Annotated in this window: 64 protein-coding genes, 1 tRNA gene, 1 other RNA gene and 1 riboswitch (1 of these 67 running past the window's edge); of the genes, 42 read left to right on the forward strand and 24 right to left on the reverse strand. The window is 59.9% G+C overall.

Going from position 1 to position 54697, the window contains the following annotated elements; translation table 11 throughout:
- Window positions 1-191 precede the first annotated feature (191 nt).
- From rpmG to radC, 3 genes are all read right to left on the reverse strand, one after another.
- Window positions 192-359 carry a 50S ribosomal protein L33 gene (gene rpmG / locus GWL_RS02770; protein ID WP_006463731.1) on the reverse strand — a complete coding sequence of 56 codons (168 nt, stop codon included), beginning with the start codon at window positions 357-359 and terminating at the stop codon, window positions 192-194.
- A gap of 24 nt (window positions 360-383) precedes the next feature.
- On the reverse strand, window positions 384-620 hold the full coding sequence (rpmB, locus tag GWL_RS02775) for a 50S ribosomal protein L28 (protein WP_006463730.1): 237 nt from the start codon (window positions 618-620) through the stop codon (window positions 384-386).
- Between the two features lie 206 nt (window positions 621-826).
- Entirely contained in the window at window positions 827-1507 is a 681-nt protein-coding gene (gene radC, locus GWL_RS02780; RefSeq protein ID WP_008326427.1) for a DNA repair protein RadC, read from the reverse strand.
- Between the two features lie 240 nt (window positions 1508-1747).
- Here radC and GWL_RS02785 point away from each other — a divergent pair, with 240 nt between their 5' ends.
- From GWL_RS02785 to GWL_RS23235, 7 genes are all read left to right on the forward strand, one after another.
- Window positions 1748-2203, forward strand: coding sequence for a peptidylprolyl isomerase (locus GWL_RS02785; protein ID WP_034349953.1), 456 nt, complete (start codon window positions 1748-1750; stop codon window positions 2201-2203).
- 59 nt (window positions 2204-2262) lie between these two features.
- Window positions 2263-3231: a 4-hydroxy-3-methylbut-2-enyl diphosphate reductase gene (gene ispH, locus GWL_RS02790; protein ID WP_008326429.1), complete on the forward strand. Its 969-nt coding sequence runs from the start codon at window positions 2263-2265 to the stop codon at window positions 3229-3231.
- A 614-nt stretch (window positions 3232-3845) separates the two neighbouring features.
- Window positions 3846-4775, forward strand: coding sequence for a branched-chain amino acid ABC transporter permease (locus GWL_RS02795; RefSeq protein ID WP_008326430.1), 930 nt, complete (start codon window positions 3846-3848; stop codon window positions 4773-4775).
- Window positions 4776-4857: 82 nt separating this feature from the next.
- Entirely contained in the window at window positions 4858-6072 is a 1215-nt protein-coding gene (locus GWL_RS02800; protein ID WP_034349864.1) for an ABC transporter ATP-binding protein, read from the forward strand.
- A 21-nt stretch (window positions 6073-6093) separates the two neighbouring features.
- Window positions 6094-6861, forward strand: a complete 768-nt coding sequence (locus GWL_RS02805) for an ABC transporter ATP-binding protein (protein ID WP_008326432.1) — start codon at window positions 6094-6096, stop codon at window positions 6859-6861.
- Between the two features lie 15 nt (window positions 6862-6876).
- Window positions 6877-7602, forward strand: coding sequence for an ABC transporter ATP-binding protein (locus tag GWL_RS02810; RefSeq protein ID WP_008326433.1), 726 nt, complete (start codon window positions 6877-6879; stop codon window positions 7600-7602).
- A 125-nt stretch (window positions 7603-7727) separates the two neighbouring features.
- On the forward strand, window positions 7728-7898 hold the full coding sequence (locus tag GWL_RS23235; protein ID WP_157174186.1) for a hypothetical protein: 171 nt from the start codon (window positions 7728-7730) through the stop codon (window positions 7896-7898).
- A 31-nt stretch (window positions 7899-7929) separates the two neighbouring features.
- Here the strand turns inward: GWL_RS23235 and GWL_RS02815 are convergent, their stop codons facing one another.
- Entirely contained in the window at window positions 7930-8394 is a 465-nt protein-coding gene (locus GWL_RS02815; RefSeq protein WP_008326440.1) for a PA2169 family four-helix-bundle protein, read from the reverse strand.
- 569 nt (window positions 8395-8963) lie between these two features.
- Here GWL_RS02815 and GWL_RS02820 point away from each other — a divergent pair.
- The 13 genes from GWL_RS02820 (at window position 8964) to GWL_RS02880 (ending at window position 17024) form a co-directional block, all read left to right on the forward strand.
- Window positions 8964-9161, forward strand: a complete 198-nt coding sequence (locus GWL_RS02820) for a CsbD family protein (protein ID WP_008326470.1) — start codon at window positions 8964-8966, stop codon at window positions 9159-9161.
- A 38-nt stretch (window positions 9162-9199) separates the two neighbouring features.
- A complete protein-coding gene (locus GWL_RS02825; RefSeq protein WP_008326472.1) occupies window positions 9200-9382 on the forward strand; it encodes a hypothetical protein in 183 nt (60 codons plus the stop codon).
- 342 nt (window positions 9383-9724) lie between these two features.
- Complete coding sequence (locus GWL_RS02830) at window positions 9725-10039, forward strand: YqjD family protein (protein ID WP_008326473.1); 315 nt, start codon at window positions 9725-9727, stop codon at window positions 10037-10039.
- Between the two features lie 119 nt (window positions 10040-10158).
- A complete protein-coding gene (locus GWL_RS02835) occupies window positions 10159-10722 on the forward strand; it encodes a ferritin-like domain-containing protein (protein WP_008326484.1) in 564 nt (187 codons plus the stop codon).
- Window positions 10723-10795: 73 nt separating this feature from the next.
- Window positions 10796-11008 carry a CsbD family protein gene (locus GWL_RS02840; protein ID WP_008326485.1) on the forward strand — a complete coding sequence of 71 codons (213 nt, stop codon included), beginning with the start codon at window positions 10796-10798 and terminating at the stop codon, window positions 11006-11008.
- A gap of 176 nt (window positions 11009-11184) precedes the next feature.
- Window positions 11185-11562, forward strand: a complete 378-nt coding sequence (locus tag GWL_RS02845) for a hypothetical protein (RefSeq protein ID WP_008326487.1) — start codon at window positions 11185-11187, stop codon at window positions 11560-11562.
- Between the two features lie 72 nt (window positions 11563-11634).
- Window positions 11635-11964 carry a BON domain-containing protein gene (locus tag GWL_RS02850; protein WP_008326489.1) on the forward strand — a complete coding sequence of 110 codons (330 nt, stop codon included), beginning with the start codon at window positions 11635-11637 and terminating at the stop codon, window positions 11962-11964.
- Window positions 11965-12305: 341 nt separating this feature from the next.
- The gene (locus GWL_RS02855; RefSeq protein ID WP_006464715.1) at window positions 12306-12935 is read left to right on the forward strand and encodes a response regulator transcription factor; all 630 of its coding nucleotides are present in this window, start codon (window positions 12306-12308) and stop codon (window positions 12933-12935) included.
- An 81-nt stretch (window positions 12936-13016) separates the two neighbouring features.
- Window positions 13017-13514, forward strand: coding sequence for a response regulator (locus GWL_RS02860; RefSeq protein WP_034349866.1), 498 nt, complete (start codon window positions 13017-13019; stop codon window positions 13512-13514).
- Between the two features lie 160 nt (window positions 13515-13674).
- Window positions 13675-15708: a PAS domain-containing protein gene (locus GWL_RS02865; RefSeq protein ID WP_034349868.1), complete on the forward strand. Its 2034-nt coding sequence runs from the start codon at window positions 13675-13677 to the stop codon at window positions 15706-15708.
- A gap of 290 nt (window positions 15709-15998) precedes the next feature.
- On the forward strand, window positions 15999-16169 hold the full coding sequence (locus GWL_RS02870; RefSeq protein ID WP_008326507.1) for a CsbD family protein: 171 nt from the start codon (window positions 15999-16001) through the stop codon (window positions 16167-16169).
- A gap of 175 nt (window positions 16170-16344) precedes the next feature.
- Complete coding sequence (locus tag GWL_RS02875; protein ID WP_008326508.1) at window positions 16345-16764, forward strand: hypothetical protein; 420 nt, start codon at window positions 16345-16347, stop codon at window positions 16762-16764.
- 44 nt (window positions 16765-16808) lie between these two features.
- Window positions 16809-17024: a glycine zipper 2TM domain-containing protein gene (locus tag GWL_RS02880; RefSeq protein ID WP_008326509.1), complete on the forward strand. Its 216-nt coding sequence runs from the start codon at window positions 16809-16811 to the stop codon at window positions 17022-17024.
- A gap of 112 nt (window positions 17025-17136) precedes the next feature.
- Here GWL_RS02880 and GWL_RS02885 read toward each other — a convergent pair whose 3' ends face one another.
- Together GWL_RS02885 and GWL_RS22855 are read right to left on the reverse strand one after the other, a co-directional pair.
- Window positions 17137-17517, reverse strand: coding sequence for a hypothetical protein (locus GWL_RS02885; protein WP_008326510.1), 381 nt, complete (start codon window positions 17515-17517; stop codon window positions 17137-17139).
- Between the two features lie 210 nt (window positions 17518-17727).
- The gene (locus GWL_RS22855) at window positions 17728-17886 is read right to left on the reverse strand and encodes a DUF3309 family protein (RefSeq protein ID WP_006464722.1); all 159 of its coding nucleotides are present in this window, start codon (window positions 17884-17886) and stop codon (window positions 17728-17730) included.
- A 499-nt stretch (window positions 17887-18385) separates the two neighbouring features.
- Here GWL_RS22855 and GWL_RS02895 point away from each other — a divergent pair, with 499 nt between their 5' ends.
- From GWL_RS02895 to GWL_RS02910, 4 genes are read left to right on the forward strand one after another with little or no spacing between them, the layout of a single operon-like run.
- Window positions 18386-19705: an ABC transporter substrate-binding protein gene (locus GWL_RS02895; RefSeq protein WP_081486019.1), complete on the forward strand. Its 1320-nt coding sequence runs from the start codon at window positions 18386-18388 to the stop codon at window positions 19703-19705.
- Window positions 19706-19764: 59 nt separating this feature from the next.
- Window positions 19765-20712, forward strand: coding sequence for a nitrate ABC transporter permease (gene ntrB, locus GWL_RS02900; RefSeq protein WP_008326512.1), 948 nt, complete (start codon window positions 19765-19767; stop codon window positions 20710-20712).
- A 12-nt stretch (window positions 20713-20724) separates the two neighbouring features.
- The gene (locus tag GWL_RS02905; RefSeq protein ID WP_008326513.1) at window positions 20725-21537 is read left to right on the forward strand and encodes an ABC transporter ATP-binding protein; all 813 of its coding nucleotides are present in this window, start codon (window positions 20725-20727) and stop codon (window positions 21535-21537) included.
- Between the two features lie 33 nt (window positions 21538-21570).
- Window positions 21571-22260: a methyl-accepting chemotaxis protein gene (locus tag GWL_RS02910; protein ID WP_008326514.1), complete on the forward strand. Its 690-nt coding sequence runs from the start codon at window positions 21571-21573 to the stop codon at window positions 22258-22260.
- Between the two features lie 95 nt (window positions 22261-22355).
- Here the strand turns inward: GWL_RS02910 and GWL_RS02915 are convergent, their stop codons facing one another.
- Complete coding sequence (locus GWL_RS02915) at window positions 22356-22730, reverse strand: DUF423 domain-containing protein (RefSeq protein WP_008326516.1); 375 nt, start codon at window positions 22728-22730, stop codon at window positions 22356-22358.
- A 33-nt stretch (window positions 22731-22763) separates the two neighbouring features.
- On the reverse strand, window positions 22764-23225 hold the full coding sequence (locus GWL_RS02920; RefSeq protein WP_008326518.1) for a hypothetical protein: 462 nt from the start codon (window positions 23223-23225) through the stop codon (window positions 22764-22766).
- Window positions 23226-23712: 487 nt separating this feature from the next.
- Here GWL_RS02920 and GWL_RS02925 point away from each other — a divergent pair, with 487 nt between their 5' ends.
- Together GWL_RS02925 and lldD are read left to right on the forward strand one after the other, a co-directional pair.
- Complete coding sequence (locus GWL_RS02925; RefSeq protein WP_008326523.1) at window positions 23713-24471, forward strand: FCD domain-containing protein; 759 nt, start codon at window positions 23713-23715, stop codon at window positions 24469-24471.
- A gap of 11 nt (window positions 24472-24482) precedes the next feature.
- Window positions 24483-25634, forward strand: coding sequence for an FMN-dependent L-lactate dehydrogenase LldD (gene lldD, locus GWL_RS02930; protein ID WP_008326525.1), 1152 nt, complete (start codon window positions 24483-24485; stop codon window positions 25632-25634).
- A gap of 306 nt (window positions 25635-25940) precedes the next feature.
- Here the strand turns inward: lldD and GWL_RS02935 are convergent, their stop codons facing one another.
- Window positions 25941-27053, reverse strand: coding sequence for a hypothetical protein (locus tag GWL_RS02935; protein ID WP_008326526.1), 1113 nt, complete (start codon window positions 27051-27053; stop codon window positions 25941-25943).
- A gap of 316 nt (window positions 27054-27369) precedes the next feature.
- Here GWL_RS02935 and GWL_RS02940 point away from each other — a divergent pair, with 316 nt between their 5' ends.
- The 14 genes from GWL_RS02940 to GWL_RS03005 all read left to right on the forward strand — a co-directional run bounded on the left by GWL_RS02940 (window position 27370) and on the right by GWL_RS03005 (window position 40539).
- Window positions 27370-28320, forward strand: a complete 951-nt coding sequence (locus GWL_RS02940; protein ID WP_034349872.1) for an NAD(P)-dependent oxidoreductase — start codon at window positions 27370-27372, stop codon at window positions 28318-28320.
- Complete coding sequence (locus GWL_RS02945; RefSeq protein ID WP_237713510.1) at window positions 28263-28910, forward strand: SIS domain-containing protein; 648 nt, start codon at window positions 28263-28265, stop codon at window positions 28908-28910. The genes GWL_RS02940 and GWL_RS02945 overlap by 58 nt, the downstream gene beginning before the upstream one ends.
- Window positions 28907-29902 (forward strand): GDP-mannose 4,6-dehydratase, encoded by a 996-nt coding sequence (locus GWL_RS02950; protein WP_008326531.1) that lies wholly within the window; start codon window positions 28907-28909, stop codon window positions 29900-29902. The genes GWL_RS02945 and GWL_RS02950 overlap by 4 nt, the downstream gene beginning before the upstream one ends.
- A 34-nt stretch (window positions 29903-29936) precedes the next feature.
- Window positions 29937-31085 (forward strand): DegT/DnrJ/EryC1/StrS aminotransferase family protein, encoded by a 1149-nt coding sequence (locus GWL_RS02955; protein ID WP_008326532.1) that lies wholly within the window; start codon window positions 29937-29939, stop codon window positions 31083-31085.
- Window positions 31078-32181 (forward strand): DegT/DnrJ/EryC1/StrS aminotransferase family protein, encoded by a 1104-nt coding sequence (locus GWL_RS02960; RefSeq protein WP_008326533.1) that lies wholly within the window; start codon window positions 31078-31080, stop codon window positions 32179-32181. Before GWL_RS02955 ends, GWL_RS02960 begins: the two co-directional genes overlap by 8 nt.
- Window positions 32182-32261: 80 nt before the next feature.
- A complete protein-coding gene (locus GWL_RS02965) occupies window positions 32262-33086 on the forward strand; it encodes a transketolase (RefSeq protein WP_008326534.1) in 825 nt (274 codons plus the stop codon).
- Complete coding sequence (locus tag GWL_RS02970) at window positions 33083-34015, forward strand: transketolase family protein (protein ID WP_008326535.1); 933 nt, start codon at window positions 33083-33085, stop codon at window positions 34013-34015. Before GWL_RS02965 ends, GWL_RS02970 begins: the two co-directional genes overlap by 4 nt.
- A 1-nt stretch (window position 34016) precedes the next feature.
- Window positions 34017-34637 (forward strand): hypothetical protein, encoded by a 621-nt coding sequence (locus GWL_RS02975; protein WP_008326536.1) that lies wholly within the window; start codon window positions 34017-34019, stop codon window positions 34635-34637.
- Window positions 34619-35617 (forward strand): aminoglycoside phosphotransferase family protein, encoded by a 999-nt coding sequence (locus GWL_RS02980; protein ID WP_008326537.1) that lies wholly within the window; start codon window positions 34619-34621, stop codon window positions 35615-35617. The genes GWL_RS02975 and GWL_RS02980 overlap by 19 nt, the downstream gene beginning before the upstream one ends.
- Before the next feature lie 4 nt (window positions 35618-35621).
- A complete protein-coding gene (locus GWL_RS02985) occupies window positions 35622-36290 on the forward strand; it encodes a class I SAM-dependent methyltransferase (protein WP_008326538.1) in 669 nt (222 codons plus the stop codon).
- Between the two features lie 4 nt (window positions 36291-36294).
- The gene (locus GWL_RS02990) at window positions 36295-37350 is read left to right on the forward strand and encodes a zinc-binding dehydrogenase (protein WP_008326539.1); all 1056 of its coding nucleotides are present in this window, start codon (window positions 36295-36297) and stop codon (window positions 37348-37350) included.
- Window positions 37351-37362: 12 nt separating this feature from the next.
- Window positions 37363-38127 (forward strand): phytanoyl-CoA dioxygenase family protein, encoded by a 765-nt coding sequence (locus GWL_RS02995; protein ID WP_008326540.1) that lies wholly within the window; start codon window positions 37363-37365, stop codon window positions 38125-38127.
- Between the two features lie 76 nt (window positions 38128-38203).
- Window positions 38204-39031 (forward strand): nucleotidyltransferase family protein, encoded by an 828-nt coding sequence (locus tag GWL_RS03000; RefSeq protein ID WP_050978059.1) that lies wholly within the window; start codon window positions 38204-38206, stop codon window positions 39029-39031.
- An 11-nt stretch (window positions 39032-39042) separates the two neighbouring features.
- Window positions 39043-40539 (forward strand): PfkB family carbohydrate kinase, encoded by a 1497-nt coding sequence (locus tag GWL_RS03005; RefSeq protein WP_008326542.1) that lies wholly within the window; start codon window positions 39043-39045, stop codon window positions 40537-40539.
- Between the two features lie 55 nt (window positions 40540-40594).
- Here GWL_RS03005 and GWL_RS03010 read toward each other — a convergent pair whose 3' ends face one another.
- The 10 genes from GWL_RS03010 to GWL_RS03055 form a co-directional block, all read right to left on the reverse strand.
- On the reverse strand, window positions 40595-42118 hold the full coding sequence (locus GWL_RS03010) for a sugar nucleotide-binding protein (protein WP_081486020.1): 1524 nt from the start codon (window positions 42116-42118) through the stop codon (window positions 40595-40597).
- Window positions 42119-42510: 392 nt separating this feature from the next.
- Window positions 42511-42586: transfer RNA gene (locus tag GWL_RS03015), tRNA-Lys, on the reverse strand.
- 102 nt (window positions 42587-42688) lie between these two features.
- Entirely contained in the window at window positions 42689-43444 is a 756-nt protein-coding gene (gene ybgF, locus GWL_RS03020) for a tol-pal system protein YbgF (RefSeq protein WP_008326544.1), read from the reverse strand.
- Between the two features lie 5 nt (window positions 43445-43449).
- Window positions 43450-43968, reverse strand: a complete 519-nt coding sequence (pal, locus tag GWL_RS03025) for a peptidoglycan-associated lipoprotein Pal (protein WP_008326545.1) — start codon at window positions 43966-43968, stop codon at window positions 43450-43452.
- A gap of 43 nt (window positions 43969-44011) precedes the next feature.
- Window positions 44012-45310 carry a Tol-Pal system beta propeller repeat protein TolB gene (gene tolB / locus GWL_RS03030; protein WP_008326546.1) on the reverse strand — a complete coding sequence of 433 codons (1299 nt, stop codon included), beginning with the start codon at window positions 45308-45310 and terminating at the stop codon, window positions 44012-44014.
- A gap of 3 nt (window positions 45311-45313) precedes the next feature.
- Complete coding sequence (gene tolA, locus GWL_RS03035) at window positions 45314-46237, reverse strand: cell envelope integrity protein TolA (protein ID WP_008326547.1); 924 nt, start codon at window positions 46235-46237, stop codon at window positions 45314-45316.
- Between the two features lie 17 nt (window positions 46238-46254).
- Window positions 46255-46689 carry an ExbD/TolR family protein gene (locus GWL_RS03040; RefSeq protein WP_008326548.1) on the reverse strand — a complete coding sequence of 145 codons (435 nt, stop codon included), beginning with the start codon at window positions 46687-46689 and terminating at the stop codon, window positions 46255-46257.
- Complete coding sequence (gene tolQ, locus GWL_RS03045) at window positions 46689-47393, reverse strand: protein TolQ (protein WP_008326550.1); 705 nt, start codon at window positions 47391-47393, stop codon at window positions 46689-46691. Before tolQ ends, GWL_RS03040 begins: the two co-directional genes overlap by 1 nt.
- 222 nt (window positions 47394-47615) lie before the next feature.
- A complete protein-coding gene (ybgC, locus tag GWL_RS03050) occupies window positions 47616-48050 on the reverse strand; it encodes a tol-pal system-associated acyl-CoA thioesterase (RefSeq protein ID WP_008326552.1) in 435 nt (144 codons plus the stop codon).
- A gap of 187 nt (window positions 48051-48237) precedes the next feature.
- Window positions 48238-48990 carry an SDR family oxidoreductase gene (locus GWL_RS03055; RefSeq protein ID WP_008326553.1) on the reverse strand — a complete coding sequence of 251 codons (753 nt, stop codon included), beginning with the start codon at window positions 48988-48990 and terminating at the stop codon, window positions 48238-48240.
- A gap of 257 nt (window positions 48991-49247) precedes the next feature.
- Window positions 49248-49347: riboswitch (ZMP/ZTP riboswitch) on the forward strand.
- Window positions 49348-49488: 141 nt separating this feature from the next.
- Here GWL_RS03055 and glyA point away from each other — a divergent pair.
- Together glyA and nrdR are read left to right on the forward strand one after the other, a co-directional pair.
- On the forward strand, window positions 49489-50733 hold the full coding sequence (gene glyA / locus GWL_RS03060) for a serine hydroxymethyltransferase (RefSeq protein WP_008326559.1): 1245 nt from the start codon (window positions 49489-49491) through the stop codon (window positions 50731-50733).
- A gap of 247 nt (window positions 50734-50980) precedes the next feature.
- The gene (gene nrdR, locus GWL_RS03065; protein WP_008326560.1) at window positions 50981-51460 is read left to right on the forward strand and encodes a transcriptional regulator NrdR; all 480 of its coding nucleotides are present in this window, start codon (window positions 50981-50983) and stop codon (window positions 51458-51460) included.
- A gap of 54 nt (window positions 51461-51514) precedes the next feature.
- On the opposite strand, the gene ssrS is transcribed toward nrdR, so the two are convergent.
- The 5 genes from ssrS to recG all read right to left on the reverse strand — a co-directional run.
- Window positions 51515-51691, reverse strand: a non-coding RNA gene (gene ssrS, locus GWL_RS22860) — 6S RNA.
- Between the two features lie 184 nt (window positions 51692-51875).
- Window positions 51876-52193 carry a cell division protein ZapA gene (locus GWL_RS03070; protein WP_008326561.1) on the reverse strand — a complete coding sequence of 106 codons (318 nt, stop codon included), beginning with the start codon at window positions 52191-52193 and terminating at the stop codon, window positions 51876-51878.
- Window positions 52190-52423 carry a hypothetical protein gene (locus GWL_RS03075; protein ID WP_008326562.1) on the reverse strand — a complete coding sequence of 78 codons (234 nt, stop codon included), beginning with the start codon at window positions 52421-52423 and terminating at the stop codon, window positions 52190-52192. Before GWL_RS03075 ends, GWL_RS03070 begins: the two co-directional genes overlap by 4 nt.
- 194 nt (window positions 52424-52617) lie before the next feature.
- A complete protein-coding gene (locus tag GWL_RS03080; RefSeq protein WP_008326563.1) occupies window positions 52618-53304 on the reverse strand; it encodes a tRNA-uridine aminocarboxypropyltransferase in 687 nt (228 codons plus the stop codon).
- Window positions 53305-53612: 308 nt separating this feature from the next.
- Window positions 53613-54697, reverse strand: the 3' portion of a protein-coding gene (gene recG, locus GWL_RS03085; protein ID WP_008326564.1) for an ATP-dependent DNA helicase RecG. It continues 1024 nt past the right edge of the window; the window shows 1085 of its 2109 coding nt (coding positions 1025-2109); its start codon lies beyond the right edge, outside the window; its stop codon occupies window positions 53613-53615.

Consider the following 54697-nt stretch of genomic DNA (forward strand, 5'->3'; position numbering starts at 1 on the left):
CTGTCTGTGCGGAGGTGAAGGTTCGTGTCAAAAACCGCGAGAGGGGAGCAAAGCCGTCAGCCCCGTCGACAGGGCGCTCCTGGCGCTGAGCTGCTGTGGCCAGGTCCCGCGGATCGATGGCGACGGCGCGGCGGGCAATAAAAAACCCGCAGAGAACTCTGCGGGTTTTTTGACAGTGAAACCGGGATCAATTACTTGATCTTGGTTTCCTTGTATTCGACGTGCTTGCGCGCCTTGGGATCGAACTTCATGATGCTGATCTTTTCGGGCGTAGTACGCTTGTTCTTGGTGGTGGTGTAGAAGTGACCAGTACCTGCGGTCGACTCCAGTTTGATTTTGTCGCGGCCGGATTTCGCCATGATAGATTTCCTTTACTCTGCTAATTAGACTTTTTCGCCACGAGCACGCAGATCGGCCAGAACGGCATCGATGCCGATCTTGTCGATCACGCGCAGGCCGGCGTTGGACAAACGCAGCGAAACCCAGCGGTTCTCGGATTCGACGAAAATGCGGCGGTTCTGCAGGTTGGGCAGAAAACGACGCTTGGTCTTGTTGTTTGCATGGGAAACGTTGTTGCCGACCATCGGCCCCTTCCCGGTGACTTGGCAGACACGTGCCATGTGAGACTCCTTAAAAATTTCCGAATTTGGGAAAAACGAGAGTATATGGAAAAAACTCTGCTTTTTCAATGACTTGCGAAAAACAATTGTGTCTTGATGCGTCAAGTGGATTTAACAATTTAAGAAACATTGTCTTTCCAGTCTTCCCGTCAGTGACGCAATTCCAGTACAGGCAAGGGTTTGCGGCCGATTTCCCGGTTCCGGATTCACACCTTGCCGTGATCGGCGAAGGAGTACAGGCGTGTCCCGGCCACCACGATATGGTCCAGCAACTCGACGTCGATGACCTCCAGGGCTTTCTTGAGGGTCCTGGTCAGGCTCAGGTCGGCGTCACTGGGGCGGGGGTCGCCCGACGGGTGATTGTGGGCCACGATGACCGAAGCGGCGTTGTAACGCAGCGCCATCTTGATCACTTCGCGGGGATAGACGGTCGTATGGTTCAGCGTCCCTCTGAACAGTTCTTCCGTGCCCAGCAGGTGGTTGCGCATGTTCAGGAAGAGCGCGACGAAACATTCATGTTCCTTGCCGAAGAAGGTCAGTTTCAGGTATTCGCCTACGACGCGGGTTGAATTGAGGGCCGAAGCCTGCTTGAGGTCGCCGTGGATGGCGCGCTTGGCCAACTCCAGGGAAGCCGACAACTGGGCGCATTTGGCTGGGCCGAGGCCGCTGCCCAGACTGGGCTCGCGCTGAACTGCGCTGCATAGTTTCTCCAGCGAGCCGAAACGTTGCAACAGTTCCATGGCCAGCTGCATGACGCTCTTGCCGGGCGTTCCCACGCGCAGGAAGATCGCCAGCAGTTCCGCATCCGACAGGGCGGCCGGGCCCAGCTCCAGCAGGCGTTCACGGGGCCGCTGCTGCTTGGGCCAATCGATGAGGGACATGGTCATGAGGTGAATCTCCTTTCATTCAGATTGCACGTGAGAGGGAAGAACGCGGCAGCCCCTGCAGTCAGCGCCCACAGCAAACGCCGCATAGCAGCATTGCAGCATTGCCGCAGTCGGCTTGCGCCGCCGCAAGGAAGTCCCGGATGCAGCAACTGGCAGCGCACCCGGATGAAGCTGCCAGCGGCGTATCGGCTCAACGTGGCTTACAATAGCGGGTTCCTGTGCACCTTCCCGATTCCCGTCATGTCCAGCTCAACCGTCCCCGTCGTCACCGAAAACGCCTACCTCACCCTGCATTACCGCCTGGCTTCGCTGGACGGTGAAGACATCGTCAGCACCTTCAACGAGAACCCGGCGACCCTGCAGTTCGGTCAGGGCCAGCTGGCGCCCTTCCTCGAAGCCTGCCTGCTGGGCTTGCCCGAAGGTACGCACCAGACCTTTGAACTGACACCGGCCCAGGCTTTTGGCGAGCGCAGTGAAGAGCTGATCCAGCGCATCTCGCGCGCCACCCTGGAAGAAAACTCGTCGATGGATGAGGACTATCGCGTCGGTGACCTGGTCGACTTCGCCGCCCCCGGTGGCGGCCGCTTCGCTGGCATCCTGCGAGCGATCGATGATGATGGCGCAATTTTCGACTTCAATCATCCGCTGGCTGGGCAAACGCTGAAGTTCGAAGTAAAAATCATAGGAATCCTGTAATCGCCTCGTCATTTGGCGATGCGGTCCTCGCAATATTTTGAAGAATCAAGGGAATCACCATGACCATGGAACAAGCCGACGCTGAAATCCTGCTGGCCCAGCCCCGGGGTTTCTGTGCGGGCGTGGATCGCGCCATCGAGATCGTCGAACGTGCGCTGGCGCAGTTCGGCGCGCCCATCTACGTGCGCCATGAAATCGTGCACAACGCCTACGTGGTCAATGATCTGCGGGCCAAGGGTGCGGTCTTCATCGAGGAGCTGGCCGATGTGCCGGCCGGCAACACCGTCATCTTCTCGGCCCATGGCGTGTCCAAGGCGATCCTGGCGGAGGCGGCCGAGCGTGGCCTGACGGTATTCGATGCCACCTGCCCGCTGGTCACCAAGGTACATATGGAAGTGGCCAAGATGCGCCGCGAAGGGCGCGAGATCATCATGATCGGCCACGCCGGTCACCCCGAGGTCGAAGGCACCATGGGCCAGACCGAGGCCGGCATGCACCTGGTGGAAACGGTGGAAGACGTACAGCGCCTGCAGGTCGCTGATCCCGAACTGCTGGCCTATGTCTCCCAGACCACGCTGTCGGTGGATGATACCGCCGACATCATTGCGGCCCTGCGCGCGCGCTTCCCGGCCATCGCCGAGCCCAAGAAGGGCGACATCTGCTATGCCACCACCAATCGCCAGGAAGCCGTCAAGTTCATGGCGCCGCAGGTGGAGGTGGTGATCGTGGTGGGCAGCCCCAACAGCTCCAACTCCAACCGTCTGCGCGAGCTGGCCGAGAAGAAGGGCGTCCCGGCCTTCATGGTCGACAATGCCGCCCTGATCGACCCGCAATGGGTGGTTGGCCGCCAGCGCATCGGCGTGACCGCAGGCGCCTCTGCCCCTGAGGTGCTGGTGCAGGCCGTGATCGACCGTATCAAGGAAATCGGTGCGCGCAGTGTGCGGGTCCTGGACGGTATTGAAGAAAACGTCACCTTCCCCCTGCCCAAGGGCCTGGGGGCCCGCACACCGTCTGCCGAATCCGCATGAGCCCCTCGGGAGTATGTGAGGACATGTGAAGGTTCGGACAAAAAACCGACCAGCCGTTTGCGCAAAGAGGCCTGCTGATGCAGGCCTTCTTCATTTCCGCGACAGGTGTTGTGAAGTCACCGACGATTCATTGGTCTTACCGCACTTTCTTCTGTAACAGGCGATTGTTTGTGCTCGATTGTTGGAATCTTCTGCGTATAATTCCGCACCATTATCGACGGACCGCCCAAAAGGCGGCCGAGCGCTAGCCCTCACCAAAGAGGGCAGGGCGCCGCGAACGCGGCGTCAACCAGAGACGGGAGACATTCATATGCAGCAGCATCTGCCCACCGGCACCCTCCGGTGCTTCCGGCGAAGACCTCCCGGGCGTCCGCCCAGTCGGCGCCCCGCTTTCTGCTCCCGCCGCTGCGGCGGCAACAGCAGCTGATTTCCTGATCCCGGACCCTGCCAGCAAGCCTGCTTGCGTGGAACGCATTTGCCCTTTTTATGAAGAGTGATAACGCGATCCCGAGTGCCGGGAACGGATTTTGCTAATCGACATGCTTTCGCGCGGCGTCCGCTTTGGTGCAGACCCACGTGTTTTTCTTGTTTCCATTTAGATCGAAGAGTTATTCATGGACATTTTCCTCCAGCAGATCATCAACGGATTGGTGCTAGGCAGCATGTACGCACTGATCGCCCTGGGCTACACCATGGTGTACGGGGTGCTGAACCTGATCAACTTTGCCCACGGCGACATCCTGATGGTGGGTGCCATGGTCGGCCTGTCGATCCTCAAATTGGTGCAGCAGGTGGCCCCTGACCTGCCGGGCATCGTCAAGCTGATCATCGCCATCGTCGGTGCCATTCCGGTGTGCGTGATCGTGAGCCTCTTGATCGAACGCATCGCTTACCGTCCGCTGCGCAATGCGCCGCGTCTGGCGCCGCTGATCACCGCCATCGGCGTATCGATCCTGCTGCAGACCTTCGCCATGATGATCTGGGGCCGCAGCCCGCTGCCGTTCCCGCAGATCATGCCCTCGACCCCGGTCAACATCGCCGGTGCCCTGATTTCGCCCACGCAGATCATGCTGCTGATCCTGGCCCTGGCCGCCATGATCGGTCTGGTACTCATCGTTGAAAAGACCAAGATGGGCCGCGCCATGCGCGCCACCGCCGAGAACCCGCGCATCGCCGGTTTGATGGGCGTGGACGCCAACCGCGTCATCATCGTCACCTTCGCCATCGGCGCCGCCCTGGCCGCCATCGCCGGCGTGATGTGGGCCGCCAACTACTCCACCGCGCAATTCGCGATGGGCTTCGTGCCGGGCCTGAAAGCCTTCTCGGCAGCGGTTCTGGGCGGTATCGGCAACATCTACGGCGCCATGCTGGGCGGCATCCTGCTGGGCCTGATCGAAAGCCTGGGCGCGGGTTACATCGGCGACCTGACCGGCAACTTCCTGGGCAGCAACTACCAGGACATCTTCGCCTTCATCGTGCTGATCATCGTGCTGACCCTGCGCCCGTCCGGGATCATGGGTGAGCGTGTGGCGGATCGGGCTTAAGTTTTTTTAAGTTTAAAAACCTTAAAAACTTAAAGTCAGAAACTTGGAAATTAAAGAACTCAAGAAATCGGAAGAGAACACTATGGCTCTCATGACCTTCGACATGAAGCGCAACCCTGGACAGGCTCGCATCAGCCTGCTGGTGCTGTTGGCGCTGATGATCATCTTCCCCGTCTTCGCCCAGCAGTTTGGCAATTCGTGGGTGCGCATCATGGATATGGCGCTGCTCTACATCATGCTGGCCCTGGGCCTGAACGTGGTGGTGGGTTTTGCCGGTCTGCTGGACCTGGGCTACATCGCCTTCTACGCCATTGGTGCCTATACGGCGGGCCTGCTGGCCTCGCCGCAGTTTGCGGCGGTGATCGAATCCTTCGTCAACACCTATCCGTCGGTCGGCAATTTCCTGGTCTGGCTGTGCGGTCCGCAGATCGTGCAGAACGGCATCCACCTGTCGCTGTGGCTGATCGTACCGATCTCGGGCGTGCTGGCGGCGATCTTCGGTGCACTCTTGGGCGCGCCGACCCTGAAGCTGCGTGGTGACTACCTGGCCATCGTGACGCTGGGCTTCGGCGAGATCATCCGCATCTTCATGAACAACCTGAATGCCCCGGTGAACATCACCAATGGTCCGCAGGGCATCAACCTGATCGATCCGATCCGCGTGTTCGGCGTCTCGCTGGCCGGTGAACCGGGTTCCGGTTCGATGGTGAAGGTATTCGGCATGAGCCTGCCGTCGGTGAACGCGTATTACTACCTGTTCCTGGTGCTGTGCATCTTCGTGATCTTCTTCTCGAGCCGCCTGCAGGATTCGCGCCTGGGCCGTGCCTGGGTGGCGATCCGTGAAGACGAGATCGCCGCCAAGGCGATGGGCATCAACACCCGCAACGTCAAGCTGCTGGCCTTTGCCATGGGCGCTTCGTTTGGTGGCGTGGCCGGCGCCATGTTCGGCGCCTTCCAGGGCTTCGTCTCGCCGGAATCCTTCTCGCTGACCGAGTCCATCGCCGTGCTGGCCATGGTGGTGCTGGGCGGTATCGGCCACATCCCTGGCGTGGTGCTGGGTGGCGTGATCCTGGCGGCGCTGCCGGAAGTGCTGCGTCACGTGGTGGAACCGCTGCAGATGGCCATTTTCGGCAAGGTGTGGATCGATGCCGAAGTGCTGCGCCAACTGCTCTACGGCCTGGCCATGGTGGTCATCATGCTGACCCGCCCGGCCGGTCTGTGGCCCTCGCCGCGCCATGAAGATCGTCCCGAAGCGGACCATACCAAAGTCGGTACCGCCGGCGAAGTCAAAGCCTAAGCCTTATCAGGAGCACAGAACATGACACAAACACTGCTCAAGATCCGTGACGTCAGCAAGCGTTTCGGCGGCCTGCAAGCCTTGAACGGCGTGGGCATCACCATCGAACGCGGCCAGATCTACGGCCTGATCGGCCCCAACGGTGCTGGCAAGACTACCTTCTTCAACGTCATCACGGGCCTGTATCAACCCGATACCGGCACCTTCGAACTGGATGGCAAACCGTATTCGCCGAGCGCCCCGCACGAAGTGGCCAAGGCCGGCATCGCCCGTACCTTCCAGAACATTCGCCTCTTCGGTGAAATGACCGTGCTGGAAAACGTGATGGTGGGTTGCCACGTGCGCACCAAACAAAATGTTTTCGGAGCGGTGTTCCGCCACAAGGCGGCACGCGATGAAGAAGCGGCGATCCGCGAGAAGTCGCAGCAGCTGCTGGACTTCGTGGGCATCGGCCAGTTCGCCCGTCGCACGGCGCGTCACCTGTCGTATGGTGACCAGCGTCGCCTGGAGATCGCCCGCGCACTGGCGACCGATCCGCAACTGCTGGCGCTGGACGAGCCGGCGGCCGGCATGAACGCCACCGAGAAGCTGGGCCTGCGCGAGCTGCTGGTCAAGATCCAGGCCGAAGGCAAGACCATCCTGCTGATCGAACACGATGTGAAGCTGATGATGGGCCTGTGCAATCGCATCACGGTGCTGGACTATGGCAAGCCGATTGCCGAAGGCGTACCGGCAGACGTGCAGAAGAACCCGGCGGTGATCGAGGCCTACCTCGGTGCAGGACATTAAGCGAGACCACAGAACATGACAACGAACATCCTCAAAGTCGAACAACTGAGCGTGGCCTATGGCGGCATCCAGGCCGTCAAGGGCATCAGCCTGGAGGTCAACGATGGTGAACTGGTGACCCTGATCGGTGCCAATGGCGCGGGCAAGACCACGACCTTGAAAGCCATCACCGGCACGCTGCCCAGCAGCAAGGTAGATGGCCATGTGTATTACATGGGCAATCCGTTGAAGGGCAAGAAGTCCTTCGAGCTGGTCAAGGACAAGCTGGCGATGGTGCCGGAAGGGCGTGGCGTGTTTACGCGCATGAGCATCCAGGAAAACCTGTTGATGGGGGCCTACACCAGCAATGACAAGGGCCAGATCCAGGCCGACATCGATCGCTGGTTCGAGGTCTTCCCGCGCCTGAAGGAACGTGCGGCGCAGATGGCCGGTACCCTGTCGGGTGGCGAGCAGCAGATGCTGGCGATGGCGCGTGCGCTGATGAGCCATCCCAAGCTGCTGTTGCTGGATGAGCCTTCGATGGGTCTGTCGCCGATCATGGTGGAGAAGATCTTTGAAGTGATCCGCAATGTGTCGGCGCAGGGCATCACCATCCTGCTGGTGGAACAGAACGCCAAGCTGGCGCTGGAAGCGGCGCATCGCGGTTACGTGATGGAGTCGGGCCTGATTACCATGGAAGGGCAGGCGCAGCAGATGCTGGATGATCCGCGGGTGAAGGCGGCTTATCTCGGTGAGGGATGATGGGTGGTTTCAGTGCGTGGTGAAGAAACGGGTAAATGATATAAATCATTTGCAGTGAAATCCCATGAAAAAGCGCAGCTCTCGGGCTGCGCTTTTTTTGTTTGAAGGCTAAGTACTGAGTCTGAATGAATTTTGATGTCGGGCGACATGGTTGGTTTCTTCTTATCGGCGGCGATATTGTCGCCTCTCCGGCGTCGATCTCCCCCCAACGCCCCGAGCCTGAAAATGAAAACCCCGTGTTCGAGAACACGGGGCCCGGGATCAAGCCTGATGTACAGCCGGCGCAGGACTTCTGACTTCTTCGGAACAGAGAGGTGTCTGGTCCGATCAGGCCGCCTTGCGCGCCCGCACCTCATTGCGCAGGCTGCGCACCTTGTCATGGTTGGCCAGGACACCCTGGTACTGACGCTCGATGATCAGTCGGATATCGGTGGGAAGCTCTTCGCTCAACGCCTTGCGATAGGCGTTGACGGCGGCATCCTCTCCGCGTTCGCATTCGTCCAGGATGCTCTCGTCGTCACGCCCCGTGATGGCGCTCTTCACGTTCACCCACTGTCGATGCAGCGCCCCGCCCAGCGTACTGTGGCTGGCCGGCTCGCCGCCGAGGCGATGTACCAGAGCCTGCAGATCCAGAGCTGCCTGGCCGCAGGCAGTGGCCCGCTGCAGGAAGGTTTCCTTGTAGGGAATGTAGCGCTCCTGGGCATCCTCGGCACAGGCCCGGAAACCCTTTTCGCCATCGATGGAAATCTGGATCAGATCGTTGAGGGTGGAAATGAGGTGGTCGTTGGTCATGTTGTTTCCTTTCTCCTGGAAAGCCGCTCCCGCCATCATTCAGCGAGCGGGACGGCGTGAACAGGCATCAGCTCAGTGGACGAAGAAATAGATCAGAACCAGCAACAACGCCGGTACGCCACACAGCCATGCGAGGAAGTACTTGCCCATGATGTTCTCCTTGTCGTCAGCGGGTCAATGGTCAGCGCTCGGATTGGCACCGGCGAGAAGCAAGCCCGTCCGTCGCTGCACGTTTTCATCCTAGGAGCCAGCCGTGTGCAATTCCATCGGACTGGGCCGCAAGCCGATGTAGGAAACGGCCGTGCTTGAGCGCCCGACGGCGCCGCGACGAAACCGCCAGTCCGGCCGAAACCCCAATGCTGACAAGGCTTTCCGCTTTGTCCTACAAGACAATCGGCCGCCGTCCTATAGAGCGGGACAGTGACCGCTCGCTATGATTTTTCTCATGGTCTCCAGGCGCGCTGAACGCGTCGCAGCCGCAGCCATCGCGGTGCAGGACCGCAGTGCCGCAGGTGCCCGGATTAGCTTTGGGCATTCATGTTGAACCCTTGAGCAGGAGCAAGCACACCATGAACAAGAAGACGATCACCGGTCAGTTCAACTTTGCCCTGGGCAAGCTCCAGGAAAGTGTGGCCTCCGTGCTGGGCAATGTGAGCCTGCAGCGCGCCGCCCAGCGCCGGCAGATGGATGGCCGCATCACCCATGCGGTCGGCCAGGCACAGGATCTGATCAAGCGCTCGCTGCGCCAGCGCGCCGGTTCGCTGTAAGGCGGCACCGTTTCGACGCCAACGCAAGGAGAGAACTGATGCGTTTTGGAAAGACATTCCTGTGGGCTGCCGGCATGGCCGGCTTGGCTGTCGGTGCCAGCCTGCGCATGCTGGCGCGCCAGGCGCAGCGCCGTGAACAACGCCAGCAGGAAGTGGCACTGCAGCGCTGGGAAGACGAGGGTGGCAGTGCCCGCATCGTGGCACGGCGCCGTATCCGATGAGCGCAGGCGAGCAGGCTAGATGGGCCGTTGTCCTACACGGCAATCGGGCTGGCGCCGATACAAAGCGCGACAAGCCATCGGTATCGTGCAACTGACTGACTGACTGACTGGCTGAGGCAGGCAAGGATGACGCCGTGCCAGGACGCAAGCGCCCGGCATCAAAAAAACAAGGGAGGAGATCATGGACAAGCTCGTACTCGGATGGCTGCTGGGAGTGCCGGTGCTGGTGCTCATCGTGCTGCAGTACCTGCTGTGATCAGCGCCCTGCACACACCCCACACCGGATGGCCGGGCCAGCCCCGCCGTCCTGATCAAACCGCAACGAATTCAAGGAGGGCAAGCATGCAAGCCAACAAGTTCAAGACCGTTCGTACCGATGTGCAATCGCTGTTGCAGCAGGCGCAGGACATGTTCGCCGAAGCGGCCAATACAACCGGCAAGAAGGCCGATGATTTGCGCGCGGGTGCCCAGGACTTGCTGGAGCAGGCGCTCAATACCGCCCAGGATGCCCAGGCTGCCATGGTCGAGACGGGGCGCCAGATCGTTACCAGTACTGACGACTACGTGCAGTCCAACCCCTGGCGTGCCATTGCCATCGGCACCGGTATCGGCCTGCTGGTCGGTCTGGCCGTGGGCCGCAGCGCGGACCGCTACTGAGCAGATCCGTCAACGTATTTTCCCGGAACCCGGCAGCCCGCGCGGCAGGCCGGATCCAGCCAGGCGCCAGGGTCCTTTCGACGACCGCAGCGCATTAGTCAAGAAACCGGAGAGAAGGAATGACCATGACCAAGAATCCACCGAAGACCGACGTCAAGAACAAGCAAGACTTCCACCTCGACAAGGATGCCATCCGCGCCGCCGCCAGGAAGATCGATGACGGTGCCGTCACCGAAGGCTATCGCGGCAATCGCGAGGAAGTCATCGCCATGTTGAATGACGCCCTGGCCACCGAACTGCTGTGCGTGATGCGCTACAAGCGCCATTACTACACGGCCAAGGGCCTCAATGTCGAAGCCATCAAGGGCGAGTTTCTGCAGCACGCACAGGAAGAACAGAGCCACGCCGATCAGATTGCCGAACGTATCGTGCAACTCAATGGCGAACCCGACTTCAATCCCAAGACCATCGCCGAGCGCAGTCATGCGCAATACGATGAGTCCGACAACATCAAGGACATGGTCCGCGCCAATCTGGTGGAAGAGCGTGTGGCCATCGAAGCTTATCGCCAGATGATCGAACGCATCGGCGACGATGATCCGACCACCAGGCACATGCTCATCCAGATCATGGCGCAGGAAGAAGAACACGCCGATGACATGAGCGATCTGCTGGGCCTGTAAGCCCACCGCAGTGCCTACTGGAGCAGAAGGATATTTCGGGAATCCATTCCCCCAACTTTGCAAGGAGACCGACATGAACTGGGACATCGTTGAAGGCAACTGGAAGCAATTCAAGGGCAAGGCCAAGGAGCAATGGGGCAAGCTGACCGACGATGACCTCGACGTCATCGCCGGCAAGCGCGATCAGTTGGCCGGCCGTGTGCAGGAAGCCTACGGCATGAGCAAGGACGAGGCTGAAAAGCAGATCCGCGACTGGGAAGACCGCAACAAGGACTGGCGTCAATAAGCCGACCATGCGTGGCGCAGCACCCTAGCCAGGCGCAGGCCCGACGAGGCTGCCGCAAGGTGCTGGTGTATGAGCGTCAGTGAGTGAAAGTGCAGGACGCAGGCCGGTCCCCATGCCGGCCTGCATAAGAATACGGCCCCAGGCCGCAACCCAAGCAAACCATGAGGAAGGACACAATGAAAAAAATCATCGCAACCATGATCTTCGGCGCAGCCGCTATCGGCCTGCACGGTGCCGCCTTTGCCGCCGATCCGGCAGCGGCCCAGTACAAGGCAGACAAGGCCAAGGCTGACGCTGACTACAAGACGGCCAAGAAGAAGTGCGGTCCTCTGAAGGGTAACGACAAGGACGTCTGCGAGAAGCAAGCCAAGGCTGATCACGAATCCACCATCGCCGACGCCAAGGCCAAGCGCAAGGGTGCAGAGGCCGACAAGGACGCCATGAAGGACAAGAACGACGCCAACTATGACGTCGCCAAGGAAAAGTGCGATGCCATGAGCGGCGATGCCAAGGACAAGTGCGTGGCCAACGCCAAGGCCAAGTACGGCAAGTAATTTCGCTGGCAAGAACCCATTGCCTTCCTGACGCAATCACCTGATTGCGCAACAACTCAAAGGAGTTTCATCATGTCGCTGACCAAAATGTCCCTCACCAAGCGTTTCCTCGGTTTCTTCCTGGCCCTGTTCATGGTTTCCCTGGTGGGCTGCGCCTCCAGCCCCGGCAAGGAAGGCACCGGCGAGTACGTCGATGATGCCGTCATCACCACCAAGGTGAAGGCCGCCATCTTCAATGAACCGAACCTGAAGTCCGCGGAAATCAATGTCGAAACCTACAAGGGCGTGGTCCAGCTCTCCGGCTTCGTCTCCAGCTCGACCTCCGCTGCCCGCGCCACCGAACTGGCTCGTGGCGTCAAGGGTGTGGTCTCGGTACGTAATGACCTGCGCCTGAAGCAATAAGCCGGGGAACTTGCAAGCGCGTGACCGGTCTCTTGACCGGTCCGCGCTTTGTCAGTTCGTGGACTGCCGCTTGCCAAGCGCATCGCAACGATCCGGTGCGTTTCGCAAGAAGACAGGTCAGGACCTGTCAGGTATAGTTGGAACACGTTGCTGCCACGCAGGGGCAGGCCACCGGCCTGTCAGGACAGGGAGGCAGCGACGAAGAAGGCCGCAGACCGTGCATCGATCATGTTGCCGTACGCAATCATGTGCAGGGTCCGGTACGGAATCGAGTACAAACATAAAACAGGTCCCATCAGCGCCCAGGGCGCTGAAGTTTCAATTCACCGCTCAAAAATGCTATGACAAAAATACTTGTAGTCGATGACCACGCGGTCGTACGGGCAGGTGTGCACCACTTCATTTCGGAAATTCCGTCGATGGAAATCGGCGGCGAGGCCAGCACGGCGGAAGAAGCCATCCGCCTGGTGCGTACCCAGGACTGGGATATCGTGTTGCTCGATATCGCCATGCCCGACAAGAGTGGCGTGGAAGTCTTGAAGCAGATCAAGCGTGAAAAGCCGGAGCTGCCGGTGCTGATGCTGTCGATGCACCCCGAGAGCCGCTATGCGGTGCAGGTGCTGCGCAGCGGCGCCTCCGGCTACGTGCAGAAGGAAGCGCTGGCCACCGAGCTGGTCAACGCCATCAACACCATCCTGCGCGGGCACAAGTACATCAGCTACGGCGTGGCCGAGCTGCTCACCAGCGAGCCGGTGGATTCCGAGAAGCCGCTGCACGAGACGCTCTCGCAGCGCGAGTACGAGATCTTCTACAAGCTTGGCCAGGGCCAGGGCGTGACGCAGATCGCCGACGAGCTGTGCCTGTCGGTCAAGACGGTCAGTACCTACCGTTCGCGGGTGCTGCAGAAGATGAGCATGACCAATAACGCGGACATCATTTATTACGCGATCAAGAACAACCTGATCGACTGAGCCCTGACACCCCGGGCGGATATGTTGCCGTGACGGCCGATCTGGCCGCGCGGCAGGCAAGGAAAAGTGGTACGGCGCATCATGGATGACATTCTCAACAGCAGGCTCCAGCGCGACAGCGACGGGACGTCCTTGCGGATCTTCCTGGTGGAGGATTCGGAGGACGTACGGGACCTGATCGTGGAGAGCCTGGCCGAGATCGCCGGTGTACGCCTGGTGGGGTACGCCGAGAGCGAGCTGGAGGCGTTGCGCCATCTGCGTGAGAACAGCTATGACGTCCTGATCCTGGATATCCAGTTGAAGCAGGGCAATGGCATGAGCCTGCTGCAGGCGCTGGCCCGCTCCAATACGCGGCGCCAGAGTGAGCTCAAGGTGGTGTTCAGCAATCATGTGAGTCCGACGTATCGGCGCGTGGGAGTGCAATGCGGGGTGCAGCACTTCTTCGACAAGTCTTCGGAACTGCCGCTGCTGTGCGATCTGCTGGAGGAACTGGCCAGACAGAGAGCAGGGCGAACCGGGCGGAGTTCGTCGAGCAACAATACGCCACCGCAGGGGCCGGCCCAGACGGGCGGGATGTAAGTTTTTTTGCTGCATCAATTTGCGCAGCCAGCCAGCATGTCGCCAGGGCAGTTCGGCGCGACCTTGATGGACCAGACAATCAGAACCGATCATGGCAGGCACGCCGCCACAATAGGCGCGCATGTGGCACGGGTCGCACTAGAGCAAGGGATTTTCGACGATGCAGAAGAACAATGACGGCCTTCGTCCGTCCTCCGCCGATCTCCAGAACAGCGCATCGGTAGAGTATTTTGCCGCGTCCCACGCGCATGACAGCAGCATGGTGACGCTGTCCATGGGCCTGTCCATGGCAGTGATCCTGCTGGGTGTGGTGGTGCTGGTGACGGGCTTGCTGGGCGAGGAATACCGGCGTTTGCTCTCGGGCCTGCTGGAGGTACGGGAGGTGACGGCAGCGGGCTTCATTCTGGGCGCTTCGGCGCTCTATCTGCGCTGCATGAATTCGAGTGCCCGCCGACCCTCCCTGCGCCAGCTGGGCACTGCGCTGGCCGCACTGCTGCTGGTGCTGGGCCTGGCCACACTGGTGCATGGGGGCATCGTTTTTCTGGGATGGCTGCCGCTGGATGGCACCCATCCGATCTCGCCGCTGGCCATTTCCCCCTTGCTGTCGGTGGGCTTCGTGCTGATGGCCCTGGCCCTGCTGCTGCAGGACTGGCGCCTGCTGGGCGGTTATTATCCGGCTGAATACCTGTCCTTCACGCTGGTGGGCTTGTCGGCCATTCCGCTGGTGGGCTATCTGTATGACGTGCCCCAGTTCATCTATCTCGATTTTCCGCTGCCGGTATCGCTGCTCTCGGCGCTGGTGTTCGCTCTGCTGGGGGCGGCGCTGCTGATGGCGCGTCCCTCCCATGCGCTCATGGCCGTGATCCTGCGCATCGCGCCGGGCGGCCAGATGCTGCGCCACCTGCTGCCGCAGACCTTGTTCCTGCTGCTGGCCTTCAGTCTGTTGCTCAACTGGGGCATGACGCATGGCTGGATCCTGCCGGAACTGGTGCTGCCGACGCTGACGCTGATCAACGGCGTGATCGTGCTCTTCATCTTCTGGGGCTCGGCCAGCCGGCTCGACAGCGAATATGGCGAGCGTACGCGCAATGCGCAGAAGCTGGCCGAAACCAGTGCTCTGCTCAATGCCGTCAGTGAAAGCACCAGCGATCCGATCTTCGTCAAGAACCGACAGGGCCTGATGATCTTTGCCAACCCGGCGACCTTGCACAAGCTGGGCAAGACCTGGGAAGAGACCATGTACCGTTCCAGTCGCGAGCTCTTCATGGTGCAGGAAGAGGCCGATGTCGTGGATCGCGATGACCGCCGCGTCATGGCCTCGGGCAAGCCCGAGAAGCTGGAGCAGACGTTGCACTTGCCCGAAGGCGTGGTGACCTTCCAGACCGCCAAGGTGCCCTGGTTCGGCAAGGATGGCAGCGTACAGGGCGTCATCGGCATCAGCACCGATATCACCGAGCGCAAGCAGGCCGAGGATGAATTGCGCCAGCGCGAAAGCCAGCTGGAGAAGACCGTGATCCAGCGTACCGCGCTGCTGCGCGAACTGACCAATCACCTGGAGACGGTGCGCGAGGAAGAAAAACGCGCCATCGCGCGCGAGCTGCACGACAACATGGGGGCGTCGCTGACGGCCTTGTCGATGCACCTGGAGGGGGTTTACCAGATCCTGCCGCCGGATGAAAAATGGGCCGACCGCAAGACCCGCATGCAGGGCCTGATGAAATCGCTGGTCGCCACCACGCGGCGCATCCAGACCGAGCTGCGGCCCAATACGCTGGACCTGTTCGGCCTGAAGGCAGCGATCTCCGAACAGCTCGACGAACTGCATGAGCGCACCGGCATTGCCTGCCACGCCAGCCTGCCCGATGAAGACGTGGACGTGGGGCATGAGATGGAAATCGCCATCTACCGCATGTTGCAGGAAATGCTCAACAACGTGACCAAGCACGCCAAGGCCAGCAAGGTCGACGTGATCCTCGACGTCGACGAGGATCACGTGGCGCTGACCGTGCGTGACGATGGCGTGGGTATTCCCGAAGAGCGGCGCGACAACCACAAGACCTACGGTCTGCGCGGTCTGCGCGAACGGGCCACGTTCTTTGGCGGAGAGGTCGATATCCGCTCCACGCCGGGCAAGGGGGCGCTCATCAGCATCAGCCTGCCGATCCGTCCCGAGCTGGTCTCCAGCGAGACCTGAAGGGCCTGCGCAGCACTGCCTTCACGATCCAGTCATCCCCTCTGAAAGCCGCCCCCAGGGCGGCTTTCTGCGTTTTGGTGAGTTTTTCTGTGCGGTCCGTTTTTCCGTCACGGGTTTTCGTTTTTTCCTACGCGCGAAAGGGCGACTCTCTTATGTCGCCGCCAAAGGCTCATCGTTACCATGGATTCATCGTCACACACCGCCCGACGGGCCGCAAGACGTGACGGAGCCGGCAGTGCGCCCAGTGCGACGCCGGATGACCATCAGGCAAACAATCCAAAGGAGCCATCATGAACAAGGACCAGATCAAAGGCAGCTTGAAGGAAGCGGCAGGCAAGGTGCAGCAGAAGACCGGTGAGCTGACCGGCAATACCAGCCAACAGGTCAAGGGCGCCGCCAAGCAGGTCGAGGGCAATGTCCAGAAGACCTATGGTGATGCCAAGGAAGCGGCCAAGGACTGAGTCTCCTGACCCGGATGTTCCGGCAGGGCGTGCGGGTCGGGAAGAGGATGCCGGAAGCGCTTGTAGGAAAACGCCTACACCAATATCGGAAACGGCTGATTTTGTGATGCAGCAATTTCCGCGACCATGTGGTCATGGTGCTGGTAGAGCCGTGAATTGCCAAAGAGTTCACGGTTTGCCGCATGAAATTTTTGCTCACCGCCAGAAGGGATCCCTGAAAGGGCAGACCATGAAAAAAACAGTCGGTATTTGCATGCTGGCAGCCGCTTCGGCTTTCGCCTCTCACGCCTTCGCTGAAACTCCCCAAACCGTTGACGGCGCTGCGCGCTGGTCGGCTTCCACGATGGACCGTCACATGCCGGTCGATGCGGCGCGTCTGCATACGCTGGGGCAGAAAAAATTCCGTTACATGGACATGGCCGAGACCCGGCGCTCCAAATCCCTGCTGAATGCCGTCTTGCTCTATGGCACCCGTGCCGAAGGCAAGGCAGGGGATGGGCAACGCGGCAACGCCAAGGCCGCACCCAGCATACCGGTTTATCGTGATCATGCGCAGCCTCGGCGGCCGCGCGTGATCATGCGCCCGTCGACCTGAGCGGCGGCCGCATTCTCTCATTGGATAAAGAGGAAGGAGTCATCATGAAGACCATGCAGAAACTGGCAGTGACCTCGGTCGCCATCTGTGCCTTTGCCGCCCTGACCGGTTGCAGCGGCATGACCCAGCAGGACAAGAACACCGCCATCGGTGCCGGTGCCGGTGCCGTGGGTGGCGCCGTACTCACCGGTGGCAGCGCCATCGGGACCGTCGGCGGTGCCGCCGTGGGCGGTGTGATCGGCAATCAGGTCGGCAAATAATCCGCTGGCGCTGCCCTGACAACAGGGGCAGCCACATCAACAACGCCGCCACGGGGTGACCCGTGGCGGCGTTGTCGCATCTGCTGCATGGGCATGGGCCGGCTTATCGGGCTTATCGGGCAGCGCGCTTGCGTGAGTGGGAGTGTGCTGCCGGTTTGGTCGGGGTAGTCTCGGGCTGGGCCGCCTTGTAATCATTGAAGATGCGCAGGGCGCGCGCCGTGTCCTGCTTCCTGGCCTCGGCGGCCTGCTGGCGGCAGGCTGCGGCCTCCTTCCCCTTGAGCTTGAGGCACTCCTTCTTCGCTTGCGCATAGGCGGCAGCGGTTTCCTTGTTGAGGTTGTCCAGGCGCTGTTGCGGGCTGTTGTCCTCCTGATACCAGCGTGGCGGATCGGATTGGCTGACATCTTCTTCAGCGGCGTGCGTGGTACCGGCGCAGAGCATGGTCAGGGCCGCCAGGAAAGCGGGCAGGGTGGAAGCGAGCAATTTATTGTTCATCTGGTGTCAGCCTCATCACGTTACGGGACAGGGGGCCGATCGCGTGAGCTGGCCTCGGCACAATGCGAGGCGACGCGCACAAGCAAACGGCGCGGTCGGTGACAGGCACCGACCGCGCCGTTTTCCCGTCCGCCACCGGATGGTATCAGGCTTGCGGGAGGGGAGGGTAGGGGCGCAGGACAGTCGGACAGGCCCAACTGTCGCCCCGCCTTATATCTTGCCCAGCAGTAGCAGGATCAGCAGGATGATGACGATGGTGCCAGCAATACCGCTGGGACCATAGCCCCAGCCGCGACTGTGCGGCCAGGCCGGAATCACGCCCAGCAGGATCAGGATCAGGACGATGAGCAGGATGGTACCGAGGGTCATGGAGGTTCTCCTTTCTTATTGAGTTCGTTCTTGCCCGCCAGGGTGCAAGCGCCGGGTCAATCGTGAAGCTGGACCCATCTTAGGGGGAGCGCGGCCGCGGCACGATCAGCGCGCCACGCAATGTGCTGTAGGAAAACCCGGCAAGCGCGGGTAGGTAACCGCGCCCCAGCGAGCGCTGCCAACTTGGTGCAAAGCACAATGGAAGTGCGGCCCGCGCCCGATTTGATCGCGCCGGACAGCTGCTGCCGGCCGCCCTGGCACGCCTGGAGGCTGCCCGCAATCGCAGTGCCGGCAAGGCTTTACGGTCGGTGATCCGGTTCTGGCACGCTCTTTGCTGAACTCCGGACAAAGCGCAGCAATGCGCAAGCAATGTGAGGGTGCGGCCAATGGCGGTCCTGCCCTCCAGGACAAAGGCGTCTTCCGATATGGCTCATCCATGTCGGGACACGCCTTTTTTGTTTGGGCTTTCATCAAACCGCAACGCAAGGGGAAAGGTGCTATGGAATCCAGGAGTCAGGTGGACAAGGCAGGCGCGCCGCTGTCGGGCAAGCAAGGCGCACAAGGCCAGACGATCACGGCAGCCGCCGGAGTCAACGGCAAGCGCCGCACGCTTGTGCAGGGTGCCGCAGTGGCCGCCGGTGGCGGCATGCTGGGCCTGGCGCCGGGCGGTGCCTGGGCGGCCGGTTCGGACAAGCCCGAAAAGGAAGAAGTCAAAATCGGCTTCATCCCCTTGACCGATTGCGCCTCGGTGGTGATGGCCTCGGTGCTGGGTTTCGACAAGAAGTACGGCATCAAGATCGTCCCCAGCAAGGAAGCCTCCTGGGCCGGCGTGCGCGACAAGCTCACCAACGGCGAACTGGACGCGGCCCACGTGCTGTATGGCCTGATCTACGGTGTGCAGCTGGGTATCGGCGGACAGAAGAAGGACATGGCCGTGTTGATGGGGCTGAACCACAATGGCCAGGCCATCACCTTGTCCAAAAAGCTGGCCGAGAAGGGGGCCGTCGATGGCGCCTCGCTCTACAAGCTCATGCAGACCGAGAAGCGCGAATACACCTTTGCCCAGACCTTCCCCACCGGCACCCACGCCATGTGGCTGTATTACTGGCTGGCCGCCAATGGCATCAATCCGATGAAGGACGCCAAGGTCATCACCGTGCCGCCGCCGCAGATGGTGGCCAATATGCGGGTGGGCAACATGGATGGCTTCTGCGTGGGCGAACCCTGGGGGCATCGCGCCATTGTCGATGGCGTGGGCATCACCGCCATCACTTCCCAGGACATCTGGAAGGACCATCCGGAGAAGGTGCTGGGCACTTCGCGCGAATTCGTACAGAAATACCCCAACACCTGCCGCGCGATGATGGCTGCCATCCTGGAGGCCAGCAAGTGGATCGATGCTTCACTGGTCAACAAGAACAAGATGGCCGAAGTGATCGCCGACAAGTCCTATGTGAACACCAGCAAGGACGTGATCGACCAGCGCATCCTCGGCCGCTACCAGAACGGCCTGGGCAAGACCTGGGACGATCCCAACTACATGAAGTTCTATGAAGAAGGCCAGGTCAACTTCCCCTTCCTCTCCGACGGCATGTGGTTCATGACCCAGCATCGCCGCTGGGGCCTGTTGAAGAGCGATCCGGATTACCTGGCCGTGGCCAAATCGGTGAACCAGATCGATCTCTACAAGGATGCCGCCGCCATGACCAAGACACCGCTGCCCAAGGAGGTGATGCGCAGTTCGAAACTGGTGGATGGCATCGTGTGGGACGGCAAGAATCCGGCGGCCTACGCGCAGTCCTTCAAGATCAAGGTGTAAGCAGCTGTGGCCGCAGGCCGGAGCCATTACGGTGAAGTGTATCGAGCAAGGGGAAAACGATGAGTGCAGTCGCAGAAAGCATCATGGGTGACAACGCCAAGCCCGCCGGCAACAGCCATGGCGGATCTGTTGTCGCCATCGAGCCGGCGCGCACGGCGCCCGGCAACCAGGCGCTGACAGCGCCCGCCGCCGTCCCTGCCAGGACGCGCAGCCTGCGCAGGAAGCTTGCCGCTGGCGGTCTGTTCATGCGCGTGGTGCCACCGCTTCTGGGTATGGCGCTGCTGGTGCTGGTATGGCAGATCATCGCCTTGAAGACCGCCAGTTTCCCCACGCCATGGGTGACCCTGAAGGAGGCGGGCGTGATGTTCTCCGATCCCTTCTACCGCAACAGTCCCAATGACCAGGGCATAGGCTGGAACGTGCTGGCCTCGCTGCAGCGGGTTGGCATGGGCTTCGGGCTGGCGGCGCTGGTGGGCATTCCGCTGGGCTTTGCGATCGGCCGGGTGGAATTCCTCTCGCGCATGTTCGGCCCCATCATCAGTCTGCTGCGTCCGGTCTCGCCGCTGGCCTGGCTGCCCATTGGCCTGCTGGTCTTCAAGTCGGCCAATCCGGCGGCGATCTGGTCGATCTTCATCTGTTCGATCTGGCCGATGATCATCAACACCGCCGTCGGTGTGCAGCGCGTGCCGCAGGATTACATGAACGTGGCGCGGGTCTTGAATCTCTCCGAATGGAAGGTGCTGACCAAGATTCTCTTTCCCTCGGTATTGCCCTACATGCTGACCGGCGTACGTCTTTCCATCGGTACCGCCTGGCTGGTGATCGTGGCCGCCGAGATGCTGACCGGGGGCGTGGGCATCGGCTTCTGGGTCTGGGATGAATGGAACAACCTGAACGTGCCGCACATCATCATCGCCATCGTTATCATCGGGGTGGTGGGGCTGGTGCTGGAACAGTTGCTGGTGGCGCTGGCCAAGGCATTTACCTACGAGCAGGTCAACAACTAAGGGACGCGGATCATGGACAACCTCAACGGCAAATTCATCGACATCCACGGTGTGGAGATGGTGTTCCACACCAGGAAGGGCGTCTTCCATGCCCTGCGTGAGATCAACCTGACGGTGGCCAAGGGCGAGTTCGTCACCCTGATCGGCCACTCCGGTTGCGGCAAGTCGACCTTGCTGAACCTGATTGCGGGTCTGCTCCAGCCCAGCGAGGGCGTGCTGCTCTGTGCCAACCGCGAGATCGGCGGCCCGGCGCCGGAACGTGCGGTGGTGTTCCAGAACCATTCGCTGCTGCCCTGGCTGACCTGCTACGAAAACATCTATCTCGGTGTGGAGCGTGTCTTCGGGGCGACCGAAAATCGCACCCAGTTACGCGACCGTACCCGTGCCGCGCTGGCGCTGGTGGGCCTGACCGCCGCCGAGAGCAAGCGCCCCAATGAAATCTCCGGCGGCATGAAGCAGCGCGTGGGCATTGCCCGTGCGCTGGCCATGGAGCCCAAGGTCTTGCTGATGGATGAACCCTTCGGCGCGCTGGATGCCCTCACGCGCGCCCATCTGCAGGATGAGTTGTTGAAGATCGTCGCCAAGACCGACTCCACGGTGGTGATGGTGACCCACGATGTGGATGAAGCGGTGTTGCTGTCGGACCGCATCGTGATGATGACCAACGGTCCCGCCGCAACCATCGGTGAGATCGTGGAGGTGAAGCTGCCGCGTCCGCGTGACCGCGTCACCCTGGCGCAGGATGTGCAATATGGTGCCTATCGCACGGCGGTGCTGGAATTCCTGTATCGCAAGCAGGCGCATCCGGCGCGCGAGGCCGCTTGAGCCGGCGATCAATTGCATGGGAAGGAGATGTTCATGAGCAGCCTGGCTGTCATCGAGGAGAGCCCCGCCGCAGGGGCTGAACCGCCCGAATCCACACCGCTGTCCGGCGAGGTGTTCGGGGCCTTGATCAATCTCTCGGGCCGCCGCCGTTTCACCTCGCAGCGGCTGGTGCTCTACGCTGTGTTGGCCGCTCAGGGCCAGCTGGAGGCGTGCGCCACAGCGCGCGAAGCGCTGGCGCTGTTTCGCAGCGCGCACACGGCCCTGATCCGGCGCTCGGCCGGCTTGCCCGGCGTATTCTGTCCGGAACTGGAAGAGGTGTATTTCGGCCGCAGCCGGGGCGATGCCCGCATCACCGCCTTCGCCGAACTGGCCCAGCGCGCGCTCAATGCCATCGAAGACAAACTGAAGACCGCACCGGCCCTGCTGGAACAACTGGTGCAGGAAACCACGCCCTTGCTGGCCGTGTTGAACGAGATCACGGCGATCTACGAAGCACAATCGAAGAAGCACGCACGGCTCATGCGCGAGCAACTGCGCGGCATCATGACCGACATCGAAACCATCGCGCGCCAAGCCAAGATGGTGGCCTTCAACGCCCGCATCGTGGCGGCCCGTTCGGGCCAGGCCGGCAAGGAATTCTCGGTGGTGGCCGGGGTGCTCTCCAACATCACCGGCGAAATCGATGAACTGGTCAAGGAAGCCTTGAGCGGTGCCGCGGCCTGAGCGGCTGCCTTTGCGCACCATTAACGGCGGTTTAATGCTCCTGGATTGAGCATTCAATCTGGCTTAATGCCTGTTGATGGCAGTCTGCGTACAGCTTACCGGTTCTTCAGTGCTGCCCACGCCACCAGCAGCCAGGCGGCCAGGAAGGCCACGCCCCCCAGGGGAGTGATCGCCCCGAGGATGCGAGTGCCGGTCAGGGCCAGCAGGTAGAGGCTGCCGCTGAAGATGACGATGCCAGCCAGCATCAGCCTGCCGGCCCAGGTCAGCGCGGTACCGGCCATGCGCGGCATCAGCAGGGCGACGGCGATCATGCCCAGGGCGTGCATGACCTGGTAGGTCACGGCGGTATGCCAGACGGCCAGCATCTCTGCGGAAATCATTTTCTTCAGGCCATGTGCGCCAAAGGCGCCACAGCCGACGGCCACGAACATGTTCAGCGCGCCGGCGGCGATCAGGGTACGTTCTTTCATCGTGCTTGCTTTCGCTCAGGTGGGGGGTGCGCTTCAGTAGTTGGGCCGCAAGCCCTTGCCCAGCCGATACTCATGTCGAAGGACGAACTGCGAGGTGGCAATCAGCCCCGACAGGCCCAGGATCAGCTGCGTGAGCGTATCCGGCGGCAGCACCCAGACACTGCCGGCCGGTGCGGCCACGTTGGCGGCGGCGCTGATGACCGGGGCGGCCCAGGAAGCCTCTTCGCTCACGTCCAGCAGGATCTGGCCTTCGGGCGTGGTGTGCAGGTAGATCTCGCCGCCCAGCTCCAGCGTGAAGCAGATGCCCTGGCCGGCGTTGACGGTATTGATCTTGTGACGGAAGACCACGGCCTGCAGTTCGCGGTTGTAGGTGTCGATCCAGGTGTCGACTTCCTGCACGTTCTGCAGCACGATCCACGCACGCGGGGCAGGGATGGTGTCGGCACCGGCAACGGCGTCATCGGGGAAGATCGGTTCGGGGGCTTGCTCGGACATGGTCGCTGCGGGAGTCGGGGAAGGCTGCAGTATATAGGATCGCCGTCACGCCGATCCGCGCCTCTTGCCGCCCTTCACCCGGAACGGGCACACGCTCTTTGCGCGCGGACCGGAAATCCGGGAGCCCATCGTCGGCGAATTCCTCGACAAGCTCGGCCTGCCTGCGCCGCGCCAGTCTCAGTAGGCCAGGCGCTACGCCTCGTTGGTGAGCACGTCCATGGCCGCATGGGTCAAATGAAGGATTCGGCAGGCATCGGCGTACCTGCTGCCGTTGCGCCCCGGTCTCCCGAAAAAAGATGAAGGTTTGCGCTATTTTTCGCGAGGCGGGAAATTGCGCCGGGGGACTGCCTGCGCACCATGGCGTGCATGAGTGGTCGGACCACTTTGCAAACGCTTTGTGCATTCTGTCTGGGTGCCTCTACAATCGGGCTCAAGTTCTCCTCACGTCCTCCGCAAGTGGTCCGACCACCAAGAAAGCGAGCCGCCCATGACAGCCTCTCCCCTGGTTGACCGCCTGGCCAGCCTGATCGCCCGGCGGGCGCTGGCGCCGGGCCAGAAGCTACCGTCTGAACGGGCGCTGGCCGCGGAATTCGGCGTCTCGCGCTCATCCCTGCGCGAGGCCATCGGCGTGCTCACCAGCCGGGGCGTGCTGGTAGCACGTCATGGCGGTGGCACCTTCCTCGCTGCAGATGAGCACGCGGCACTGACCGATCCGATTGCCGAGGCCCTGCAACCGCTGGCGCCGCTGGCGCGCAGCGATGCCGGTTACTGGAAGGACGTGGCCGAGATCCGGTTTTCGCTGGAAGGCGATGCTGCCTATTTCGCTGCCCTGCGCGCCAGCGAGGAAGACAAGCGGCGGCTGCAGCAGGCCTACCTGGCCGTCTCCACCGCACCGCTCGATGACCTGGCCGCCCAGGCTCGCACCGATGCGGCCTTTCATCTTGCCATTGCCCAGGCTTCGCGCAATGTGGTGCTGCGGCAGGTGATGTCGGGTCTCTTGCGGCTGCTGGAAATCAGCATTGCCGACACCTTGCGGCAACTGTACCGGCTGCCCGACATCGTGGCCCAGCTGGATTTGCAGCATCGTCAGATCCTCGATGCCATCCTCGCCGGCCGCGCCGAGGAAGCCCGTCAGCATGCCAATGCCCATCTCGAGTTCGTGCAGCAGCGCCTGCTGGACATCGAGGAAGCCCCCGCCCGCGCGCGTCGTGCCGCGGCAGTCCGGAACGCATTTCCTTCACCTTGACAAGGACCGTCATGATCATCTCGTCCACTCACGATTACCGCGAAGCCGCCCGGCGGCGCTTGCCGCGCTTCCTGTTCGATTACATCGACGGCGGCGCCTACGATGAACACACGCTGGCGCGCAATTCGCTGGACCTGCGCCAGCTGGCCTTGCGTCAGCGCGTGTTGAAGGAAGTGGGCGAGGTTGATCTCTCCACCACCTTGCTTGGCCAGTCGCTGGCCATGCCGCTGGCGCTCTCGCCTGTGGGCCTGACCGGGATGTATGCGCGGCGCGGCGAAGTACAGGCGGCGCGGGCGGCGGAGAAGGCGGGCATCCCCTTCACCTTGTCGACGGTGTCGGTGTGCCCCATCGAAGAGGTGCAGCAGGCGGTGACGCAGCCGATCTGGTTCCAGTTGTATGTGTTGAAGGATCGCGGCTTCATGAAAAATGTGCTGGACCGCGCCTGGGCAGCGGGGGTGCGTACGCTGGTGTTTACGGTGGACATGCCGGTGCCGGGGGCGCGTTATCGTGACCGGCACTCGGGCATGTCAGGGCCGAATGCGGCGCTGCGCCGGTATCTGCAGGCCATCACGCATCCGCGCTGGGCGTGGGATGTGGGTGTGCTGGGGCGTCCGCATGATCTGGGCAATGTCTCCGCCTATCTCAACAAGAAGACCGGGCTGGAGGATTATGTGGGCTGGCTGGGGGCCAATTTCGATCCGGGCATTGGCTGGCATGACCTGCAATGGATACGTGACTCGTGGCAGGGAAAGATGCTGCTCAAGGGCATTCTCGATCCCGAGGATGCGCGCCAGGCGGTCAGTTTCGGTGCTGACGGGATTGTGGTTTCCAACCATGGCGGACGCCAGCTCGACGGCGTACTCTCGACCGCACGCGCCTTGCCGGAGATTGCCAGCGCGGTCAAGGGCGAGCTCGCCATCCTGGTGGATTCAGGCGTGCGCTCGGGGTTGGACGTAGTGCGCCTGTTGGCCTTGGGGGCTGATACGGTGATGCTGGGGCGTGCCTTCATTTATGCGCTGGCGGCGCAGGGGCAGGCCGGGGTGGAGAATGTGCTGGGACTCTTTGCCAAGGAGATGCAGGTGGCCATGACCTTGACGGGGGCGCGCAGGATTGCGGAGATCGGTGCGGAGAGTCTGGTGAGGGCTGGGGCGGAAGGGCTGTAAGGCGAAAGGGCCAGCCGGATTGGCCAATATAGAGCGGGCTCGTCGACGAGTGACCGACGAAAATGCCGGGTTTTTTCTTGAAGGGCTTATTGGACGTTGGTGAAGCGCACTGGAAATGGACCCCAAGCGGCAATCTGGCGACCAGATCAATCCCAGCGGCACGCTTGCTGCGCGGCGCTGCATCTCGGTTGCCTTCCTCCGCTGCATGCAGAACTGATCGGGGGCTTTCTGCCAACGGAGCGTCTTCGATGAAATGTCTTGTGGACATTTCTCATAGTGGTATCACACCAGCGCCGTTAGCGCGGTTCAGGACTGAAAATTCGGACGACGTATTGGGTCGATCAGGGGGGCGAGCCACGCGCGGTTTTCTTCCACGAAGGCGGGCCTGCCCGCTCCATTGCGCCGGAAATGCGCGGGATGATCAAGGTCGTAGTCTGCCACCGCCACCGCGATCTCCTTGATTTTCGCTTCCTGGCTGGCATCGTAGGGTAGGACGAATTCGGCATAGGGAACGTCGACCAACAACTCGGGATTAGTGTATTCGGCAAACATGAAGGTGTTTGCATAATGCCGCTGATTGATGACGAAATCGGCGTTGACGTCGTTCATGGGGGCCACTACCGTGATATTGCCTACTTGGCCGCCGAGCATCTGTAGGAAATGCAAGCCGTTGGGTGGCGTGATGATACGCCCGGCGATTCGTGCCAGTGACATGGCCAGGTGGATCGGCACTTCGATCGGGATGGTGCCGTCAATTGGCATCTTCTCTGGATGGATCAGGCCGCCTTTCATGTTGCAGAACACCTTCTTGCCATTGACCTTGAGACGTTCGATCAGGGTATGCCACATGAAGGCCGGGAATTGTGGGTGCGAGGAACTCGTCGATGGAAACAGGATCACCGACTCTTCCGGGATAATGCCGACCTCACTGGCGTAGGCTTGTGCCTCGTGCTCCCATGAGAGCGGTATGGTAGGGCGCTGCATCTTTGCGTCCCACGGCAACATCAGCAGATGGCGGTAGCAATCGGTAAAGGACAGCCCTCCACGGTTCGGGTACTTGAACAGGTAATAAATATTATCGGTACGTGCGTCGCCCAGGCTATCGCAGTAAGAAGCGAACGGAATGTCCAGTTGAAACTGCTCTGGCGGCAGGAAGCGTTGTATCTCTTGCTGTTCCGCTTGCGTGGCAACAATGACCTGCTCAAATCGGCCTGGGAACATCTCCGCGATGGCCTTCTGCTCCGGGCGGATGACCAAAGTAATGCCGTAGCCATGCTTCTTGACGAAAGCATCGGCGAAAGCGCAGGTTGCAGCCGTCTCACCGATGGAGACCGAATTAAGGATGATCCAGGTACGCTTTTCGGGATGGCGTAGCCGTGCGAGCATAGCGTCGTACTTTGCTTTGCGAATGACATTCATGAAGCGCGTGTTCCTTTGCGGCGTGGTGGGCTCGACGAGCGCTACAGATTAAGCACTTTGATGGTGTCGAAAAGCCCGAAGCAGATCGCTAAAGTGCCCTTTATTCAGCCTGCTTATGCTCAACATCTGTGACAGGTGCTTTCTAAAGGCTGGTATGCGGTTGTTTAGGCCGGCTTTTTCTTCGTTCGAAACCTTTTCGACGCGGCTATCCTTGCTTTCTGGTTAATAACAGATTGTTATTAAGAGGGTAACTTATTCGGCGCGCGGCAGGGGCAATTTCGACACCGGTGGTCGGGTGCAATGATGAAAGCGGTTTATGCGAATTCTAGTGACGGGCGGATGTGGCTACAAGGGTTCAGTGCTGGTCCCCAAGCTGTTGGCGCGTGGTTATCACGTCGAGGTGCTGGATATCATGTGGTTCGGCAACCACTTGGTGCCGCATCCGAACCTGAAGGTTAGTCAGGGCGACGTGCGCGATATCGACAGTATCTCGCTCAACGGTATCGATTTGATCATTCACCTGTCTTCGGTTGCTAACGATCCCTGTGGTGATCTCGATCCCAAGCTGACCTGGGAAATCAGCGCGCTCGCCACCATGCAGTTGGCCGACAAGGCTGCGCGCAAGGGAGTCAAGCAATTCATCTACGCTTCATCCGGTAGCGTTTATGGTGTCAAGGAAGAGGAACAGGTCACCGAAGATCTAGAACTCAAGCCGCTGTCCGAGTACAACAAGACCAAGATGGTCTCCGAGCCGGTGTTGCTCAGCTATCGCGACCGGTTCATTGTGCAGGTGGTGCGACCGGCAACCGTCTGCGGCTATTCGCCGCGCATGAGGCTGGACGTTTCGGTCAATCTGCTGACCATGCAGGCACTGTCGAAGGGGAAAATCACCGTATTCGGCGGTACTCAGGTGAGACCCAATATTCATATTGACGACATCACCGACGTTTATCTGCACCTGATCGATCATCCGGAACTGACTGGCGTCTACAACGCCGGTTTCGAGAACATCTCCATCCTCGACATCGCCAAAATGGTGGCCAAGCACATCCCCGTGGATATCGTCGTCACCGAATCCAGTGATCCGCGCTCCTACCGGGTCAATTCGGACAAGTTGCTGGCCACCGGCTTCAGACCTTCGAAGTCGGTCGAAACGGCCATCATCGAAATCATAGCGAAGTACCGCAGCGGTGAGCTCAAGGATGAAGATTGTCACTACAACCTGAAGTGGATGGAAGCCACCGTGTTTTCGCCCAGGGCAAGCTGATGATGAAGGCAAACACTGCCATCTGTGACGTGTTCAATGCCTACTCGACGCGATTGCAAGCGGTCCTGGCCAGCGCTGATTGGACACCGGTTTCTCATCTGGTCAATGAGATGGCGCGCTGCTGGCGCGAAGGTCGGCAAGTGTTTTTTTGCGGTAATGGTGGCAGCGCCGGCAATGCGATCCATCTTGCCAATGACTTCATCTATGGCATTGCGAAGCAAACCGGTGGCGGCATGCGGGTACAGTCACTCTCGGCCAATGCTGCCGTCATCACCTGTCTGGCCAACGACGTTGGCTATGACCGTATCTACTCGGAGCAACTGGCGGTTCAGGCGTGTGACGGCGATCTGCTGGTGGTGCTTTCGGGCAGCGGCAATTCACCGAACATCCTGCGCTCGCTCGAAAAGGCGCGCGAGATGGGCATGACCAGTTGCGCCATTCTGGGATATGGTGGCGGCGCCGCGAAGGCCTTGTGCGACATCCCTATCCATTTCCCTGTGGACGACATGCAGATTGCTGAGGACCTGCAATTGGTTGTCGGGCATATGGTGATGCAATACCTGTTCCAAGAACGCGCCACAATAAGATGACATTCGAACGTATTGCCGTATTAGGCAGCAATTCCTTCGCCGGATCGGTTTTCGTCGCCCGCGCACTGGCCGATGGTGCTGAAGTGGTCGGTTTCAATCGGTCAGCAGAAGGATCGGCCATTTTCCTGCCAGTCAAGAAATCTGCGCACCAGGATCGCTACACTTTCCATCAGGCTGATATCAATCACGATCTGGAAAAGATTCTCGCTGTTCTGGAGCAATTCAAGCCGACCCTCATTGTCGATTTTGCCGGGCAGGGTATGGTCGCCGAGAGCTGGCATGATCCGGTGCAATGGTACAACACCAATATTCTCGCCAAAGTTCGCCTGCACGAGCGTCTGCGGCGATATGACTGGTTGGAGCGTTACATACGCATCTCGACACCCGAGGTCTACGGCAGTCAGGAAAGCACCATTACCGAGAGCTTGCATTACTTGCCCAGTACGCCCTATGCGGTGTCTCATGCGGCGATTGACATGAGCTTGCGTGCGTTTCACCAGAACTATGCCTTTCCCGTGATCTTTACCCGTTACGCCAATTTCTACGGTCCCGGTCAGCAGTTGTATCGAATCGTCCCACGTACCATCATCTATGCGTTGACCGGCAAGACGCTGCAACTGCACGGGGGCGGCACGGCGGTGCGCGCCTTCATTGCCGCCGACGATGTGGCCGATGGCATCATGCGCGCTGCATCTCAAGGCAATCCGGGCGAGATCTACCATTTCTCTCCGGAGCGTTTCATGTCGATCCGGCAGGTGGTGGAGATCATTTGCGAACGGGTCGGTGTCGTATTCGGTGACCTGGTCGAAATGGTGCCGGATCGAGCGGGCAAGGACCAGGCCTATCTGATGGACGCGACCAAGGCACGCACCGTACTCGGGTGGCACGAGGGAGTCAGCTTCGAACAAGGCATCGACCAGACCATCGCTTGGGTCAGGGATAACCTCGATGAAATCAAACGCCTCCCTTTAAATTACCTACATAAGGATTGAGCAGCGACATCGGTCGGGCCCATTGCCAAGGATTATGAATACCATCCAGAATTTCCTGCCGGAACAGTATCGCCAGACTGGCGCACTCGAGATCAACCACAACTATCTGGACGACCAGTTTGCTGACCATGACGCTATCTGGCTGAAGATCCGGGAGGTGGTCCGCCGTGGAGACTTTACCCTTGGCCAAGAAGTCGATCGCCTTGAGCAGGAGTTTGCCGCCATCAGCGGCGTCAAGCACGCGATCGGTGTCGGCAGTGGAACCGATGCGCTGTTTCTGAGCCTGAAGGCATTGGGCATAGGGGAAGGCGATGAGGTCATCACCACGCCATACACCTTTTATGCCACCATCGGCGCTATCGTTACGGCTGGCGCAAAACCGGTATTCGTCGATGCCGGCGAAGACTACAACATTGATGCGACGCAGATCGAAAAGAAGATCACTGCCAGGACCCGGGCAATCATGCCCGTCCACTGGTCCGGCAAGCCCTGCGAGATGGAGGTTATCGAGGCCATCGCCAGCCGCCATGGACTGACGGTCGTCAGCGATGCCTGTCACGCCATCAAGGCCACCTACAAGGGCCGTCAGGCGGGAGAGCTCGGTACGCTGGCCTGCTTCAGCTTTCATCCTCTCAAGAACCTGAACGTATGGGGCGACGGCGGTATCATCGCGACCAATTCGGATGCACTGGCCGACACCTTGCGCTTGTTGCGCAATCATGGCCTGGCGGGGCGTGATGAGTGCCGCATCTTTGCCTACAACTCGCGGCTGGACACTATCCAGGCCGTGGTTGCACGCCACATGCTGGAAAAAATTGACCATATCACCTCTGCCCGGATTGCCCATGCCACCTATTTCGACGAGGCGTTGCGTGACATCGCGCAAATCAGGGTGCCTGCACGCAGCGCCGAGATAAAGCAGGTTTACCATTTGTACATGGTGTGCTGCGAGCGACGCGACGCCTTGCAAAAATATCTGATCGAGCACGGTGTGGATGCGAAGGTCCATTATCCGGTGCCCATGCATCTGCAACCCGCGGCCCGGTTTCTTGGTCATCAGGTCGGCGACTTCCCAATGGCCGAGGCGATTGCCGCATCGGCCCTGTCGTTGCCGGTACACGAATTCATCACCCGCCAGCAGCAGGATCAGGTGATTCAACTCATCAAGGCGTTCTATGGCTGATTCCATCAAGGTGCCTTTCGTCGATCTGGCTCGCCAGTTTCGTAGCATCGAATCGGAGCTGAGCCAGGCCTTTGTCGATGTCGGTCGCAGCGGCAGTTACATCATGGGGCAGCGCCTGGAATCGTTCGAACGGAAAGTGGCCGCGTTCCTCGGTGTGCGGCATGCCATTGGTGTAGCCGATGGTTCGGACGCCCTGTTCCTGGTGTTGAAAGCATGGGGGATCGGTCCAGGCGATGAAGTCATCACGGCCACCAACTCGTTCATCGCATCGGCCTGGGTGATAGCTGCTACTGGCGCTACGCCGGTGCTGGTCGATGTCGCCGATGACTTCAACATCGATCCGCAAGGGGTCGAGGCTGCCATTACGCCGCGCACCAAGGTCATCATTCCGGTACATCTGACGGGCCGGGCTGCACCGATGGACGAAATCAACGCCATTGCGCAGAGGCATGGTCTGCTGGTCCTGGAGGATGCGGCGCAGGCCATCGGCGCCCGCTATCGCGGCAAGCGCGCCGGTAACCTCGGCAATGCGGCCGGTTTTAGCCTGCATCCTCTGAAGAACCTGGGGGTGTATGGCGACGGCGGCCTGATTACCACCAATGACGATGCACTCGCCGCTCTGTTGATGAAGTTGCGCAATCACGGGCTGCGTAATCGCGATGAATGTGAACTGTGGGGCTTCAATTCCCGGCTTGATACTCTGCAAGCAGCATTCGCCGAGATCAAGCTCGCCTACCTGGACGGATGGAATGCGCGTTGCCGGACGATCGCCGCAAGCTACGCCGAGGGAGTGTCCCACCATGTCCAAGTACCGGTGGACCAGCCATGGGAAGAATGCGTGTATCACAACTTCGTCATTCGCACCGAGCGGCGCGACGCGTTGATGGCACACCTGCTGAGTCAGGGCGTCGACACTCGGGTGCATTATCCTATCCCTATCCATCTGCAGGACGCTGCCAGGCATCTGGGATACAAACGCGGAGATTTCCCCAACGCCGAGCGATTTGCCAAGACCATGATCAGCTTGCCGATCTACCCTGAGCTTGATGATTCCCAGGTCAAGCAGGTGATAGATGCAGTCCGTTCTTTTTTCTGAGATCTGCAATGACTGCTGCCGGTCATTTCCGATTTCTCCCTGTTCCGCCGGGCAGGGCTCATTTTTAGACGCAGGCAACGATGACTCCTGATATCACTACTTTGAAGAAAATTGCCGCTGAGATTCGTGGTCGTATCATTGCCACCTCACATCGCACACATACGCCTCACCTGGGGTCTTGCCTGTCGTGCGTGGATATCCTGATCGCCAGCTATTTCAATACGATGCGCATCGACCCAGCCAAGCCACGCGATCCACATCGCGATCGCTTCATTCTCAGCAAGGGACATGGGGCGGCGGCGCTGTTTCAGGTGCTGGCACTCAGGGGTTACTACCCGGAAAGCCTGTTGGACGACTATGGCCAGAATGGCGGCATCTTCGCCGAACATCCGCCGACGCCGGATCATCTTGCCGGTATCGAGGCGGCCACCGGTTCGCTCGGTCATGGGTTGCCGATCGGCCTGGGCATGGCACTGGCTGGCCGTATCCAGCAGCACTCGTATGACGTGACGGTGTTGCTGGGCGATGGCGAGTGCAACGAAGGCTCGGTATGGGAAGCAGCAACGATGGCAGCAGCGCAGAAGACAGGCAAGTTGCTGGCCATTGTTGACTTCAACAGATGGCAGGCGACCGACCGCAGCGAAGAGCTGACTGTGGGGCCCATGGTAGACAAATGGAAGGCGTTCGGCTGGGATGCCACCGAGACAGACGGCCACGACATGACCATGCTGACCGAGATATTGGGGCGCAAGCGTCAGGACGTCGGCAAGCCAATCGCAGTGATTGCGCATACTGTCAAGGGCAAGGGCGTGTCCTTCATGGAGGATGACAACAACTGGCATTACCGGATTCCAACTGCCGACGAAGTGGCGGCTTCCTACAAGGAACTGGGGTTAACAGCATGAGAAACGCATTTGCAGACGAACTGACCAAGCTCGGCTCGAACGACCCGCGCGTGGTTTTGCTGTCGGGAGATATCGGTAACAAGCTGTTCGACAAGTTCAAGGCCAGCAATGCCGGTCGCTTCATCAATTGTGGCATCGCCGAGGCGAACATGATGGGCGTGGCTGGTGGCATGGCCTTGTCCGGCTTGCGCCCAGTGGTTTATACGATTACGCCATTCACGACTACGCGTTGCTTCGAGCAGATCCGCGTCGATGCTTGCTATCACAATGTTCCCGTCATCATCGTCGGCACCGGTTCCGGGCTGTCGTATGCGGAACTCGGGCCGACCCATCATTCCTGCGAAGACCTGGCCATCATGCGGGTCTTGCCGCACATGACCGTCATGGCTCCAGCCGATGAAGTGGAATTGCGCCAGTGCCTGCGAGCCGCGCTCAAGCAGGATGGCCCGGTCTATATTCGTATCGGTAAACGTGGCGAAGCCATTGTGCCCAAGCAGAATGACCACTTCGAGATCGGTCGTTCGATTACCGTGCGCCAGGGTGCCGATGTCTGCCTGGTCGGTACCGGCACGCTGATGCCAACGGTGCTGGAGGCGGCCGAATTGCTGGCCGGGAAGGGTATCGAGGCGCGCGTGGAGAGCTTTCATACCATCAAGCCACTCGACGAAGATACCTTGCGACAAGCGTTTTCGGCTTATGGCGTAGTGGCCGTCGTGGAAGAGCACAGCCGCCTGGGCGGACTAGGTGGCAGCATCGCCGAATGGTTGGCGCAGCAAGAGCCGTTGAAGGGACGTTTACTGAGTTTCGGCGTGGACGATGTATTCATGCATGAGATCGGTACTCAGGAGTACGCACGCGCCCGGTTCGGCCTGACTGCAGACAATATTGCTGCCAAGGTGGCAGCCGCTCATCGCAAGATGGTGTCTTGACATGCGTATCGGACTGGATTTCGACAACACCATCGTCAGCTACGACACGCTGTTTCATTCGGTTGCCGTCGAAAAGGGCCTGGTACCGTCCGACACGATAGTATCCAAGGTGGCGGTGCGAGACTACTTGCGCAAGGTCGGTAACGAGCCGGCGTTTACGGAACTTCAGGGTTATGTCTATGGCGCTCGGATGGCCCAGGCAAAGGCTTTTCCAGGGGTGATCGACTTCATTCGCCGCGCACGTGCGGCACATGCGCAGGTGGTCATCATCAGCCACAAAACCAAGTACCCGTTCCTCGGTCATCAGTATGATCTGCACGCGGCAGCGAATGATTGGATCGATATCGCCCTGCGCCCCGACGAGTCGCCGCTCGTGGGGGCGGACCAGGTCTTCTTTGAATTGACGAAGGAAGAGAAGATTGCGCGTATTGCTGCGTGCGATTGCGATTACTTCATCGATGATCTGCCTGAGATTCTGAAGATGCCGGGTTACCCTGAAAAGACGGGACGCCTGCTGTTTGATCCGGAGCGTAACCATGACGATCAGGGGGTGACGGCACGTTTTGCTACCTGGGCCGAATTACAGGCTTTCTTCGAAGAAATATGGAAAAGGCGCAACTGATTGCGACCGTCACGGCGCTGTTACGCGCCGAATCGTTGGCGCGTGACGAGGTCACGCTCTCGGCTATGGGAGGTGGCGGCAACAACCGCGTGTTCCTTGCAACGAGTGAAGCGGGCAGGTTCGTCGTTAAGGCGTATTTTAACGATCCGGCGGATAGCCGCGACCGCCTGGGCGCGGAATATGCTTTTCTTGCCTACGCAAGGGACATCGGCCTGGATGTCGTGCCGCAGGCAATTGCCCGCGATACCGCTCAGCACATCGGCGTTTATGAATTTATCGCAGGCCAGAAAATGACCGCATCGCAATTGCGACGCGAACACGTCCTGGCCGCTGCGCAATTCATTGCGGACCTCAATGCCGATACCCGACATGGCCATGCGTTAGCCCCGGCTTCGGAAGCCTGTTTCGAAGTTGAGCAGCATCTGGCGATCGTAGATCGCCGGTTGGCCGCCTTGCAGAAGATCCCGACCAACGATGTGCTGGGTCGGGAAGTGCATACATTGGTCCGGGAGATGGCAGCCTGGTGGAGGAGTCAACGTCCGCGCATCACCTCGTCTGCCATTGCGCCGCTGGATAGCGCCGATCGCTGTATTTCTCCTTCGGACTTCGGATTTCACAATGCCTTGTCAGCCTCGGATGGACAATTGCATTTCATTGATTTCGAGTATGCGGGATGGGACGATCCGGCCAAGATGGCAGGGGATTTCTTCTGTCAACCGGAGGTGCCCGTGCCAAGTAAGTATGTCGATGACTTCATGGCTGTCGCGTTTCAGTATTCACCCCGGGCTCAGATACTGCGTGACCGGACGGCATCGCTGCTGCCGGCTGCGCAGATAAAGTGGTGCTGCATCATGCTCAATGAGTTTCTGGTCAGCGCTGCGCGACGACGTCAATTTGCCGACCCAAGTTCGACGCCCGAGCAGCGCAAGCGAGCACAACTCGACAAGGCACATCAATTCTTTCATTCCAGACTGGCATAAATCCATGGCCTATATCGATTTCCTTACCTCGACCCACAAGAGCACCAAGCGCGATTACTTGGCGCGCGTGAACGATCCCGAGTTTCCCAAGCCCAAGGCTGCCGAGTTGGCCAAACAATGGGGCTTCGATTACTGGGATGGTGATCGCCGTATCTGCTATGGAGGCTACCGCTACATGCCCGGGCGTTGGGCACCCGTTGCACAGGCGATGATCGATCACTATGGTTTGAAGGCGGGCGACAAAGTCCTCGATATCGGTTGCGGCAAGGGCTTTTTGCTGTATGAGATGTCCTTGTTGGTGCCGGGGCTGGAAATCCATGGCGTCGATGTCTCTACGTATGCGCTCGAGCATGCCAAGGAAGAGGTCAAGGATCGGTTGCAGGTCGCCAATGCCACCAGCCTGCCGTTTGCCGATAATGCCTTCGATTTCGTCTTTTCGATCACCACCTTACACAATCTGCACAATTACGACCTGGAGAAGGCGCTGCGTGAGATGGAGCGTGTTGGCAAGAAAAAGTATCTTTGCGTTGAGTCATATCGCAACGAGTCGGAAAAGGCCAATCTGCTGTACTGGCAGGTAACCTGTGAAGCATTCTGCACGCCACAGGAATGGGACTGGTGGTTTGCACTGACCGGGTACACGGGCGACCATTCCTTCATCTATTTCGAGTGACGACATGAACATTCCAAAAACCATGCGGGCCGCCATCCTGGCCGAACTTAATCAACCCTTGGTGATCGATGAAGTCGAGCTGCCCTCGGCGCTGGAGGTGGGGCAGGTATTGGTCAAGATCGGCGTCAGTGGTATCTGCGGATCGCAGATCGGGGAGATTGATGGCGCCAAGGGAGAAGACAAGTATCTCCCTCATCTGCTCGGACACGAGGCCTCGGGGGTGGTGCATGAGGTCGGCCCGGGTGTGCGCTTCGTCAAGCCGGGCGATAATGTGGTACTGCACTGGCGCAAAAGCCAGGGGATCGAAGCAGTACCGCCTCGCTACACCTGGCGCGGCAAGCAACTTAACGCAGGTTTGATCGCGACATTCAACGAATATGCGGTGGTCTCGGAAAATCGGGTCACACGCATCGATCCCGGTAGAGACATGGAAGTGGCCGCACTTTTTGGTTGCGCTGTCACCACCGGCTTCGGAGTGGTTGAGAACAATGCCGACATCAAGTTGGGCGAATCGGTGGTGATCTTCGGCGCAGGCGGGGTCGGCCTCAATATCGTCCAGGCTGCCAATCTGCGCGCGGCCTATCCCATTATCGCGGTCGATCAGTTCGAAGGGCGCCTTGATCTGGCCAGACAGATGGGCGCTACGCACGTCATCAATGCAGCAAAAGTCGATGCCAAGGCCGAGTTGATCACCCTGACCGGGAAAAGGGGCATCGATGTCTTCATCGATAACACTGGCCAACCAGCCATCATCGAGATGGGGTACGAACTGACGCACGCACAGGGCCGCGTGGTGTTGGTGGGGGTGCCGCGCAAGGGACGCAACATCAACATCTATTCGCTGCCGCTGCATTTCGACAAAACCATTTCTGGTTCTCATGGCGGTGAGGCGGTACCGCATTTGGATATTCCCCGCTATACGCGGCTGCTCGACACCGGTCGGATACAGCTCAAATCGCTCATTACTGAGCATTACCGACTCGACGAGATCAACACCGCGATTGCTCGCATGCGAGACGGCCGCTTGTCCGGGCGTTGCATGATCCTGATGGACCGTTGAGCCGGACAGATCATGAGCAAACTCGATCTCAAGCGCAAGGTGTTCGACACCCCCGGGTACAGTGCGGATGTCAGTCTGACGGCGGATGAACTTGCCGTATTTCGTGAAGAAATCACGCGTCAGTGGCTTGATGTCATCGGGCGTGCCTGTCCCGATCATCTGGCGCTTTTCGAGGCGGCAGGCATTGAGCGTTACCACGAGCTGGCGCATCTGATTGATCACGGGAGCTTGTGGCAAAAACATCATCGTGTGCTTCCCATCGAGGCTTGCGCGCGAATACGCAACATGCCCTTCTTGCGCTTGATACATGAAGAATTCGGTGATTTTCAGATCGCCGAGGTATTTTATGGCAATACCCATGAGATCGGGCGGGAAGAGGTCTACTGGCGGCTAGTGCGCCCCCGTGAGGCAGCTGACGTCGGGCCGCTGCATGCGGACAAGTGGTTCCATCAGATCAACCAGATGCACGGTCGAGCTTTTCCGAAGGGCGCCTTGACCGTGAAGATCTGGATTCCGATCTGGTGCGAAGCGGGTCGCAACGGTTTAATGATCGTCGCCGATTCCCACCGCCAGACTTGGCGTTTCCATGCCGTCGACCGAGGCTATGGCGATCTCAAGCCGCAGATCGACGAAGACGTGGCGAGGCTGGACGCGCAACTCGTCCCGACCGATCCGGGCAACATGATCATCTTCAATGAGGGAACCTTGCATGGAGGTGCCTTCAATCAGGGCGATCATTCCCGCGTCAGCGTGGAGATCACGCTGGTGTTCACCTAGTCCCGACATATCGAGCGGTGCAGCGGCACCTGTCACTGTCTTCATTCCGAATAGCCCCATTCCAGCAGACCCGTTCATGCGCGCCTTATTACTTGCAGCAGGCCTGGGGTCGAGGTTGCAGCCCTTGACCAATACTCTGCCCAAATGCTTGGTCCCCATCAATGGACGCCCGTTGCTAGATTACTGGCTGGCCTCTCTGCTGGGACAGGGGGTTGGGCCCATTTTGCTCAACACCCATTACAAGGCGCCATTGGTGGCGCAGTACGTCGAGCACAGCACTTGGTGTCCGAAAGTGAAGCTGGTATACGAAGAACGTTTGCTGGGTACCGCAGGAACTGTATTGGCGAACCGCGATTTCTTCAACGATGAAGCCTTCCTGATTGCGCACGCGGACAACCTGACACGCTTCGATTGTGGCGAATTCATCGCGGCGCATCGGTGCAGGCCGGCCGGTACGGCGCTGACCATGATGTTGTTCGAGGCACAGGATCCGAGCGCGTGCGGCATCGTGGAGCGGGATGAAAGTGGAGTGGTTCAGGCTTTCCACGAGAAGGTGAAAAATCCCCCAGGCAGGCTCGCAAATGCCGCGGTTTATATCGTCGAGCAGGAGGTGTTGGACTACATGGCGACTTTGGGTAAGCAGGAAATTGATTTCAGCACCGAGGTGATTCCGCACTTCATGGGGCGTATCTTCACGTTTGAAAACACTGACTACCACCGGGATATTGGTACCGTAAAGAGCTGGGTTGCTGCACAACATGACTTTGGCATGCTGGATGCGTGCCAGGAGAATGCGATGCTCTGGCAACGGATCGTGGAGACGCTCGGCCCTGCGTTGCCCATCATGATGAACTCACTGCAACAACCAGATGACGCCTTGTCAGGCGAATTGAACCGTTACTGAGGAGAGGTAGAGTGGCAGCTTCGCAATTTCCGGATGCGGAAAAAATTGCCGAGATCAAGGCATTGGCGGGTCACGACAGACGCATCGTCTTCGTCGCCGGCAATTTCAACACGGTCCATCCAGGGCACTTGCGGTTGCTCAAATTCGCCTCTGAATGCGGTGACTTCCTGGCCGTCGGAGTAGCCAGCGATGCGAGTCCTGGCGCGTTGCTGCCAGCGAAATTGCGCTTTGACGGTATCAATGCCATCAGCTTCGTGGATTTCGCCTTCGAGATGACGACGGCGCCCGAAGACATCATTCGCGTGCTCAAACCAACAGTGGTGGTCAAGGGCGACGAGTACGAAACCAAGCACAATCCCGAGCAGGCTGCGGTTGACGAATATGGTGGCAAGCTGCTGTTCAGTTCCGGGGAAATGCGGTTCTCCTCGATTGACCTGCTCAAGAATGAGTTCTTTGCCCCGCACCGCTCGCCGATCACGCTGCCTCAGGATTATCCTGCCAGACACGGTTTTACCAGCGCTGATGTGCGCCGGACGCTGGATAAATTCAAGGGATTACGGATTGCGGTGATCGGCGACCTAATCGTGGATGAGTACATCAGCTGCGATGCCCTGGGCATGTCGCAGGAAGACCCGACTCTGGTAGTGACACCGATCCTGCAGGAGCGTTTCATCGGCGGCGCCGGCATCGTGGCTTCCCACGCCCGCAAGATGGGGGCCCAGGTCCGTTATTTTTCAGTGGCAGGTACCGATGCAGTTGCCGGATTCGCTCGCGAAAAGTTACAGGAGTATGGCGTCGAGGCAACGATCTTCGAAGATGACAGTCGACCCACTACACTCAAGCAGCGCTTCCGCGCCGCCGGCAAGACATTGTTACGTGTGAGTCATCTGCGTCAGCACGATCTCGAGCCGAGGTTGGGACAGCGCCTGGTGGAGCAGGTCAGGGCCGCGCTGAACCAATGTGATCTGGTGATTTTCTCGGACTTCAATTACGGTTGCCTGCCGCAATCGGTGGTGGACCAATTGGTGGCGCACTGCGTTGCGCATAACATCCCTTTCGTGGCCGATAGCCAATCGTCGTCGCAGATGGGCGATGTATCGCGATTCAAGGGGGCGATGTTGCTCACGCCTACCGAGCGCGAAGCGCGTCTGGCCGTACGTGACTTCAGCTCGGGCCTGGTCGTGCTGGCGGAGAAACTGCGCCAGAAATCGCGTGCTGCCAATCTTTTGCTCACCCTTGGTGCGGAAGGGATTTTGGCGCATGTGGCCTCCGAGGGCGCGTTCGAATGGGAGACCGATCGGTTGCCGGCGTTCAATCGTGCCCCTAAAGATACTGCTGGTGCCGGAGATAGCTTGCTCACCTGTACCGCGATGGCGATGACCGTCGGGGCAAGCATTTGGCAGAGCATGTATCTGGGATCGGTGGCTGCTGCCTGCCAGGTCAGTCGTGTAGGCAACATTCCCTTGTCAACCAATGACCTGATGCAAGAACTGGCCGATCAGCGTTGATTTCCCGCTTGGGCGGAAATGCGCACGCGTACCTGTGCGTGCGCGGCAACGTGCTTCAGAGTATCGATGTCGGAATCCAGTTCAGATAAGGCTTGCCGGGAAAAACGAAGAAGGCATCCAGTGGGGTCTTGGCAACCAGTCGGTAGCCGAGTGCCGTGAGATAGCTGACCGTTTCGTTGGCGGACACATCGTAGAGCGACATGTTTTTGGTTTCGATGACGATCACGCCTGGTTGCCATGCGCCCAGATTGCCCCCCTTGAGGCAATTGAAGTCTTCTCCCTCGATGTCGATCGACAGCAGGTGGATTTCTTCATCATTGAAATACTGTTGCTTCAGCGCGAACAGCGTTGTAGTCGTGTTTTTCACCCGCGTCGTCTGTTCATTTTGGTAGCGCGACGAATAGCGTTTGATGGCACCCGGATCCATGCTCGAGATGGTGTTGTCCGGGTAGATCACGAACTCCACCTCCTTTACCTCATCGGAGACCAGGGCCGTGAGGAACCTGTCCCGGGGACGCTGCTGGTGCCAGTGCTGAGAGAACGCATCGTTGCCATCCACCGCCAGGCCTTGCCAACCCTGCTGGTAAAAGTGATAGGTGTTGTTCTGGATCGTCGGATGATTGGCACCGATATCGATATAGCGGCCGTTGACCACGTTTCTCAGAAGTGATGCAACAATTAGGTCGGAACCTTCGAAGCTGTAGCTGATCTTTCCCGCATTGTGGTTTGGCAGTTGTGTCATGAGAGAGTTATGCGTGATATGGGAGTTGCTGGGATCGACTTCGATGGTAATGAGCGCTAGTGCGGAAGGATCATCTTTAAACAGTTCTCTGGCGTAGTCGCTGAATGATACCTCCGTGTCGCCCCCGAGCTGATAGATTCCAGAGGGTTGCAGCCGGATCAATTGCGTAATTGCAGTGGTGACCTTTTCCACTGGCACGGGCGAGATTAACTTGTTGGAAAACGTCCTGATCGGCGTGCCCTGTTGCGCATTAATCTTCCATTGTTTGATGAATGGTGTTTCAGGAGTGATGACCTTGGTAAGACGCAGCACACAGGACCTATCTGATAGTCTGCTTGCGAGATGTTGTTCTACTTCGCACTTGAATTGGCCGTATTGATTGGCCGGAGAGGTGGCATCCACGCGACTGTAGAATGGCTTACTGCCATCGAAGACTGCGTTCGATGACAGGTAGATGATGAAGCTCCCGTCCGCAGCGAATCGGTCGATCAGACGGATCGGGTTGCTCACATTGATGGTTCGGTATTTCTCTGGCATCGCCTCACATTGTGCGATGCTGGTGGTCGCCGCACAAAAGATGACACAGTCGAACGTTGTTGCGCCAACGCCGCTCAGATCAGGGTCTTCCAGGTCGAGATAATGGATATGGGGGCTTATACGTTCCGCTTTACGGGAAGTGCCGAACGTGGTGATGCCTAGATCAGCCAGATGCGCTTTAAGTGCGCTGCCGATCTGACTGTCAATGCCAACGATCAGTATGCGTGAGGGCGCTGATGATCCATCCAGCATGACGTTTGATGAGCTGCAGCTGGATGCTTGCGAAATTGTGTTGTTCATGCGTATGTCTGGTGAGCTGACAAAGGCAGTGTTGGCCGGAAATGCGATTATGTCAGATCTATATGGGCAGGCGGTAATACGTGTGCCGTGCTGCTGTCTATGCTTTTGATCGCCGCCACGGGCCTCGAACGGTGAAGAGGGGCTCAGATGGAATGGGTAATTCTGTGAGTCAGACACTGAGAGTAGTGTGCCAGCCAGGACGTGGCGACTAAATCTGCTGCCCGAGATGGATTATAGATAGCGTGACGGCTGTGTTCTTTGCTTGAGCCAGTGCCGTTGACGCTACAAAAAGCGTAGCTTATGAAGAGCTTTTTAATATTAGGCGAAAAAAATGCCACTCCCGAAGGCGTGGCATTTTTCTTGCAAGTACTTGACTGGCAAGCACTTTATTCTGGTAGGCCGTGCGGGACTCGAACCTGCGACCAACGGATTAAAAGTCCGCTGCTCTACCAACTGAGCTAACGACCCGAAAGACCGCTATTATAGGCAAATGCTATCGCCGATGTCAACACCTTGGCGTCACAAACAACCATCGGTCGCATGTCACGCCAGAACAGACAGCCGAATGCCTTACTTGAGCGAGGCTATCCTGTCCTTGCCGGTCTGCGCGGCAGGGGTGTTCGGATACTTGGCGATCAACTGTTCCAGCGTCTTCTTGGCCGCTGCCTTGTCCTTCAGTTCGGCTTGCGAACTGGCGATGTTGAGCAGGGCGTCAGCAGCCTTGGGGTTGTCCGGATAATTCTTCACCACCACCTGCTGCGCAGCAATGGCTCCCTTGTAGTCGCGCTGGGCGTACAAGGCATTGCCTTGCCAGTATTGCGCCGAGGCGGCATAGGCCGATTGCGGATAGCGTTTGAGGAAGTCGGCAAAGGCATTGGCCGCCCCCTTGTAATCGCCACCCTTGAACTGCGACAGGGCCGCATCATAGGCCTGCTGTTCGGACACGCCCACAGCGACCGTCTGGCCATCCACCTGCACCTGTTGCGGCTCCAGCTTGCGCAGGCGGGCATCCAGGTCGACGTAGAAATCCTTCTGGCGTTGCTGGGCGTTGGTGATCTCGTTGGTCAGCACCTCGATCTGGCCACGCAGCGCCGCAATCTGGGATTGCAGATTGTCATTGCGATCAGAAAGGGTCAGCACACTGTTCTTGTCAGCCTTGTTGGCGACGTCACGCTGCAGGGCCTCGATCTTGGAACGCATGTCCAGGATGGCCTTGCGCGCCTCGTCATCATCAAACAGGCCGGCACGGGCGGTAAGCGGTAGGAAAGCCGTGGCGGCCAGCATGGCCGCCACGGTTACCGATTTCAGTTTGAAAGCGGTATACATGACGATTATTGGTAAGCGATGTCAGCGCGACGGTTCTCGGCGTAGGACGCTTCATCCTGGCCCAGTGCCTTGGGCTTTTCCTTGCCGAAGGAAACCGCTTCCACCTGGGCATCCGACACGCCCAGCAGGACCAGTGCCTTGCGGACGGCTTCAGCACGCTTCTGACCCAGGGCCAGGTTGTATTCGGCGCCGCCGCGATCATCGGTGTTGCCCTGGATGATCACCTTGCGGTCCTTGTGGGCCACCAGGTACTTGGCGTGGTTTTCGATGACGGTACGGTATTCCGGCTTGACGGTGTAGCTGTCATAGTCGAAGTACACGCTACGCTTGGCCAGCACGCCTTGCGGGTCGTTCAGCGGATCGACGGAACCAGCGTTGACAGTGCCCACGGCGCGGGTGTCAGCGCCGTTGCTGGCGCCGTTCTGCACGGGAGCGTTGGCCTTGTCGTCCAGCTTGGTCGACGAGCAGGCGGCCAGCAGAACAGCGCTGGAGACGATGAGGGCGAAGGTACTGATAGTGCGCATTTTGGATTTCTCCTTGTCGTGATGAAAGTGATATTGGATTTCTTTATTTCATGAACGGACCCCAGGTCGGTTCCCTGATATCACCGGCCTGCGTCGTCAGACGCTGTTTGACTCGGCCATCAACAGAGACGACGGCCAGGGATCCGCGACGACCAGATTCCGTCGCGTACATGATGTATTTGCCATTGGGCGCAAAGCTGGGCGACTGGTCGCGGCCACCGTCGGAGAGGCGAATCTCCTGGCCATTGGTCAGATCCAGCGCATACAGCTGGAACAGACCGTCGCGACGCGAGATGAAGGCCAGCGTCTTGCCGTCAGGCGAAATGCGCGGGCTGATGTTGTAGCTGCCATTGAAGGTGACGCGCTGGGGCGTACCACCATCCAGGCCCACCTTGTAGATTTGCGGGCCGCCGCTGCGATCGCTGGTGAAATAGATGCTGCCGCCATCGGGCGAGAACTGCGGCTCGGTATCGATGCCGGAACTGTTGGTCAGGCGACGCAGGCCCGAACCGTCGGCATTGATGAGGTAGACCTGGGTCAGTCCATCGCGGGTCAGGGCTACGGCCAGGCGCGAGCCGTCCGGCGACCAGGCCGGGGCCGAGTTGCTGCCCTTGAAGTTGGCAACGATGGAGCGCTGGCGGGTGACCAGGTTCTGGATGTAGACCACCGGCTTCTTCATCTCGAAGGAAACATAGGCGACCTTGGTGCCGTCCGGCGACCAGGCCGGCGAGATGATGGGCTCGTTGGAGCGCAGTGCCACTTGCGTACCTTCACCATCGGCATCGGCGACTTCCAGGCGGTATTCGTTGCCCGACTTGGTCACGTAGGAGATGCGGGTGGAGAAGATGCCGGGAATGCCGGTCAGTTTCTGGTAGATGTCGTCGGCGATCTTGTGTGCGGTCAGGCGCAGCAGTTGCGGCTGGGCACCGATGGACAGGGCCGAGAGCTGGGTCGACTGTACCGTATCGAAGAGGCGATAACGCACGTCGAAGCGGCCATCGGCCAGGCGCGTGACGCTGCCCACGGCCAGCGCATTGGCGCCGCGCTTTTGCCAGTCGGCATAGTTGATGGCCGAGGAGTCCGAGAGCGCATCACTGTTGTCGATCAGCTTGAAGATGCCGCTCCTGGCCAGGTCGGCCTTGACCACCGAGGTGATCTGTTGCGGGGCCGACTCCTCGCCGGGGAAGGCGGCAATGGCCACCGGAATCTGCGAGGCACCCACGCCGGTGATCTCGAAGCGGATCTGCGCCTGCGAGGCCGGGGCGAAGGACAGGCCGGCCACGGCCACGGTGGCGGCGGCGATGCGGGTCAGGCTCAGGGTCAGGTAACGGGCTTTAATCATCGGTTACTGATCTTTCGGATAATGGGTGAATGTGAAGCTGGACGGTACCTTGCCATCCGTGTCGGCCGGGAAGGGCTGTGACTTCATGACGGCAGTGCGCACGGCATCGTCGAAGCCCGGGACACCTGAAGGCTTGTTCACACGTACGCTGCGCACCGTCCCGTCCGGGAACAATTCGACAGTGTACTCCCCGGCGGGGTTTCCACTGACGCCGCTATTGTCGAAGACCGTGTTGCTCCTGATGACCGCGCGCAACTTGTTGGCGTAGTTGGGGCTGCCCTTCGGACCTTGCGACTTCGCAGCCGTGCCGTTGCCGCCGGTGGCACTGGTGGCCTGGCCCATCATTCGTTTCAAGTCTTCCTGGCGACGCTGCTCTGCCGCCTTGGCGTCGGCTGCGGCTTGCTGCTTCTTCTTCTCGGCAGCCTGCTTCTCGGCGTCGGCCTTCTTCCTTGCTTCTTCTTCCTTCTGCTTCTCTTCCTTCAGCTTCTTCTGCTTGTCGGCTTCCAGCTTTTCCTTCTTCTCGCGGTCGGCCTTTTCCTTCTCGGCCTTGAGCTTGTCGGCCTTTTCCTGCTCTTCCTTGCGCTTTTTTTCCTTCTCCTTCTGCAAGGCGATATCGGGTTTCTCGACCTTGGGTTCGTCGATCACCTTGGGCGCAACGGGCTTGGGTTCAGGTTGCGGCTGCGGCTGGGGTTGCGGCGGCTCGACCACGACCGGCTGCGGCTCCGGTTGCGGCGGCGTGGGCAGCGGTGCGGCTTCCTTGTATTGCGGATCCCAGATCTCGGCTTCCACCGTCAGCGGCGTTTCGCTCTGCCAGCGGATGCCGATCCAGAAGAACAGGAACAAGGCCACGTGCATCACCAGCGCCAGCGTGATGGCGCGCCAGCGGCCGGGCGGCTTGGGGATGGTGTAGTGTGCGTTATCGCTCATATCACTCGGCTGTGCGCTTACTTGGTGGCCAGGCCGACCCGCGCGATTCCTTGTTTCTTGGCTTCCGAGATGACCTGCACCACATCGTCGTACTTGATGTCCTTGTCGGCCGAGATCATCACGGCCAGGTCCGGATTGTCTTCATGCAGCTTGCGCAGGCGCTCGGCCAGGTCGGTCTTGCCGGTCACGGTCTCGGCCTTCTTGCCACCGCTCTTGGGGCCATTGATGCGGATGCTGGCCTGGGCGTTGGGCTTCAAGGCAATCTCGATGTAATCCGAGGGCGGCTGCGTGGACTTGCCCGCCGTGGGCAGGTTGATCACGCTGGGATTCGTAATGGGGGTGGCCACCATGAAGATGATGAGCAGCACCAGCATCACGTCGATGTAGGGCACGACGTTGATCTCGGACTTGAACTTGCGGGGACGCCCCCCGCGCATCGATGAGCCAGCCATTAGCGTGCCTGACGTTGCAAGATGTTGGAGAACTCTTCGATGAAGCTCTCGAAGCGGATCGCCAGACGGTCGATATCGTGCGAATAGCGGTTGTAGGCCACCACCGCCGGAATCGCCGCGAACAGGCCGATGGCGGTGGCGATCAGGGCTTCGGCAATGCCGGGGGCGACCGCTGCCAGGGTGGCCTGCTGCACGTTGGCCAGGCCACGGAAGGCGTTCATGATGCCCCAGACGGTACCGAACAGGCCCACGTACGGGGAGACCGAGCCGACCGAGGCCAGGAAGGCCAAGTGCGATTCCAGCGCATCCATCTCGCGCTGGTAGGCCGCACGCATGGCACGGCGGGCACCGTCGAGCAGCAGACCGGGATCGACCGCACCACCACGCGCTGCCACCGACGCCTTGGCCTTGGTGAATTCACCCATGCCGGCCTGGAAGATGCGCTCCAGCGCACCACCGGCGCCACCGGCCTTGCGGCGGTTGGACAGGGCATCCTGGTACAGCGCCGAAAGGTTGCCGCCAGACCAGAAGACGCGCTCGAATTCCTCGGTCTGCACACGGGCCGAGCGGATGGTGAACATCTTGCGGAAGATGTAGGTCCAGCTGGTGACCGAGGCCGACAGCAGCAGCAACATCACCAGTTGCACCAGGACGGACGCGTTTGCGATCAGTGAAATGAAGGACAGGTCTTGTGTGACATTCATGGGAAAGTGTGGCGGCTTGGAGGCGGCGTTTGAAAGGAAAGTCGAGAGTTAAAAATCTTTTGTTTTGTTTGGTTCAGTTGGCGTGCCAGCAATACGAAACAAAAGACGGCAAATACGGACAGAAGTTTTCCCTGAGGCAGATCGTCCCAGCCGGTGAGAACATGCTGCGAGCAGGCATGGATCCCTGAGCCATAAAGGCGCGGATGAGCTTTTCCGTTGACATCATGTGCTCTTCTTGATGCAAGTCAGCACTTCGTCAGGAATTGGGCGTGGACGGAAAGTGGTCTGGTCCACGCAGGCGACGGTGATGCTGCCACGCGCCAGCAACTCGGGCTGACCGTCCCCCGACGGCAGGCGCCAGGCTTCCTGCACGAACTGCATGGAAGCATTTCGACATTTTTCGACCACCACGGTCAGGCGGAGTTCATCGTCCAGACGGGCGGGCGAGAGATAGTCGACGCTGGTATTCCTGACCACGAAGAGGGCGCCGGTGGTCTCGGCCAGGTGTTGCTGCTGGAAGCCCAAGGAGCGCAGCCATTCCGTGCGGGCGCGCTCGAAGAACTTCAGGTAGTTGGCGTAGAAGACCACGCCTCCGGTGTCGGTGTCTTCGTAATAGACCCGGATGTTCCAGTGGAATGGACTACTGGCGGCACTCATATGCTTCTTGTTATTGGAAAGTCTGCTGTGGCAGCGGCAAAAGAATCAGGGAAATCAAGCAATCAAGGTATTGCCGGTAGGCAAGCGGACAGTGTGCATACCGACCGCTGCCCCGGGAACGGGTGAAAATGGCGTTCCTGCGGCGCCTGGGCGCCCTCGGCAAAAACGCCATTTTACTCCACATCCCTTATTGTTTGCGCTTGATGTTGAAGGGGCTGAAGCCCTGGCAGGTCGGCATCAGTTCCATGTAATTGATGTTCACATGGGCGGGCATGGTAGCGACCCAGAAGGCCGCTTCGGCGATATCTTCAGCCGTCAGCGGGGTGGTTCCTTCATAGACCTTGGCCGCCGCGCCATCATCGCCCTTGAAGCGCACGTTGGAGAACTCGGTGCCGCCGCACAGGCCGGGGGCCAGGTTGGTGGCGCGTACGCCGGTGCCCACCAGGTCGGCGCGCAGGTTCAGGGTGAACTGGTCGACGAAGGCCTTGGTGGCGCCGTAGACGTTGCCGCCCGGATACGGATAGGCCCCCGCCACCGAGCCCAGGTTGATGATGGTGCCGCTGCCGCGCTTGACCATCTCCGGCAGCAGGGCGTGGGTGATGGTGACCAAGCCCTTGACGTTGGTGTCGATCATGGTTTCCCAGTCCGACAGCGCCACTTCGTGGGCCGGGCCCAGGCCCAGCGCCAGGCCGGCGTTGTTGACCAGCACGTCGACCTGCTTCCACTCACCCGACAGACTGGCCAGGCCGGCGTTGATCGAGTCCTTGCTGGTCACGTCCAGCACCAGCGGCAGCACCCTGTCCGCCCCCAGTTCCTTGACCAGCTCATCCAGGCGCTCCTTGCGGCGACCGGCGGCAATCACCTTGTGGCCGTTGCCGGCAAATTTGCGCGCCATGGCGGCGCCGAAGCCTGCGGTTGCTCCTGTAATCAACACGACCATCTCTTGATTCTCCTGTTGTGTGGCGGTGGCACCGGTGCCGGGTCGGGAAACGGGATAAAGCTTCACACCGACAGTCCGGAGGTAAAAACGAACAAAGCGAAATTGTAGCCCAAAGCCGCTTTTTACGAGGATGGGCTCGCTTTTTCCAATGGTTCTCTCGCTTTTTCTTTCATATCGGCCTTGGAGCGGGGGGGCTGTTGCGCGGCCACCATGGTTCTTGCCCAAATCGCCCCGTTTCACTACAATGCGCTCACCATTTCGTCTCACGTGACTGGCGAAACGCCGTGTAAAAGCGGCCAAGATGGGGATCCATCGGGAAGCGTGAGATTTCAACAGCCGTGCGCCTGGGCAGCCGAATGGACAGTACGACTGAGGCTGCCCGCAATCCCACTCTTTTTTTCAGGCCCTCATTCGATTTCGGAAGTCGAGCACCCGGCATGTCCGCATGCTGCCGGTGACGCGATCTTCGGCCGCAGCTCATCAATTTGGAGAAACACCATGTTTGACAAGAACCAGACTCTCGCGAAAGTCGATCCCGACCTGTGGTCTGCCATCCAGAAGGAAAACACCCGTCAGCAGGATCACATCGAGCTGATCGCCTCGGAAAATTACACCTCGCCGGCGGTGATGGAAGCGCAAGGTTCGCAGCTGACCAACAAGTACGCCGAAGGTTATCCGGGCAAGCGCTACTACGGCGGCTGTGAATTCGTGGACGTGGCCGAGCAGCTGGCCATCGATCGCCTGAAGGCCCTGTTCGGCGCCGAAGCCGCCAACGTGCAACCGAACTCCGGTTCCCAAGCCAACCAGGGCGTGTTCTTCGCCATGTTGAAGCCGGGCGACACCATCATGGGCATGTCGCTGGCAGAAGGCGGCCACCTGACCCACGGCATGGCACTGAACATGTCGGGCAAGTGGTTCAACGTGGTCTCCTACGGCCTGAACGAAAAGGAAGAAATCGACTACGACGCCATGGAACGCCTGGCCCGTGAGAAGAAGCCCAAGCTGATCATCGCTGGCGCCTCGGCTTACTCGCTGCGTATCGATTTCGAGCGCTTCGCCAAGATCGCCAAGGAAGTCGGTGCCTACTTCATGGTCGACATGGCCCACTACGCTGGCCTGATCGCAGCCGGCGTGTACCCGAACCCGGTGCCCTTCGCCGACTTCGTCACCTCGACCACCCACAAGTCCCTGCGCGGCCCGCGCGGTGGCGTGATCCTGATGAAGGCCGAGCACGAGAAGGCCATCAACTCGGCCATCTTCCCCGGTATCCAGGGCGGCCCGCTGATGCACGTCATCGCTGCCAAGGCCGTGGCCTTCAAGGAAGCCGCTTCGCCCGAATTCAAGGCGTACCAGCAGCAAGTGGTGAAGAACGCCGACGTGCTGGCCAAGACCCTGATCAAGCGCGGCCTGCGCATCGTCTCCGGCGGCACCGAGTCGCACGTGATGCTGGTGGACCTGCGCCCGAAGGGCCTGACCGGCAAGGAAGCCGAAGCCATCCTGGGTTCGGCCCACATGACCTGCAACAAGAACGGCATCCCCAACGATCCGGAAAAGCCGTTCGTGACCTCCGGCATCCGCCTGGGCAGCCCGGCCATGACCACCCGTGGTTTCAAGGAAGCCGAAGCCGAAAAGGTCGGCAACCTCATCGCCGACGTGCTGGACAACCCGCACGATGCCGCCACCATTGAGCGCGTCAAGGCCGAAGTGAAGAAGCTGACCGAAGCCTTCCCGGTCTACGGCTGATTGGTGTTGGCAGGGCCGGCCCGTTGCGGGCCGGCATGAAGTTTCCTGCCAACCTCTGAAAAGTTGAAAAGTTGGTCCTGACGGCGCCCGTTCCTGCGGGCGCCGTCGCTTATCTGCACTACCATACGATGGTCCTGGCGGCACGGCGATGCCACACTGCGGGGTTCGCCCTGACCGCGCAGCACCGAAGTCCCGAGGGGTAGCCCTCATTGTCCAGCTTATCCAGCTCAATCACATCACAGCCACCATGAAGTGCCCATTTTGCAATCACGAAGACACCCCGGTGCTGGATACGCGCCTGTCCGAGGACGGCCATTCGATCCGCCGCCGCCGCCGCTGCGGCAATTGCGACAAGCGCTTCACCACCTATGAACGCATCGAGCTGACCATGCCGGTGATCGTCAAGAAGAACGGCAGCCGCACGGAATTCGATCCGGCCAAGCTGCGTGGCAGTCTCATGCTGGCGCTGCGCAAGCGTCCGGTGTCGGCCGAGGCGGTCGACATGGCCATCCAGAGCATCCAGGACAAGCTGCTGCAAAGCGGCGAGCGTGAAGTGGTGTCGGGGCAGGTGGGGGAATTGGTGATGCGCGAATTGAAGCGCCTGGACAAGATTGCCTACATCCGCTTTGCCTCGGTCTACAAGAGTTTCGAGGACGTGACCGAATTCCAGGATGCCATCGATGAAGTAGGGATGGAGCGCAAGGCCGCGAAGAAGCGCGAGAGCTGACCCGAGCGGAAAAGGCATAAAAAAACGGCTGCAGATGCAGCCGTTTTTCTTGAATCAAGTCCCGCCTGTGCCGCTGTGCCGGCATCCTGAACCTGACGGTTCAAGTTGGCTGCAGTAGTTCAATTTCGGGTTCATCGGACTAGCGACGCTCACGCCCATCGAACAATCCCACAGCCTATGCTCGTAAATGGTTCAAGGAATATATGGCAATCGCGAACACGGCAGGAGTACGAAGTCTAACCGATTCATGTTCGTCCTCCAAGAGCTCTGTCGAAAATAAGTCGACGATTTTGTAACCGGATTTTGGGCAGGTGTTGCGGCGGCGGCAATAAAGCGAAATGGCTGCCCGGGGCAGCCATTTTCTTGACGCGGACGTAAAAGATTTCCGCTGCGAGGTGTCACCGTGCCGTTACGCTCAGAACAGTTTTTCCTGCGGCGCCAGCGCCTGGTCCACCACCTCGGTGAGGGCAGTGATCTGTTGCTGCCACTGGGCAATGGTCAGACCGGCAAAGGGACCTTCGGCGCGCTGCATGCTCAGCAACTCGGCGGCGATGCCCAGCCCGGCCATCACGGCGATGCGGTCGGTACCCTTGATGCGGCCGGCGTCGCGGATGGCGCGCATCCTCTGGTCGAGGTAGGCCACGGCATGATGCAGCGCGGCCTGTTCGCCTTCCTGGCAGGCCAGGGTGTAGGACTGGCCCATGATGGTGGCGTTGATCTGGATGGTGCTCATGCGGCCTCCTCATCGGCCGCAGCCGCTTCTTCCACTTCGGCCACCGGCAGTTGTGCCAGAACGGCGGCCACGCGCTCGTAAGCGTGGTCCACGCGCGAGGCGAGGGTGGTGTTGTCTTCGGAGAGCAGTTTGACTTTCCGGCGCAGCTCGGCATTTTCTTCGCGCAGGCCTTGTGCCAGCTTGGCGAGCTGAGTGACTTTTTCAGCCAGTTGCAGGAATTCGGAACTCATGTGTTGATTTGTTCGCAGAGATGGGATGACGCCGGACGCCGCCAGCGCAGGTCAGAGATGTTCAGGATCACGACGCTTCAATCGCACAATTATAAGCGCATTGCCACGCCACCTGAACAAGAACGGCCGCACACGGCGGCCGGATGGGTTGGTCAGCGCCAGCGGGGTTTGGTTCCCGGCGTCGCCCCGCCCCGCTATTCCTTGCGCCGCGTGGCCTGGCCGTGCATGCGCATGTAGCCCTGCTGCAGCACGAAGTTGTCGAAGGCCGTCAGCAGCGGGTGATATTTCTCGCTGTTGCGTTCCAGCTGCATCAGCGCATAGCCGGTCGCTTCCAGGGTGGCCAGTTGCTCGGGCTTGTGGGACTTGCGGATGGTGTAGCGCGAGGTTGGCGTATCGATCAGCATCATGCGCGGCAGGGCCTGCAGCATGGGGTTTTCGAAGAGCATCTTGCGGCTCTTGCGCCAGGTGCCGTCGAGAATCACCAGGCGGATGCGCTTGAGCGTCTGCTTCTTGTCCACCATCATGGTGCGCGCATCGAAATAGCGGGTCTCGGGCGTGCAGACGTCGTCCGTGTAGAGCAGCACCGGATGCACGGTCTCGCCGGCCGGGACATTGCGCAGGCGGGACGGCGCATGCAGCATCGCTTCCAGTTCCTCCGGATCGAACACCGAGCCGACCACCAGCTTGCTGTAGGGCAGGCTCAGGTGCAGCAGCCTGACGCTGTTCTTGGCGTTGCTCACTTCAAGCGGGTGCTGCAGGATCAGCACATCGACGGCGTGATCAATGGGGGAGGTCCAGTGGCAGATACATGCCGTCAGCGCGCGTTGGCAGATGGGGCAGAGCAGTCTGCGGGCCAATTGTTGATCGTGGTTGGAAACCAAAATGTTCAGCCTTCTGTAGTTTAGCGATGGTCACCGTGCAGGGCGGCAGGGGTGCGCGTAGCTTTCTGCGCAGTCCGCCGCCGTTTGATGAACCCGTTCATCGTGGGCCGTAGATTGGACTTTGTACTGCCATACGTCAATCGACATAAAGCGAAGAAATTCTCGATTTTTGGGGAAAAGTGGTTGGCATTTTGCTGATTTCGGTTTGCAGCCCTTGCGCTCACCCGTCGCGTGGGAGATTCTGGAAAGCTTTGCTGCTCGCCGCTACCAGCATGGGCTGACAAGCCGTGGAGGCTGCCCCGCGGGTGTCACACCTTCAGGAAATCTTCACGTCCGCCGAGCCAGCGGGCCAGATGGCGGTCGACGATGTCTGGTGCGTGCTGCAACAGGGCCTGGGCGGTATCGCGGGCTTTTTCGACCAGCCATTGATCGGTTGCCAGATCGGCAAAACGCAACATGGCTTCACCCGACTGCCTTGCCCCGAGGAATTCTCCCGGGCCGCGAATATCCAGATCGCGCCGGGCGATCTCGAAACCGTCGGTGGTTTCGCGCATGGTGGCCAGGCGCTGCTTGGCGGTACCACCCAGCGGGCCCTGATAGAGCAGCAGGCAGACGCTGGCCGCCGACCCCCGTCCCACCCGTCCGCGCAACTGGTGCAGTTGCGACAGGCCGAAGCGCTCGGCATGCTCGATCACCATCAGCGAGGCGTTGGGGACATCCACCCCCACTTCGATGACGGTGGTGGCCACCAGCAGGTGAATGGCGCCACGGCTGAAGCCTTCCATCACGATCTGTTTTTCCACCGGTTTCATGCGCCCGTGCACCAGCCCGATCTGCAGGTCCGGCAGGGCCGCCGAGAGGGCGGCATGGGTATCGGTCGCGGTCTGCAATTGCAAAGCCTCGGATTCCTCGATGAGCGGGCAGACCCAGTAGATCTGCTTGCCTTCCAGCGCCGCCGCATGCACCCGTTCGATGACTTCATCGCGACGGTTCTGGTCGATCACGCGGGTGACGATGGGCGAGCGCCCTGGCGGCAGTTCATCGATCACCGAGACTTCCAGATCGGCGTAATAGGTCATCGCCAGGGTGCGCGGAATGGGCGTGGCCGACATCATCAACTGGTGCGGCACGGCGGCCACCTCGCGGTCGGTCGGGTTGAAGCTCTTGTTGCGCAGGGCCAGACGCTGACCCACGCCGAAGCGGTGTTGCTCGTCCACGATCACCAGCCCGAGGTTCTCGAACTGCACCGTGTCCTGGATCAGTGCATGGGTGCCGATGACCAGGCGCGCGGCACCGGATTCGATGTGGGCCAGGGCCTCGATCTTTTCCTTTTTCTTCTGGCTGCCGGAAAGCCAGGCCACACCGACATTGAGCGGCTCCATCCAGGCGGCGA

The organism is Herbaspirillum sp. GW103 (assembly GCF_000261365.1).
Taxonomy (GTDB): Bacteria; Pseudomonadota; Gammaproteobacteria; order Burkholderiales; family Burkholderiaceae_D; genus Herbaspirillum.

Excerpts from the sequence above, each read along its gene's own strand:
- rpmG (WP_006463731.1), bottom strand. The coding sequence starts at position 359 with ATGGCGAAATCCGGCCGCGACAAAATCAAACTGGAGTCGACCGCAGGT.
- rpmB (WP_006463730.1), bottom strand. The coding sequence starts at position 620 with ATGGCACGTGTCTGCCAAGTCACCGGGAAGGGGCCGATGGTCGGCAAC.
- radC (WP_008326427.1), bottom strand. The coding sequence starts at position 1,507 with ATGACCATGTCCCTCATCGATTGGCCCAAGCAGCAGCGGCCCCGTGAA.
- GWL_RS02785 (WP_034349953.1), top strand. The coding sequence starts at position 1,748 with ATGTCCAGCTCAACCGTCCCCGTCGTCACCGAAAACGCCTACCTCACC.
- ispH (WP_008326429.1), top strand. The coding sequence starts at position 2,263 with ATGACCATGGAACAAGCCGACGCTGAAATCCTGCTGGCCCAGCCCCGG.
- GWL_RS02795 (WP_008326430.1), top strand. The coding sequence starts at position 3,846 with ATGGACATTTTCCTCCAGCAGATCATCAACGGATTGGTGCTAGGCAGC.
- GWL_RS02800 (WP_034349864.1), top strand. The coding sequence starts at position 4,858 with ATGGCTCTCATGACCTTCGACATGAAGCGCAACCCTGGACAGGCTCGC.
- GWL_RS02805 (WP_008326432.1), top strand. The coding sequence starts at position 6,094 with ATGACACAAACACTGCTCAAGATCCGTGACGTCAGCAAGCGTTTCGGC.
- GWL_RS02810 (WP_008326433.1), top strand. The coding sequence starts at position 6,877 with ATGACAACGAACATCCTCAAAGTCGAACAACTGAGCGTGGCCTATGGC.
- GWL_RS23235 (WP_157174186.1), top strand. The coding sequence starts at position 7,728 with ATGAATTTTGATGTCGGGCGACATGGTTGGTTTCTTCTTATCGGCGGC.
- GWL_RS02815 (WP_008326440.1), bottom strand. The coding sequence starts at position 8,394 with ATGACCAACGACCACCTCATTTCCACCCTCAACGATCTGATCCAGATT.
- GWL_RS02820 (WP_008326470.1), top strand. The coding sequence starts at position 8,964 with ATGAACAAGAAGACGATCACCGGTCAGTTCAACTTTGCCCTGGGCAAG.
- GWL_RS02825 (WP_008326472.1), top strand. The coding sequence starts at position 9,200 with ATGCGTTTTGGAAAGACATTCCTGTGGGCTGCCGGCATGGCCGGCTTG.
- GWL_RS02830 (WP_008326473.1), top strand. The coding sequence starts at position 9,725 with ATGCAAGCCAACAAGTTCAAGACCGTTCGTACCGATGTGCAATCGCTG.
- GWL_RS02835 (WP_008326484.1), top strand. The coding sequence starts at position 10,159 with ATGACCATGACCAAGAATCCACCGAAGACCGACGTCAAGAACAAGCAA.
- GWL_RS02840 (WP_008326485.1), top strand. The coding sequence starts at position 10,796 with ATGAACTGGGACATCGTTGAAGGCAACTGGAAGCAATTCAAGGGCAAG.
- GWL_RS02845 (WP_008326487.1), top strand. The coding sequence starts at position 11,185 with ATGAAAAAAATCATCGCAACCATGATCTTCGGCGCAGCCGCTATCGGC.
- GWL_RS02850 (WP_008326489.1), top strand. The coding sequence starts at position 11,635 with ATGTCGCTGACCAAAATGTCCCTCACCAAGCGTTTCCTCGGTTTCTTC.
- GWL_RS02855 (WP_006464715.1), top strand. The coding sequence starts at position 12,306 with ATGACAAAAATACTTGTAGTCGATGACCACGCGGTCGTACGGGCAGGT.
- GWL_RS02860 (WP_034349866.1), top strand. The coding sequence starts at position 13,017 with ATGGATGACATTCTCAACAGCAGGCTCCAGCGCGACAGCGACGGGACG.
- GWL_RS02865 (WP_034349868.1), top strand. The coding sequence starts at position 13,675 with ATGCAGAAGAACAATGACGGCCTTCGTCCGTCCTCCGCCGATCTCCAG.
- GWL_RS02870 (WP_008326507.1), top strand. The coding sequence starts at position 15,999 with ATGAACAAGGACCAGATCAAAGGCAGCTTGAAGGAAGCGGCAGGCAAG.
- GWL_RS02880 (WP_008326509.1), top strand. The coding sequence starts at position 16,809 with ATGAAGACCATGCAGAAACTGGCAGTGACCTCGGTCGCCATCTGTGCC.
- GWL_RS02885 (WP_008326510.1), bottom strand. The coding sequence starts at position 17,517 with ATGAACAATAAATTGCTCGCTTCCACCCTGCCCGCTTTCCTGGCGGCC.
- GWL_RS22855 (WP_006464722.1), bottom strand. The coding sequence starts at position 17,886 with ATGACCCTCGGTACCATCCTGCTCATCGTCCTGATCCTGATCCTGCTG.
- GWL_RS02895 (WP_081486019.1), top strand. The coding sequence starts at position 18,386 with ATGGAATCCAGGAGTCAGGTGGACAAGGCAGGCGCGCCGCTGTCGGGC.
- ntrB (WP_008326512.1), top strand. The coding sequence starts at position 19,765 with ATGAGTGCAGTCGCAGAAAGCATCATGGGTGACAACGCCAAGCCCGCC.
- GWL_RS02905 (WP_008326513.1), top strand. The coding sequence starts at position 20,725 with ATGGACAACCTCAACGGCAAATTCATCGACATCCACGGTGTGGAGATG.
- GWL_RS02910 (WP_008326514.1), top strand. The coding sequence starts at position 21,571 with ATGAGCAGCCTGGCTGTCATCGAGGAGAGCCCCGCCGCAGGGGCTGAA.
- GWL_RS02915 (WP_008326516.1), bottom strand. The coding sequence starts at position 22,730 with ATGAAAGAACGTACCCTGATCGCCGCCGGCGCGCTGAACATGTTCGTG.
- GWL_RS02920 (WP_008326518.1), bottom strand. The coding sequence starts at position 23,225 with ATGTCCGAGCAAGCCCCCGAACCGATCTTCCCCGATGACGCCGTTGCC.
- GWL_RS02925 (WP_008326523.1), top strand. The coding sequence starts at position 23,713 with ATGACAGCCTCTCCCCTGGTTGACCGCCTGGCCAGCCTGATCGCCCGG.
- lldD (WP_008326525.1), top strand. The coding sequence starts at position 24,483 with ATGATCATCTCGTCCACTCACGATTACCGCGAAGCCGCCCGGCGGCGC.
- GWL_RS02935 (WP_008326526.1), bottom strand. The coding sequence starts at position 27,053 with ATGAATGTCATTCGCAAAGCAAAGTACGACGCTATGCTCGCACGGCTA.
- GWL_RS02940 (WP_034349872.1), top strand. The coding sequence starts at position 27,370 with ATGCGAATTCTAGTGACGGGCGGATGTGGCTACAAGGGTTCAGTGCTG.
- GWL_RS02950 (WP_008326531.1), top strand. The coding sequence starts at position 28,907 with ATGACATTCGAACGTATTGCCGTATTAGGCAGCAATTCCTTCGCCGGA.
- GWL_RS02955 (WP_008326532.1), top strand. The coding sequence starts at position 29,937 with ATGAATACCATCCAGAATTTCCTGCCGGAACAGTATCGCCAGACTGGC.
- GWL_RS02960 (WP_008326533.1), top strand. The coding sequence starts at position 31,078 with ATGGCTGATTCCATCAAGGTGCCTTTCGTCGATCTGGCTCGCCAGTTT.
- GWL_RS02965 (WP_008326534.1), top strand. The coding sequence starts at position 32,262 with ATGACTCCTGATATCACTACTTTGAAGAAAATTGCCGCTGAGATTCGT.
- GWL_RS02970 (WP_008326535.1), top strand. The coding sequence starts at position 33,083 with ATGAGAAACGCATTTGCAGACGAACTGACCAAGCTCGGCTCGAACGAC.
- GWL_RS02975 (WP_008326536.1), top strand. The coding sequence starts at position 34,017 with ATGCGTATCGGACTGGATTTCGACAACACCATCGTCAGCTACGACACG.
- GWL_RS02980 (WP_008326537.1), top strand. The coding sequence starts at position 34,619 with ATGGAAAAGGCGCAACTGATTGCGACCGTCACGGCGCTGTTACGCGCC.
- GWL_RS02985 (WP_008326538.1), top strand. The coding sequence starts at position 35,622 with ATGGCCTATATCGATTTCCTTACCTCGACCCACAAGAGCACCAAGCGC.
- GWL_RS02990 (WP_008326539.1), top strand. The coding sequence starts at position 36,295 with ATGAACATTCCAAAAACCATGCGGGCCGCCATCCTGGCCGAACTTAAT.
- GWL_RS02995 (WP_008326540.1), top strand. The coding sequence starts at position 37,363 with ATGAGCAAACTCGATCTCAAGCGCAAGGTGTTCGACACCCCCGGGTAC.
- GWL_RS03000 (WP_050978059.1), top strand. The coding sequence starts at position 38,204 with ATGCGCGCCTTATTACTTGCAGCAGGCCTGGGGTCGAGGTTGCAGCCC.
- GWL_RS03010 (WP_081486020.1), bottom strand. The coding sequence starts at position 42,118 with ATGAACAACACAATTTCGCAAGCATCCAGCTGCAGCTCATCAAACGTC.
- ybgF (WP_008326544.1), bottom strand. The coding sequence starts at position 43,444 with ATGTATACCGCTTTCAAACTGAAATCGGTAACCGTGGCGGCCATGCTG.
- pal (WP_008326545.1), bottom strand. The coding sequence starts at position 43,968 with ATGCGCACTATCAGTACCTTCGCCCTCATCGTCTCCAGCGCTGTTCTG.
- tolB (WP_008326546.1), bottom strand. The coding sequence starts at position 45,310 with ATGATTAAAGCCCGTTACCTGACCCTGAGCCTGACCCGCATCGCCGCC.
- tolA (WP_008326547.1), bottom strand. The coding sequence starts at position 46,237 with ATGAGCGATAACGCACACTACACCATCCCCAAGCCGCCCGGCCGCTGG.
- GWL_RS03040 (WP_008326548.1), bottom strand. The coding sequence starts at position 46,689 with ATGGCTGGCTCATCGATGCGCGGGGGGCGTCCCCGCAAGTTCAAGTCC.
- tolQ (WP_008326550.1), bottom strand. The coding sequence starts at position 47,393 with ATGAATGTCACACAAGACCTGTCCTTCATTTCACTGATCGCAAACGCG.
- ybgC (WP_008326552.1), bottom strand. The coding sequence starts at position 48,050 with ATGAGTGCCGCCAGTAGTCCATTCCACTGGAACATCCGGGTCTATTAC.
- GWL_RS03055 (WP_008326553.1), bottom strand. The coding sequence starts at position 48,990 with ATGGTCGTGTTGATTACAGGAGCAACCGCAGGCTTCGGCGCCGCCATG.
- glyA (WP_008326559.1), top strand. The coding sequence starts at position 49,489 with ATGTTTGACAAGAACCAGACTCTCGCGAAAGTCGATCCCGACCTGTGG.
- nrdR (WP_008326560.1), top strand. The coding sequence starts at position 50,981 with ATGAAGTGCCCATTTTGCAATCACGAAGACACCCCGGTGCTGGATACG.
- GWL_RS03070 (WP_008326561.1), bottom strand. The coding sequence starts at position 52,193 with ATGAGCACCATCCAGATCAACGCCACCATCATGGGCCAGTCCTACACC.
- GWL_RS03075 (WP_008326562.1), bottom strand. The coding sequence starts at position 52,423 with ATGAGTTCCGAATTCCTGCAACTGGCTGAAAAAGTCACTCAGCTCGCC.